The sequence below is a fragment of the Streptomyces sp. NPDC021749 genome, from assembly GCF_040640655.1.
Lineage (GTDB): Bacteria > Actinomycetota > Actinomycetes > Streptomycetales > Streptomycetaceae > Streptomyces.
The window spans coordinates 54,081-110,621 of record NZ_JBFACE010000017.1; the positions used below are offsets into that span (position 1 = coordinate 54,081).

Here is a 56,541-nt window from a genome sequence, read left to right on the forward strand (position 1 = left end):
CTCCGCGCCGGCCGGCTGATGTCGATGATGTTCCCGCTGGTCATGCTGATCGTGAACCTCTCCAGCGTGGCCGTCGTCTGGTTCGGCGGGCTGCGCATCGACAGCGGCGGGATGCAGATCGGCGCGCTGACGGCCTTCCTCAGCTACCTGATGTACATCCTCATGTCGATCATGATGGCGACGTTCATGGTCATGATGCTGCCGCGCGCCGAGGTCTGCGCCGAGCGCATCCAGGAGGTGCTGGGCACGGACTCCAGCGTCGTCCCGCCGCAGCACCCGGTCACCACCCTGCGCCGCCGCGGCGAACTGGAGCTCCGCAACGTCGAGTTCCGCTTCCCCGGCGCCGAGCAGCCGGTCCTCAAGGACATCTCACTGACCGCCCGCCCCGGGGAGACCACCGCCGTCATCGGCTCCACCGGCAGCGGCAAGTCCACCCTCCTCGGGCTGGTGCCCCGGCTCTTCGACGCGACCGGCGGCACGGTCCTCGTCGACGGCGAGGACGTCCGCACCCTCGACCCGGAGACCCTGGCCGGGGCCATCGGCCTGGTCCCGCAGAAGCCGTACCTCTTCTCCGGCACGGTGGCCAGCAACCTCCGCTACGGCAACCCGGACGCCACCGACGACGAACTGTGGCACGCGCTGGAGATCGCCCAGGCCCGGGAGTTCGTCGAGGGGATGGCGGGCGGTCTGGACGCGCCGGTCGCGCAGGGCGGCTCCAACGTCTCCGGCGGCCAGCGGCAGCGGCTGGCGATCGCCCGCGCGCTGGTCCGCCGGCCCGAGATCTACCTCTTCGACGACTCGTTCTCCGCGCTGGACTACGCCACGGACGCCGCGCTGCGCGCCGCGCTCGCCCGCGAGACCGACCGGGCGACGGTGGTGATCGTCGCCCAGCGGGTCGCCACGATCCGCGGCGCCGACCGGATCGTGGTGCTGGACGAGGGCCGCATCGTGGGCACCGGCACCCACACCGAGCTGATGGCCGACAACGAGACCTACCGGGAGATCGTGCTCTCCCAGCTCACCGAGCAGGAGGCGGCGTGACCACCGCGGACAAGGGGACGGCCACCCGCGCCGACGCCCCGGCGGCCACCGAGGGGACTCCCACGGCGGCCCCGAGACGAGGGCCGGCCCCGGCGGCCGGCCCGGCCCGCTTCATGGGCGGCCAACCCACCGAGAAATCCATGGACTTCAAGGGCTCGGGCACCCGCCTGCTGGCCCAGATGCGGCCCGAGCGCGGCATCATGTCCGTCGCCCTGCTGCTGGGCGTGGCGAGCGTGGCGCTGACCGTCGTCGGCCCCAAGGTCCTCGGCCACGCCACCGACCTGATCATGTCCGGCATCATCGGCCGCCGGCTGCCCGAGGGGATCACCAAGGCGCAGGCCGTGGCCCGGCTGCGGGCGCACGGCCAGGGCGGGCTGGCCGACATGCTGGGCGCCATGCCGTTCGTGCCCGGCCACGGCATCGACTTCGGCGCGGTCGGCACGGTCCTGCTCTGGACCGCCCTGATCTACGCCGGGGCCTCGCTCTTCGGGTTCGTCCAGGCCCGGATCGCCACCAAGGTCGTCCAGCGGACCGTCTTCCGGCTGCGCGAGCAGGTCGAGGAGAAGCTCGGCCGGCTGCCGCTCAGCTACTTCGACAAGCAGCAGCGCGGTGAGGTCCTCTCCCGGGCCACCAACGACATCGACAACATCCAGCAGACGCTGCAGCAGACCCTCAGCCAGATCGTGAACTCGCTGCTGACCATCGTCGGCGTGCTCGCCATGATGTTCTGGATCTCCTGGCTGCTGGCGTTGGTCGCGCTGGTCACCGTCCCGGTCTCGGTGGTCGTCGCCACCAAGATCGGCAAGCGGGCCCAGCCGCAGTTCGTCCAGCAGTGGAAGACCACCGGCAAGCTCAACGCCCACATCGAGGAGATGTACACCGGCCACAGCCTGGTCAAGGTCTTCGGCCGGCAGAAGGAGTCCGCCGCGCTCTTCCGCGAGCAGAACGAGGCGCTCTACGCGGCCGGCTTCCGGGCCCAGTTCATCTCCGGCATCATCCAGCCCGCGATGATGTTCATCGGCAACCTGAACTACGTGCTGGTCGCGGTGGTCGGCGGGCTGCGCGTCGCCTCCGGGGCGCTGTCCATCGGTGACGTCCAGGCGTTCATCCAGTATTCCCGCCAGTTCAGCCAGCCGCTGACCCAGGTCGCCTCCATGGCCAACCTCGTCCAGTCCGGCGTCGCCTCCGCCGAGCGGGTCTTCGAACTCCTCGACGCCCGGGAGCAGGACCCGGACCCGGAGCGGCCGGCCCGCCCCGAACGCGTCCGCGGCCACGTCGAGTTCGAGTCCGTGTCGTTCTCCTACGCCGAGGACAAGCCGCTGATCGAGGACCTGTCGCTGGCCGTCCACCCCGGCCAGACCGTCGCCATCGTCGGCCCGACCGGCGCCGGCAAGACCACCCTGGTCAACCTCCTGATGCGGTTCTACGAGGTGCGCGGCGGCCGGATCACCCTGGACGGCGTGGACATCGCCGCGATGTCCCGCGAGGAGCTGCGCGCCCACATCGGCATGGTCCTCCAGGACACCTGGCTCTTCGGCGGCACGATCGCGGAGAACATCGCCTACGGCGCGCCGGCGGGCACGCCGATGGACAAGATCGTGGCGGCCGCGAAGGCCACCCATGTCGACCGCTTCGTGCGCACCCTCCCCGACGGCTACGACACCGTCCTCGACGACGAGGGCAACAACGTCTCCGTCGGCGAGAAGCAGCTGATCACCATCGCCCGGGCCTTCCTCGCCGAGCCGGCCATCCTGGTCCTCGACGAGGCCACCAGCTCGGTCGACACCCGTACCGAGGTCCTCATCCAGCACGCGATGGCCCAACTCCGGTCCGGGCGCACCAGTTTCGTGATCGCGCACCGCCTCTCCACGATCCGGGACGCCGACACCATCCTCGTCATGGAGAACGGCGCCATCGTCGAACAGGGCTCCCACGACGCCCTGTTGGCGGCCGACGGGGCCTACGCCCGGCTGTACGCGGCCCAGTTCGCCGAGGCGGTGGCGGAGGCCGACTGACCCGGCCGCGCGCCGGTCGCTCCTCTACCGCATCCGCGCCCGTATGACCTGCGAGTAAACCCAACTCCCCCCGGGGATTGCGGATTTATGTGTAGGTCATACGGGCGCGCCGCTATGGTGTGGTCAACACGTCACGCACGGCGACGATGTGCTGCACGGGGTCCGGGAATCGTCCTGGACGCCGTCTGCCCGCAGGGGGGTTCCCGTAGGGGAGCCGACGGGCGACGGCTGCTGCTCGGGGTGAGTGGTGCCTCCCATGAGGCCTGATCCGCCGCGGAGCGCGTACCCGGACGCTCGCTGCCGCGCTGCACGTGCGCGTGGTGAGAGGGAACGCTCCATGCCAAGAGGGTGCGGACGATGGCGTGCGCACGGCGCCTCAATGCGGCCCGGTACGGGAGACGGCTTTTCATGGCCACCAAGGAGTCCGCCGCGCCCTTGCGGATCATCTACGGCGACGATGCCGGCGACGCCCGCACGATCACGGCGTTCGCCTCGTTGTCCGTCCACCTCGACGACCTCGCGGCCGCCAAACAGGAGCTGCTGCGGTTCCGCGCCTCCCTGGAGGAGGACCCCGCCCTGCGCCTGCCGATCCACGCCTCGCTGCACGCCCAGGACCTCGCCGCGGGCCGCGGCCGCCACCTCTACCGCCCCGGGCTGACCGGCGCGGCCCGCGCCGCCCACCTGGCCGACTGCCGCGGGGTGATCCGCCGCGGCCTGGAAACCGTCGCCGGCATCCCCCGGGCGCGGGTGACCGCCGTCTACCGCGAGACCGACGACTACGGACGCGACCGCCCGGCCCTCCAGCGCGCCTGGCTGACCCGGATCAACGCCGAACTCGCCGCCGCGGACGAATACGGTGTGGTGATCGTCGACGGCGACGGGACCGACACCTGCCTGGTCGACGCCTACCACGAGCTGCCCGCGCACGACCGCCGCATCAAGGGCGTCCCGCTCTTCGAGTCGGCCCGTATCAACTACTTCCTGCAGGCCGCCGACCTGCTCGCGTACGCCGCCTACCAGAGCGTGGCCAAGCGCCCGGAGCGGGAGTTCATGCAGGACTGGTTTCCCGCCACCCTGCCGTGGGCCGACGGCCCCACCGCGCGGTGACCCGTGCCGGCCGGTCCGCAACCAGCGAAGAACGACGGAGGGTTCATGTCGAAGTCCGAGGCGCGCGCGCCGATCACCGTGGAGTGGGGCAAGGAACAAGTCGTGGTGTCCGACGTCGCGCGGGAGCTGCCGAGCGCCTCGCACGTCGACGACCGGATGAAGCTGGTGAAGGCCGGACAGGAGAGCGCGCTGGCCTCGCTCCCCGAGGACGCCTGGCACGCGGTCGCGCGCGCGTCGGTCGCCCCGGGACTGGTCGCCGTGCAACTGCGGCAGCCGGGCGGCTCGGACGGCAGCCTGCTCCTGGAGGAGCACGTCGACGGTGCCACCCTCCGCTCCGTGCACACGCGGGTGTGGCTGACCGAGCTGTTCCCGGGCATCCAGCCGCGCACCGGCCAGGAGGTGCTGGACGTCGATGATCCCCAGGTCACCGGCATGGACGCGGACGGGCGGCCGCAGGCGATCCTGCGCTACGAGTACCGGGACCTCGCCCATCTCCGGCAGCACATCTGGCAGACCGTCCACGCCACGTTGAACATCAACTCCTACGAGGAGTCGATCCTGGCCCGGCGGGTGACCCGGGCGCTGATCGTGCACCCGGTCGTCATCGCCTTCACCGACGGCACCGAGCCGGTGCACGCGCTGGTGGCCAGGGACGGCATCACCCGGCTGGCCAGCGCCTGGAAGGTGATGGCCGGCTCGGGAGCCACGACGGAAGCAGCGGCCGAGGCGGCGACCGAGGCGCTGCTCGCCGAGCGCAAGCAGCCGGCCAACGAGCCGCTGAAGTCGCGGACCCAGCGGTGGGCGCTGGGCCGGGAGCTGCGGCGTGAGCTGCTGCGGGAGGAATTCGTCAGGGAGTCGGGCGGCGTGGTGCCCTCGCTGCGTGCCATCCAGATCGCGCAGACGTATGTGGTGCCGGCCCACATCGTCGTGGGAACACAGGCACACGAAGGCGGCATGCTGCCTGCTGCCGATGTCTTCGACGACGCGCTGCGCTCGATCCTCGCGTCGGTGCATGTGGAGTTCAAACCGTGGGACGCGGCGGCCCAGAACCTGGAGGTCGCCACCCGCGCGCTCAAGCTCGTCGTCCAGACCCGGGCGCGCGAGTGGGGCAACGAGGAGCAGCTGGGCGAGGTGTACGCGCTCGCGGTGGGCCGCCGCCCGGCCGCCGACACCCCGGCCATCTTCCGCGACCCGGGCATCCCCGGGACGCCGCTGTGGCGCGCCGTCTACCTCCTCCACGTGCTGACCCGGGCGGAGCTCTACGCCGAGCTGCGCGGGCGGGCCAAGGAGATCAAGAACGAGCGGCGGATGACCGCCAAGGGCTATGCGGGGCTCCTGGGCCCGGTGGTGGACGAGCCGTGGCGCGCGGAGAAGAAGGCGGCCGTCAAGCAGGCCCGGAAGGCCTGGAGCAACGGCGGTGTGCTGTGCAAGGCCGTGCTGTCCGGCGGCTGGATCCCGGTGCCGACGGAGGACTTCACCAGCCTGGTGGCGCCCGCCTTGAAGGGCGACGTCAACGCCCGCTGCACCCTCGCCCTGGCCGGCGGTACGGCCCTGATCGCGGACAAGCTGATCACCAGCAACGTCGGGTCGGCCCTGGGCACCCGCCGGGAGCCGGGGAAGGTGCCCTTCCGCGCCGATGCCCATCTCGTCGTCGGCGGCCTGGCCGCCGAGGGCAACGAACTCGGCCTGTGGACCCTGGCGCTGGCGGCGCAGCGGTTCGAAGCGGGCCGGCTGCCGCGCAACGCCGGTTCACGGCAGGAGTTCGGGCTGCCCGAGGAGGCGGCGGGGGACGGGACCTACCAGCACGTCGCGGTGGACCTGGCGGCTTCGGACCGGATCCGCCGGCACGGCGGGGACGAAGTGCCGCTGCTGCCCTGGGACGTCGTCTACGCGTCGGACGAGGCCAGGGCGCGCAAGACGATCGCGGACTCGATGCCGCCCACGCCCCCGCCGGCCGGCCCGGCCGGGGCGCGGCCCGGTGAGCGGGCGGACGAGGGGGAGTCCGCGACCGGGTCCGCGGCGGGGCAGGACGCCGGGGCGCCGGACGACCGTCCCGTCGGGGCGCGGATCGCCGATCAGCGCAGGGCGCTGGGACTCGCGCTGAGCGGCGCGGAGAACGCGCTCGCCAAGTTGCGCGAGCTGGGACAGGGCCGGACCTATCCGCCGCTGTTCACCGACGCCGACGAATGGCATGAGCTGCGCGAGGCCGCGATCCGCTTGCACCACCAGATCGACAACCACCGGCCGCCCTCGGAGGAGGAGCCGGTCGAGGACGGCAGCGGGACCGACGACTGAAGCGCGGGAGGTGTGCCGGTACGCGCACCCGTGCGCTCCCCGTGCGCTCCCCGGCCCCGGGAACGGCCGCCCGCCGACGGGCGTCGGGGATGCCGTGTCCCGGTACGTGGTCAGATCATGTCCGCATACCGGGACGATCCCGCGGTCGGCCCGAAGCGCTCCGGGGGCCGGACGCAGTGCTGGTGAGGACGGTGGTCGGGGGTCCCGGCGGGGGCTCTCCGGGGCCGCCAACTCGCCCGTGCGCGGGGCCGTTCAGGGGATTCGGCAGACCGTGATCCGGAGCCCGGTGGCCGTCAACGAGGACACGCGATGACCACTCGAAGTGATCGACAGAACACAAGAACGTGCAAAATCGGCCTCGGGTCCGGCACTCATCTGAGCTATTCTGCTGGGCAAGAAGGATCCGGGCAGCGTCGCCCCCGGGTCCTTTTGTGCTTTCAGCCGCGTTCCGCGCGGCTGTGAGACCCGTACGAAGCAGAGCCGCAGACACCCCGGCCGAGCCGGGAGAAGCCCCCGTCGCAGGGACCGAGGAGGAACCAGACGTCATGGGCGAGCGAAGCAGGCAGGACCGCGAGCAGAAGAGGATGCAACACCCCGAGAACCGGGTAGGTGGTCGCAGGTGAGTTCGCTCCTGCTGCTGACCAATGCACTCCAGCCGTCCACGGAGGTGCTCCCGGCGCTCGGGCTGCTGCTGCACAGCGTGCGGGTGGCCCCGGCCGAGGGCCCGGCACTCATCGACACCCCCGGCGCCGACGTCATACTGATCGACGGCCGCCGTGACCTTCCCCACGTGCGCTCCCTGTGCCAGCTGCTGCGGTCCACCGGCCCCGGCTGCCCGCTGATCCTGGTCGTCACCGAGGGCGGCCTGGCCGCCGTCACCGCCGACTGGGGCGTCGACGACGTCATGCTGGACACCGCCGGCCCCGCCGAGGTCGAGGCGCGGCTGCGGCTGGCGATGGGCCGCCAGCAGATCACCACCGACGACGGGCCGATGGAGATCCGCAACGGCGACCTGTCGGTGGACGAGGCCACCTACAGCGCCAAGTTGAAGGGCCGGGTGCTGGACCTGACCTTCAAGGAGTTCGAGCTGCTGAAGTACCTCGCGCAGCACCCGGGCCGGGTCTTCACCCGCGCCCAGCTCCTGCAGGAGGTCTGGGGCTACGACTACTTCGGCGGCACCCGGACGGTCGACGTCCACGTCCGCCGGCTGCGCGCCAAGCTCGGCCCCGAACACGAGTCCCTCATCGGCACGGTCCGCAACGTCGGCTACCGCTTCGTCACCCCCGAGAAGCCCGAGCGCTCCGCGGAGAACGGCGGCAAGGCCAAGGACGACGGGGCGAACGGGACGAAGCACGCGGATTCCGGCCGTACGGCGGACGCTGCGCGGACCCGCACCACGGGAGACGGCGACGGCCCGGACCCGGCGGTCGCCGCCACCGCGGACTCCGCAGGCCCACGGCCTGCCCGCAGGTAGGACCACCCGCGTAGACTGCCGCGCGTGGCCAAGGTGACGCGGGATGATGTGGCAAGACTGGCGGGGACGTCCACCGCCGTGGTCAGTTACGTCATCAACAACGGACCACGGCCGGTCGCCCCGGCCACGCGCGAGCGGGTGCTCGCCGCCATCAAGGAGCTCGGCTACCGGCCGGACCGCGTCGCGCAGGCGATGGCGTCCCGCCGGACCGACCTCATAGGCCTGATCGTGCCGGACACCCGGCAGCCGTTCTTCGCGGAGATGGCGCACGCCGTCGAACAGGCCGCCGCCGAGCGCGGAAAGATGGTGCTGGTCGGCAACGCCAACTACCTCGACGAGCGCGAGGTGCACTACCTCCGGGCGTTCCTCGGCATGCGGGTGGCCGGGCTGATCCTGATCAGCCAGGGCCCCAGTGAGCACGCCGCCGCCGAGATCGACGCCTGGGACGCCCGGGTGGTGCTGCTGCACCGCCGGCCGGACGCCATCGACGACGTCGCGGTGATGACCGACGACATCTGGGGCGCCCAGCTGGCGACCCGGCACCTGCTGGAGCACGGACACCCGTACGTCGCCTTCCTCGGCGGCACGGAGGAGACCCCGAAGTCCGGCGACCCGGTCACCGACCACGTCGAGGGCTGGCGGCGGGCCATGCTGGAGTCCGGCCGCTCCCCGGACGGCCACTACTACCAGGCCGCCTACAACCGCTACGACGCCTACCAGGTCGCGCTGAAACTGCTGGCCGGGCCGGAGCGGCCGCCGGCCATCATGTGCGCGACCGACGACCAGGCCATCGGCGTGCTGCGGGCCGCCCGCGAGCTGCGTATCGACGTGCCCGGCGAGCTTGCGGTGGCCGGCTTCGACGACGTCAAGGAGGCCGGGCTCACCGACCCGCCGCTGACCACCGTCGCCTCGGACCGCCAGGCGATGGCCCGGGCCGCGGTCGACCTGGTCCTGGACGACGGGCTGCGGGTGGTCGGCTCCCGCCGCGAGCGGCTGCGGCAGTTCCCGTCGCGGCTGGTCGTCCGGCGGTCGTGCGGCTGCGCCGGCTGACCGCACCCGACGCCGCACCCGACGCCTTTATGCCCGGCATATCTACTTCTGCCGGGTCTCTCACGGTGTTCTCAGACGGTTCTCATCCACCGGCCGCACAGTCATCACCATGACCGACAGCTACCGCCGAAGCGGCGATGAGATCCACCAGCAGGAGTACGCCCGGCAGTTCGCCCACGGGTCCGAGCGGGGTTTCCCGCCGCCGCCCCCGTACACACCCGGGCAGGGCGAGGCGGCAGGTGCGGCGGGTGCGCCGCGACGGGCCCGTAAGCCGGTCGCGCTGATCGCGGCGGTCGCGCTCGCCTCCGGCCTCATCGGGGGCGGCAGCGCGGCACTGATCGCCGGCGCGACCACGCACGCCGCCCAGAACACCGTCGGCACCCCCCTGGTCAACGCCGGCAAGAACAGCGGCAGCGGCGTCTCGGCGGTGGCCAAGGCGGTCAGCCCGTCGATCGTGGAGATCAAGGCGCGCACCACGGACGGGGTCTCCACCGGCTCCGGCGTCGTGCTCACCAGCGGCGGCGAGATCATCACCAACAACCACGTGGTCGCCGGTGCCGACACGGTCCGGGTGACCTTCAGCGACGGCAGCCGGAAGACCGCCGAGGTCGTCGGCACCGACCCCGACAAGGACCTGGCACTGATCAAGGTCCAGGGGGCCAAGGGGCTCACCCCGGCCTCCCTCGGCGACTCCGACAAGATCGCGGTCGGCGACGGCGTGGTGGCGATCGGCTCGCCGGAGGGCCTGACCGGCTCGGTGACCAGCGGTATCGTCTCCGCCCTCAACCGGGACGTGACCGTCCCCAAGGAGAACGGCGGCCGGGGCCGGCAGGGGGCACCGGACGACCGCGGCGGCTGGCCGTTCGAGTTCGGCGGCAACCAGTACAACGGCGACACCGGCTCCTCGAAGACCTCGTACAAGGCGATACAGACCGACGCCTCGCTCAACCCCGGCAACTCCGGCGGCGCCCTGATCAACCTCCAGGGCCAGATCATCGGCATCAACTCCGCGATGTACTCGCCGACTTCGGCCAACAGCAGCACCGCGGGCAGCGTCGGCCTGGGCTTCGCCATCCCGATCAACACCGTCAAGGCCGACCTCGACTCGCTGCGCGGCGGCGGCAGCGGCGGAAGCAACAGCGGCGTCTGACGCGCCCGCCCCCGCCCCGGCTACCGCCGGGAGGCGCCCCCACCGACCAGCCACCCCTGCGGGAGACGCTCCGCGTCGCTCCCCGGATCGCCGCGCGCCGTGCCAGGCTGAAGAGCAGCCGTCCGTTTCCGTATCCAGCCGAGGTACCCACGCACATGAGCCCCGCCGAGCACGGTGACCATCCCGCCCGCATCCTCATCGTCGACGACGAGCCCGCGGTCCGCGAGGCGCTGCGGCGCTCGCTCGTCTTCGAGGGGTACGGCACCGAGGAGGCGGTCGACGGTCTGGACGCCGTCGAGAAGGTCGCCGGCTACGACCCCGAACTGATCGTGCTGGACGTCCTGATGCCCCGCATGGACGGCCTGACCGCCGCCCGCCGGCTGCGGGCGAGCGGGGTGACCGTACCGATCCTGATGCTCACCGCCCGCGACACCGTCGGCGACCGGGTCACCGGCCTCGACGCCGGCGCCGACGACTACCTCGTCAAGCCCTTCGAACTCGACGAACTGCTCGCCCGGATCCGCGCCCTGCTCCGCCGCAGCTCCTACGCGGCGGCCGGCGCGCAGCCCGCGGAGGACGAGACGCTGGGCTTCGCCGACCTGCGGATGAACCTCTCCACCCGCGAGGTGACCCGCGGCGGCCGGCCGGTCGAACTGACCCGCACGGAATTCACCCTGCTGGAGATGTTCCTCGCGCACCCGCGGCAGGTCCTCACCCGCGAACAGATCCTCAAGGCCGTCTGGGGCTTCGACTTCGAACCGACCTCCAACTCCCTCGACGTGTACGTGATGTACCTGCGCCGCAAGACGGAGGCGGGCGGCGAACCGCGCCTGGTGCACACCGTGCGAGGGGTCGGCTACGTCCTGCGGGCGGAGGGCGGGGCGGAATGAGCACGACCCGTCCGGGGCCGATGGCCCGCTTCCACCGGCTGCCGCTGCGCTCCCGGCTGGCGATGCTCACGGCGGTGGCGGTGGCCTTCGCGGTGGCCCTCTCGGCCGCCGCCTGCTGGCTGATCACCCGGGACCGGCTGACCGAACAGCTCGACACGCAGCTCAGCAGCGTCGAGGTGGACGCCGGCTACGTCCGGGCGCTCAGCGAGTACTGCAACAGCCCGGACGGGGTGCACTTCCCGCCCACCCCGTACACCGTCCAGCTGGTGTCGGCCGGCGGCTACGTCTGCACCTCGCCCGACAAGTCGCCGATCCCGCCGCAGCGCGCGGACACCGCGGTGGCCGCCCGGCGGCTGGCGAGCACCGAGCACACCACCCGCGCCCAGGACGGGGCCGAGATGCGGGTGTCGACCAAGCCGTTCGTCGGGCCGCTCACCGACACCGCGGGCAACCGGCTGGCGATCTCCGTCGCGGTACCGATGAAGCAGGTCACCGACCCGCTCAACCAGCTCGCGCTGGTGCTGCTGGTGGTCGCCGGAGTGGGCGTGCTGGGCGCGGCGACCGCCGGCCTGTGGGTGGCCCGGGCCGGACTGAAACCCGTCGACCGGCTCACCGACGCCGTCGAGCACGTCGCCCGCACACAGGACCTCGCCATCCGCATCCCGGCGGACGGTGAGGACGAGATCGCCCGGCTGTCCCGCTCCTTCAACGCGATGACCGCGGCGCTGGCCGCCTCCCGCGACCTCCAGCAGCAGCTGATCGCGGACGCCGGCCACGAGCTGCGGACCCCGCTGACCTCGCTGCGCACCAACATCGACCTGCTGGTGCGCAGCGAGCAGTCCGGCCGCCCGATCCCGGCCGCGGACAAGGAGGCCCTGCTGGCGTCGGTGAAGGCGCAGATGGGCGAGCTGGCGGCGCTGATCGGCGATCTGCAGGAGCTGTCCCGGCAGCCCGAGCCCGGGCAGAGCGCGGTCGGGGTCGTGGCGCTGCACGAGATCGTCGGCTCGGCGCTGGAACGGGCCCGGCTGCGCGGCCCGTCGCTGACCCTCACCGCGGACGTCGAGCCCTGGTACGTACGCGCCGAGGCGGCCTCGCTGGAGCGCGCTGTGGTCAACCTGCTCGACAACGCCGTGAAGTTCAGCCCGCCGGACGGCACGGTCGAGGTCCGGCTGCACCGCGGCGAACTGACCGTGCGCGACTACGGCCCGGGCATCCCGCAGGACGAACTGCCGCACGTCTTCGAGCGGTTCTGGCGCTCGCCGTCCGCCCGCAGCCTGCCGGGCAGCGGACTGGGCCTGTCGATCGTGGCCCGCACGGCGGAGCAGGCGGGCGGCGCGGTACGGCTGCGCTCCGCCGACCTCGGCGGCACCGAGGCGGTCCTGACCCTGCCGGGCGCACCGACGCCGCCGCCCGCGCGGCCGGCCCCGCCGCAGGGGAGCCCGACCCCGCCGCCCGGCCCGCCGGAGCCCCCCGCGGCGAGCTGAGCGGTCCGCCGCCTACGTCATTCCTTCTTCCCGGCCGCGTCCCCGAACGGCAACTCGCGCCCCGACAGTTCCGCCCGGATGCCGTCGCGTTCGACGGAGATGTTGCGCAGTCGCACGTCACCGGGGGTCTTGGGGAGCTGGAAGGAGAGCGACAGCCGGTCCGCGAGCTGCGGCTTGGTGAGACCGCTCAGCGCCCCGAGGACCTTCGGGTCGATGCCGACCTTCTGGAGCAGCCACGGGTGGTCCACCACCACGTCGACGAGGTTGACCTTCATCAGCTCGTGCACGAAGCGCGGCGACCCGGTCAGCTCGTGCAGCTTGTCGTCGCTGCGCAGCGCCTCGTCGAGGTAGTTCTTCGGGATGCCGATCCGCTGGGCGATCGCCGGGATGCTCAGCATCGCCTTGACCTTGGCGGCCTGCCGGCTGAGCTCGGCGGCTGCCTTGCGGGTCAGCCGCAGGCCCTCTTCCTTGCCGGTGCCCGGCCGGTAGACGGCGACGTCGCCGATGTCCAGCCGCATCCGGCTGATGTCGGTGGACACCCCGCGGTCGCCGGCCCGCCGGATGCGCGCCTCGGCCTGGACCCGCAGCTCGTGCCCGGCGATCGGCAACTGCCCCACGGCGCGCACCGAATCGTGCCCCAGCTCGCTGAACTTCACCTGGGACGCGCCGAGTTCACGGTTCATGTCGTCGAAGGCGAGCAGCACGTCACCGTGCATCGAGCCGATCGTGGCGCCCTTGATGGAGCTGGGCAGGTCGCCGTCGAGCCGGACGTCGCGTGCGGTCGCCTCGAACTTCGCCAGCGAGACCCGGTCGGCGGCCAGGTCGGGGATGGTGACCTTCACCTGGTCGACGCGCTTGTCCAGGACCTGGGTGAGGAACGGGAAGCCCTGGATGTCGACTTCGGGCGTGGCGTTCAGATGCAGCGCGTCCTTGAGCTTCTCCGCGGCCTTGTCCTGCGCGTACAGCACCGCGAACCGGTCGAAGAGGGAGAGGAACGCGGTGCACACCAGCACCGCGACCAGCAGCTTCACGGCGATCGGAACGGCGGCGAAGCGGCTGATCCCGCGCTTGGCGCGGCGGTGGTTGGGCCGCGACCAGGCCTCCTCGTCGTCCTCGTCGGAGCGCAGCCCGAGGCCCAGCGGATCGTCGCTGTCGTCCCGCTCGTTGAGGTACGTGCGACGGCGTGTGGTGCCGGCGTACCCGTACTCGTCGTTCTCCGCGGCGGGATCGGGCTCGGGATCGGCGAGGGCCGCCAGATCGGCATACGGGTTGATGGGAGGAAGCCTTCTGGTGTCGCCGGTGGGTTCGTCCTGGGCGCCGCTCGTGACGGGGGTGTGGGGGTGGTGCGAGGCGGCGGGCTCGGGCGAGGGTGAAGATATGCGTGTGGGGGTTCGCATCCGCACATCCCACCACGATCGGGGCCCTCGAACGCAAGTCTTACCGAAGGTATGTCGGATACGCAACGCTTGTCGTGGCGCCGCTGAGGAAATTCCGCCGCGCCGCGCACTGTTGCTGAATTACCGTCAGCGTGCCGCCGCCCGGCGGCCCGACGCGCTTTTCAGGTTCCTCCCGCGCACACTCCCGCACTCTTCCCGAAGGTGGCCCCCATGATCGTGGTAACCGGAGCAACCGGCAACATCGGCCGCAGCCTCGTCGGCCGGCTCCTCGCGGACGGCGCCGCCGTACGCGCCCTGACCCGCGACCCGGAGCGCGCCCAACTGCCCGACGGGGCGGAGGTGGTACGCGCCGATCTCACCGGCTCCGCCGCCGACTTCGTACCCCTCCTCGCCGGCGCCGACGCCCTCTTCCTCAACCTGGCGGCCGGCGGCGACCGGGCCGCGCTCGCCCTGGTCGAGGCCGCCGCCAAGGCCGGCGTCCGCCGGATCGTCCTCAACTCCTCGATGGCGGTGACCGACACCCCCGCCGACGAGGACAACTTCATCGCCCGGATGCACGCCACGGTCGAGCGCGCGGTGCGCGACTCCGGCCTGGAGTGGACCTTCGTCCGCGGCGGCAACTACTCCACCAACGCCCTGGCCTGGGCCCCGGCGATCCGCGACACCGGAGTGGTCCGCGACGCCCACCCGGGCGCCCAGGGCGTCCCGGTCCACGAGGCGGACCTCGCGGACGTCGCCGCCGTCGCCCTCCAGGACCGCACCGGCACCCACGCCGGCCAGGCCTACCTCGTCACCGGCCCCGAGCCGCTGACCGTCGCCGACCAGGTCGCCGAGATCGGCCGGGCGATCGGCCGCGAGACCCGGGTCGAGCAGATCAGCGAGGAGGCCGCCGCCGAGGCGATGTCCGGTCCGCACTTCCCGAAGGAGGCGGCCCTGGAACTGATCCGGATGTTCGGCAGCACGGTCGACGCCCCGGCCTTCCCGGTCACCGACGCGGTCGAACGCGTCACCGGCCGTCCCGCCCGCACCTTCGCCCAGTGGGCCCGGGATCACGCGGCCGACTTCTCCTGACCGGTCCGCTGCGCTGTGCGGCGCCGCCCCCGTGCCCGGGCCGTCCCGCCGCGGGGCTCGGTCACCGTTGCGCGCCCCCGCTGGTGGAGCACGGCCAGGGGCAGCATCAGCACCGCCCCCACGAAGAAGTAGGCGTTGATCGCCATCCCCGCCCAGAACTCCCCGGACGCCGGGTCGGCGGGGTGCTCAGCCAGCCCCAGCAGGCCGTACGGGGTGAGCCCGGTGACCGTCGTGAGGTCCTCGACGAGCCCCGGCACGCCCCGTACGGTCAGCAGCCCGGCGCCGCACCACAGCGGCACCGTCACCAGCCACCCCGGCAGCCGCCGCCCCCACGGCCGCACCGCCGCCAGGCTCACCACCGCGCCGCCCGCCGACATCGCCACGATCAGCCCGTCATAGGCGAGGAACCCCCACACCGGCACGGCGTCCTCCGCACCCATCGCCGCCCGGTAGTCCACGCCCATCCACACGTGCCACACGAACGACACCACGAGCCACCCGAAGGCCCCGTAGGCCCAGAACGTCTTCGTCATACCCGCACGCTAGGAGCGGGCCCGTCGGACGGGCCTCCTCCTCACGGCGGGGCCTCTCCGCCGTGAGGCGGAGAGGCCGGGGTGCTACCTGACCGGGGTATTGCCCACGAGAAGAACCCAGCCTGGACAACGAAACGAGAGCAAGCCCCCGCGGGCTACTGCGGACCCCTGCCCGCTACTTCACCACCGTGACGCGATCCGCCGCAGGCGGAGTCAGCGGGGAAGACGCCGAGGAATGAGCCGTCAGGTACGCCGTGAAGGCGTCCAGGTCGGACGGGCCGACGTACTTGTTCTTGGCGTCCTTGAAGGCGGGGAAGCCGTCACCGCCGCCGGCGAGGAACTCGTTCAGCGCGACGCGGTAGGTCTTGGCCGGGTCGAGGGGGCTGCCGTTCAGCTTGACGGAGTCCTTGACGACGCGGTCGGCGCCCTTCTTGGTCAGGTCGAGGGTGTAGGTGAGGCCCGCGGAGACCTGGAGGATCTTGGGGGACGCCTCGTTCGGGCCGCTGACCTGCTGCTGGAGGGCGGTCAGCAACTGGGCGCCGGTGAGGTCGACGACGTTCATCATGTTGGTGAACGGCTGGACGGTGAACGCCTCGCCGTAGGTGACGACGCCGTCGCCCTCGGAGCCGGAGGCCTTGAAGGCGAGGTCGGAGCGGATGCCGCCGGGGTTCATCAGGGCGAGCTGGGCGCCCCCCTTGTCGGCGGCCTTGGTCGCTTCGAGCTGGGCGTCGGCGATGACGTCGCCGAGCGGGGACTCGGGGGCGTTCGCGCCGCGGCCGGCGATGTCGGCGGCGATGTGGCCGACCGGGCGGCCCGCGACCGGGGCGGCCAGCTTGTTCCAGCGGGCGATCAGGGACGTCAGGTCCGCGGCCTTGGGCTGGGTGCGGTCGACGACGTGGTTGACCGCACCGGGCGCCTTGATGCTGGTGCGGACGATGTCCCGGGTGCGCCGGTCGTAGGTCAGCTCGGTGTCGGTGTAGAGCTTGCCGTAGGACGCGGCGGAGGTGACGGTGCGCGGCCGGCCCGACGGGTCGGGGATGGTGCAGGCGTACGCCTGGTGGGTGTGGCCGGTGACCAGCGCGTCGACCTTGGGCGTGACGTGCTTGGCGATCTCGGTGATCGGGCCGGAGATGCCGTCGCCGGGGCCGGGGCTGTCGCAGTCGTAGTTGTACGAGGTGGAGGCGGGCAGGCCGCCCTCGTGGATGAGGGCCACGATCGCCTTCACGCCCTGCTTGTTGAGGACCTTGGCGTACTTGTTGATCGTCTCGACCTCGTCGTGGAACTTCAGGCCCTTGACGCCGTTGGCGCTGACGATGTCCGGGGTGCCTTCGAGGGTCACGCCGATGAAGCCGATCTTCACGCCCTTGTGCCGCCAGACGGTGTACGGCTTGAGCAGCGGCTTGCCGGTCTTCTCGTCGGTGACGTTGGCCGTCAGGTACGGGAAGTCGGCGCCGGCGAACTTCTTGCCGTCCTCGTAGCAGCCGTCCTTGGGGTGGCAGCCGCCGTTCTGCAGGCGGGTCAACTCCGCGCGGCCCTCGTCGAATTCGTGGTTGCCGACGGAGGTGACGTCCAGGCCCAGCTTGTTCATGGCCTCGACGGTCGGCTCGTCGTGGAACAGCCCGGACAGCAGCGGGCTGGCGCCGACCAGGTCGCCGGCGGCCGCGGTGACCGAGTAGGGGTGGCCCTTGCGGGCCGTGCGCAGGGACTGGGCCAGGTACTCGACCCCGCCGGCCGGCACGCTCTTCTTGGTGCCGTCGGGCTGCAGCTCCTCGACCGTGCCGGAGGAGCCCTGCGGCGGTTCGAGGTTGCCGTGGAAGTCGTTGAAGGAGAGCAGCTGGACGTCGACGGTGCGGCCGGGGTGACCGGCGCGGTCCGGGTGCACGGTGTCGGCCCCGGCCGGCAGGGCGGCGACGGTGACGCCGATCCCGACGGCGGCGGCCAGTGCGGCCGAACCGGTCCTCAATCTGCTGATGGCGCGCCGCCGTTGCGGTGTCGCTGGCATGTGTTCCCCTCCTGGATGGTCCTGAGCGGACCGCAGCTTATTGTTGACGCGCGTAGCGCAACAGGGGGTGCCGGGTTACGGGACGGTTGCCGCTGAGCGCCGGGCCGGCGGGCCGGCGGGCGGCGCCGGTGTGGCTCGCCGGGGCGGATCCGTGCGGCAGCGCCCTGATACCGCTGCGACACCCCGGCAGGGTCGTACGCTGCACACATGACTGACGCTGCACAGGAGATGGGCCGGACCGGCCGCAGGATCCAGGTGGTCGACGAGGTCGCGCCGGAAACGGCCGCGGCCGTCCTGGAGCTGATCGAACGGGCCGCGCGCACGGACGGGCAGCCCGCGGTGTCCGAACAGGGACGGCTGCAGCTGCGGGGCGGCAAGCGCCCGGGTGTCGCGCATGTGCTGGTGTACGCGCACACGGAGGCGGGCGACGACCTGCTGGTCGGCTACGGCCAGCTGGAGGACACCGACCCGGTGGAGGCGCCGGCCGCCGAGCTGGTGGTGCACGCCGGGCACCGCGGCCGCGGGCACGGCCGGGCGCTCGGCACCGAGCTGCTGGAGCTGTCCGGGCGGCGGCTGCGGGTCTGGGCGCACGGCGGGCACCCGGCCGCCCGGCACCTCGCGCAGACCCTGGGCCTGACGATGTTCCGCGAGCTGCGCCAGATGCGGCGCTCGCTGGCCGACCTGGAGCTGCCCGAACCCGTGCTGCCCGAGGGCGTGACCGTACGGACCTTCCAGCCGGGCACCGACGACGCGGCCTGGCTGGAGGTGAACGCGGAGGCCTTCGCGCACCACCCCGAGCAGGGCTCGCTGACCCAGCGCGACCTGGACGACCGCAAGGCGGAGGCGTGGTTCGACCCCAAGGGCTTCTTCCTGGCCGAGAAGGGCGGGCGGCTGGTCGGCTTCCACTGGACGAAGGTGCACGCCGAGGAGGGCCTGGGCGAGGTCTACGTCCTCGGCGTGCGGCCGGGCGCCCAGGGCGGCGGCCTGGGCAAGGCGCTCACCTCGGTCGGCCTGCGCCACCTGGCCGGGCAGGGGCTGCCGACCGCGATGCTGTACGTCGACGCCGACAACGCGGCGGCGGTGAGCGTCTACGAGCGGATGGGGTTCGTCACGCACGAGACGGACCTGATGTACCGGTCGGAGACCTGACCTCGGCCAACACCGGTCGGCCGGGCGGCAGTTGACCGGCGCGGCCGGGTGTAGGTGCCGGCGCGGGCGAGCGGTTCCTCGTGCCGGCCGGAGGCCCCTCGGCGCCCTGCTCGCGTGCGCCGCCCCCTCAGTCACGTCCTGAGCAGCAGAATGGCCGCGGTTTCCGTGTGGGGGGCGGTCGCCACACAACCATTTCTTCCGCGTGTGCCCTTCGTGCCCCTTTCCTCGCGACACGGAAAATCGTCCGCGAGAAAATCGTCCGCGAGGAAACCGGGTACGAAAACATCGGGTGCGAAAAAATCGGGTGCGCCCCGCCGAATCACATGAGGTCCGGCCTCGCATGAGGTCTGGCTTGAGGGAGGCTGAGGCTGTTTCCCGTGAGGCGCGGTGCCGGTGACAGAGTGACGGCGGGGTGACACAGTGGCGCCGGCGACCGAACGCACCGCCCGCTTCGGCCACCGGCCCGGCCCCGCGCCGTAGCGTCCCGCTTGCCTGTGCGCCACATCCGCGTTACCAGTGATTCAGGGTCGGTTGCGAGCATCGCTGAATGCAGCCCGCTGTGCCGAACCTCCCCCACCCGAGGCTCCATCTCGCGCCGCCACCGCCTGACGCGCCTGGAACCCCCGGAACGCGGAAGAATAAGGCCATGAACCAGCCGTCCAGCGCCCAGGCACAGGTCCAGTCCGATATGCCGGCCACCAGGCCCCCGCAGGCCCCGGCCCCTTCGGCCCAGCCGTCCGTGGGCTCCATCGCCGCGCACCGGCCGCACGCCGTCCGCGGGACGGTGCCGGGCCTGGAACCCGACCTCGACGCCGACCCGGACGCGTACGTGGACCAGGGCGTGGTGGGCGCGGACGGCGCCGAGCTGCCCGCCGACCGCTTCCTGGACCGGGAACGCAGCTGGCTGGCGTTCAACGAGCGGGTGCTCGAACTCGCCGAGGACCCGGCCACCCCGCTGCTCGAACGGGCCAACTTCCTGGCGATCTTCGCCAGCAACCTCGACGAGTTCTTCATGGTCCGGGTCGCCGGACTCAAGCGGCGGATAGCGACCGGCGTCGCCACCCGCTCCGCCTCCGGTCTCCAGCCCCGCGAGGTGCTGGACCTGATCTGGACCCGCTCGCGCGAGCTCATGGCCCGGCACGCCGCCTGCTTCCAGCAGGACATCGCCCCCGACCTCGCCGACCAGGGCATCCACCTGATCCGCTGGCCCGATCTGACCGAGAAGGAGCAGGCCCGGCTGTTCACCCTGTTCCGGCAGCAGATCTTCCCGGTGCTCACGCCGCTGGCCGTGGACCCCGCGCACCCCTTCCCGTACATCTCCGGCCTCTCGCTGAACCTGGCCGTCGTCGTCCGCAACCCGGTCAGCGGCCACGACCACTTCGCCCGGGTCAAGGTCCCGCCGCTGCTCTCCCGCTTCCTGGAGGCCTCCCCGCAGCGCTACGTCCCCATCGAGGACGTCATCGCCGCCCACCTGGAGGAGCTGTTCCCCGGCATGGAGGTGCGCGCGCACCACATGTTCCGGGTGACCCGCAACGAGGACCTGGAGGTCGAGGAGGACGACGCCGAGAACCTCCTCCAGGCACTGGAGAAGGAGCTGATGCGGCGGCGGTTCGGGCCGCCGGTCCGGCTGGAGGTCGAGGAGTCCATCGACCCGGCGGTGCTCGACCTGCTCGTCCAGGAGCTGAAGATCTCCGACGCCGAGGTCTACCCGCTGCCCGGCCCGCTGGACCTGACCGGGCTGTTCGGCATAGGAGCGCTGGACCGGCCCGAGCTGAAGTACCCCAAGTTCGTCGCCGGCACCCACCGCGACCTCGCTGAGGTGGAGTCGGCCTCGGCGCCCGACATCTTCGCCGCGCTGCGGGCCCGCGACGTCCTCCTGCACCACCCCTACGACTCCTTCTCCACCTCCGTGCAGGCGTTCCTGGAGCAGGCCGCGGCCGACCCCGACGTCCTCGCCATCAAGCAGACCCTCTACCGCACCTCGGGCGACTCGCCGATCGTCGATGCCCTGATAGACGCCGCCGAGTCCGGCAAGCAGGTGCTGGTGCTGGTCGAGATCAAGGCCCGGTTCGACGAACAGGCCAACATCAAGTGGGCCCGCAAGCTGGAGGAGGCGGGCTGCCACGTCGTCTACGGCCTGGTCGGCCTGAAGACGCACTGCAAGCTCTCCCTCGTGGTCCGCCAGGAGGGCGACATGCTGCGCCGGTACTCCCACGTGGGCACCGGCAACTACCACCCCAAGACGGCCCGGCTCTACGAGGACCTCGGGCTGCTGACCGCCGACCCGCAGGTGGGCGCCGACCTCTCCGACCTCTTCAACCGGCTGAGCGGCTACTCCCGCCGGGAGACCTACCGCCGCCTGCTGGTCGCCCCCAAGTCCCTGCGCGACGGCCTGATCCAGCGCATCACCAAGGAGATCGCGCACCAGCGCGCGGGCCGGCCCGCGTACGTCCGCATCAAGGTCAACTCGATGGTCGACGAGGCCGTCATCGACGCGCTCTACCGCGCCGCGCAGGCCGGCGTGCCGGTCGACATCTGGGTGCGCGGCATCTGCGCGCTGCGCCCGGGCGTGCCCGGCCTCAGCGAGAACGTCCGGGTCCGCAGCATCCTCGGCCGCTTCCTGGAACACTCCCGGATCTTCGTCTTCGGCAACGGCGGCGAGCCCGAGGTGTGGCTGGGCAGCGCCGACATGATGCACCGCAACCTCGACCGGCGGATCGAGGCGCTGGTCCGGGTCACCGACCCGGCGCACCGCGCCGCCCTCAACCGGCTCCTGGAGACCGGTACCTCGGACACCACGTCCTCCTGGCACCTGGGCCCGGACGGCGACTGGACCCGGCGCGCCGTGGACGCGGACGGCGCGCCGCTGCGCAACGTACAGGAAATGCTCATCGACGCCCGGAGGCGCCGGCGTGGCCCAGCGACCTGACCAGCGGACCGGGGGGCCGGCCGGTCTCCTCGGCACCGGATACGAGCCCGGCGTGGCGGCCGGCGTCCGTGCCGCGGTGGTGGACGGACCCTACGGACCGTACGGTCCGCCGGTGCCGTACGACGACCCGGCGGCCGGCCCGCACCTCTCCGGGCGCACCGCCGAGGACGTGCTTGCCGGCTATCTCCATCAACAGTCCGCGGACTTCCTGCGCAGTCTGCGGCTGCACCGGGAGAGCGGCCCGGACGCCGAGGGCGCCGGCGCGGCCGCCCGGGGGCTGCGCCGCGCCGCCCGCCGGATCAGCGCCACCCTGCACACCTTCCGGCCGCTGACCGAGGAGGCCTGGGCCGACCAACTCCTCACCGAACTGGGCTGGTTGTCCGGCACGCTGGCCCGCGAGCAGGCCTGCGCGGCCCGCCGCGACCGGCTGATGGCCGCCCTGACACGGCTGACCGGCCGCACCGACCGGCCCGAGCGCGGCACCGACCGCGCCCCGCGCACCGGCCGCGGCGTACGGGCCGACCGCGGCGCTGACCGCGGCCCCGAATCGGCCACCGGAACCCGCTCCACTGGAACCCGCCCCACCGGAAGCCGCCCCACCGGAACCCGCGGCGCCGGTGCCCGCGGCGCCGACGCCGGTACCGCCGGCGCCGGTGACACGGAGGCTTCCGGCACCGGCGCCCTCGAAGGGCGCGACACCGCCGTCCCGGACGCCGATGCCGTCCTCGCGGCGGGTGCCGCGCGGGCCGGGGCGCTGCTGGACCGCCAGCTCACCCTCGCCCGGACCCGCGCCCACTCCGCCGCGCTCCAGGCCCTGGGCTCGTCCCGCTTCCACGCCGTAGCCGACTCCGTCGCCGTGCTCGCCTCCGAGGTGCCGCTGACGCGTACGGCCGCGGACGTCCCGGCCGCCGAGGCACTGCCGCCGCTGGCCGAGCAGTCCGCGCACCGGCTCGCCGAGGCGGTCGGCGTGCTGCCGCTGGTCCGCGCCGGACAGCCGTACAACGCCGAGGCGCTGGCCGACGGCCCCCGGCAGGACGCGCCCTGGCACCAGGCCCGGGTGCTGCTCCGGCTGAACCGTTACGCCCAGGAGGTGCTCGTCCCCGAGTACGCCGACCCGCGCCTGGCGGAGGCGGGCCGGATCCTGGAGGGCCACCGTGACGCCGCGGAGGCCGCCGCCGCAGCCGCCGCCGCGGCCCGCACCCCGCGGATCGCGCCGGCCACCGCCTACGCCCTCGGCGTCCTCCACGCCGACCAGCGCCACCAGGTCGAGGCGGCCCGCTACGCCTTCGGCCGCGTCTGGCTGTCACGGGAGAAGGCGCTCCAGGGGGTGGAGCGATGACGGGGCCCAAAGAGCCGCCGGCCCGTAAGCCGGACGCCCGCAAGCAGGACACCCGTAAGCCGGACGGCCGTGAATCGGATGCCCGCAAGACGGTGCGGGCGGCGGGCTGCGTGCTGTGGCGCCGCCGTCCGTCGGCCGAACACGGGCTGGAGATCGCGCTCATCCACCGGCCGAAATATGACGACTGGTCACATCCGAAGGGCAAGCTCAAGCGCGGCGAGGGCGCACTGGCCGGAGCGGTCCGCGAGGTGGCCGAGGAGACCGGTATGGACTGCCGCCCCGGCGCCCCCCTGCCGACCTCGTACTACCTCGCCAACGGGCGGCCCAAGCAGGTCCGTTACTGGGCCGCCGAGGCGATGGCGGGGGCGTTCACGCCGACCGCCGAGGTCGACCGGCTGGAGTGGCTGTCACCGGAGGAGGCCCGGGGCCGGCTCACCCAGGAACGGGACCGGCCGCTGATCGACGCGTTGCTCGCCGCGCTGCATCTGGCCTGAGCGGGGACCGGAGCAGCGGCGGCACCCGGTCAGCGGCGGCGCAGGGCCGGGTCCGTGAGGGCCGGGGGCAGGTAGTAGTTGTCCGCGCGGTTGAGGTCGGTGCCCGGGGGGACGATGGCGTCGATCCGGTCCAGGACGTCCGCGTCGAGGGTGACGTCGGCGCCGTCCAGCAGGCTCTCCAGCTGGTCGAGGGTGCGCGGGCCGATGATCACCGAGGTCACCGCCGGGTGCGAGCGGACGAAGGCGGTGGCCAGGTGGGGGAGGCTGAGGCCGGCGTCGGAGGCGACCTCGGACAGGGCGCGGACCGCCTCGGCCTTGCGGGTGTTCTCCGGGACCGAGAGGTCGAACTTCCGGCTTTCCAGGGCGGCCCGGGAACTGGCCGACAGATCACGGCCGGAGAGCCAGCCGGCGCTGAGCGGGCCCCAGGTCAGCACACCCATGCCGTAGCGCTGGGCGGTCGGCAGCACCGCGTTCTCCGCACCGCGCGCCAGCATCGAGTACGGCGGCTGCTCGGTGCGGAAGCGGACGTGGCCGCGGCGCTCGGCGGTCCACTGGGCCTCGACGATCTGCTCGGCGGGGAAGGTCGAGGTGCCGACGGCCCGGACCTTCCCGGAGCGGACCAGGTCCGAGAGCGCGGAGAGGGTCTCGTCGATGTCGGTGGCGGGGTCGGGGCGGTGCACCTGGTAGAGGTCGAGGTGGTCGGTGCCGAGGCGGCGCAGGCTGTCCTCCACGGCACGCACGATCCAACGCCGGGAGGCCCCGCCGTGGTTGGCGTCCGGGCCCATGGAGTTGAAGAACTTGGAGGCCAGTACGACGTCGTCGCGGCGGCCCTTGAGGGCCTTGCCGACGATCTCTTCGGACTCGCCGGCGGCGTAGATGTCGGCGGTGTCGACGAAGTTGATCCCGGCGTCCAGCGCGCGGTGCACGATCCGTACGCAGTCGTCGTGGTCGGTGTTGCCCCAGGCGCCGAGCATCATCGCGCCCAGCGCGTACTCGCTGACCGAGATGCCGGTGCCGCCGAGGATCCTGCGCTGCATGAACCGCTCCTGCCGTCTGTGCGTGGGTGATCGCTGCCCGAGTGGGCGCGTGCACCACCTTGGCGCCGCGGCGGAGGGCGGACCAGGCCCGTCGCAGCCTGGGTCCGGCGGAACCACCCACCCGGGGCCGCGGCGCATACTGGACGGATGCTGCACGCGGAAATCGAGATCAGCTCGTTCCTCAAGGCGCGCCGCGCCGCGCTCGACCCGGCCGACCTGGGCCTGCCGAGCGGGATCGGCCGCCGCCGGGTGCGCGGACTGCGGCGCGAGGAGGTCGCCCAGCTCGCCGGCATCAGCGTCGACTACTACACCCGGATCGAACAGGGCCGGGCGCCCGCCATCTCCGACTCCGTCCTGGACGCCGTCGCGCGGGCGCTGCGGCTGTCCGACGGCGAGGTGACGTACCTGCGCAACATCGCCGTGCCACGGCGCCGGAGCGAGGGGGCCTGTGTGCCCGGGGCGGTCACCCGGCGGACCGTACGGCCCGAGATCCGGCAGCTGCTGGACGCGATGGCCACCACCGTCCCGGCCATGGTCGTCGGCCGCGGCCTGGACATCCTGGCCTGGAACGCGCTCGGCGGCCGGATCGCCTTCGACCTGGACGCGCTCGCGCCGGACCGGCGGAACACCGCGCTGCTGGTCTTCCTCGACCCGGCGGCGCGCGCACTGCACCCGGACTGGGAGGACAAGGCCGTCGAGGTGGTCGGCAATCTGCGCGCCGACAGCGGCCGGCACCCGGACGACCCGCGGATCTGCGAGGTCGTGGGCGAACTGCTGGAGCGCAGTGCGGACTTCCGGCGGATCTGGGAGACCCAGTCGGTGCGCGAGTGCCTGCGCGGCACCAAGCGCCTGCGGCACCCGGACGTCGGTGAGCTGGAGATCACCTTCGAGAGCTTCCGGCTGACCACCGACCCGGACCAGGCGCTGGTCACGTACACGGCCCCGCGCGGCTCGGAGACCGAGCGGCGGCTGCGGGAGCTTGCGGACCGGACCGCCGCGGCCCGCGAGCCGGAGGCGACCCCGCTGGCGGTGTGACCACGGCCTGAACGGGCGCGCCGGGGCGCGCCCGCGGATGCACGAACCGGCCCGCCGCCCCTACCCGCGCGGCGCCAGCGCCTCCCAGCGCACGGTGACCTCGCCCTGGCGGCGCCGCCGCGGGTCACCGGTCAGCGGCCAGTCCGCCGCGAGGGAGGTCACGGCGGCCCGCCACCGCTGCCGCGCACCGAATGCCCCCAGCGGGGCGGCCGCCGCCCAGGCCCGGTCGAAGTCACGCAGGAAGGCGTGCACCGGCTCGCCCGGCACATTGCGGTGTATCAGCGCCTTGGGGAGCCGTTCGGCCAGGTCGGAGGGGGTTTCCAGGGAGCCGAGCCGGGCCGCGAAGGTGACCGTGCGGGGCCCTTCGGGACCCAGCGCCACCCATACGTGCCGACGCCCTATCTCGTCGCAGGTGCCCTCGACCAGCAGCCCGCCGGGGGCCAGCCGCGCGCACAGCCGCTGCCAGACGGCGGCCACCTCGTCCTCGTCGTACTGCCGCAGCACGTTCGCGGCCCGTATCAGGGCCGGCGCCCGCCTCCGGTCGCCGGGCAGCGGCACCTCGAAGCCGCCGTGCAGGAAGTCCAGCCCCGGCTTCTCGTACGGGCGGGCGGCGGCCACCCGGGCGGGGTCGATCTCTATGCCGACGACCCGGGCGTCGGGGCGGACCGTGCGCAGCCGGCCCAGCAGCTCGACCGCGGTCCAGGGCGCGGCGCCGTAGCCGAGGTCGACCGCGACCGGGTCGGCCGAGCGGCGCAGCGCGGCACCGTGTTCGGCGGCTATCCAGCGGTCCATGCGGCGCAGCCGGTTGGGGTTGGTGGTCCCGCGGGTCGCGCTGCCGACGGGCCGGGCCGGCGCGGGGTGAGCGGGGGCGGGGCGGCGGGGCATGGCTTCGAGAGTATGGGGGCCCGGAGCCCCCCTTGCCCCGCGGTCACGTGCGATCGGTCACGTGCACCGAATGGTCACGCTTTGGCAAAGTACGACGAGGGAACGCCGGACGGAAATGCATCGCCCGCATGTGTTGTTGCAGCAGGTCGGTGGTGTGCCACCACGCCCTGGCTAGGAGGTAGCTCGACGTGAGCCCCTATGTGTCCCGGCTCCGCAGCCGTCCCCATGGCCCGTTCCCGGGGCCGTCGCGGCTGCGGCTGCCCGGCGGCCCGCGCCGCCCGCGCCGGGTGGCCATGCTCAGCGTCCACACCTCCCCGCTCCACCAGCCCGGCACCGGCGACGCCGGCGGCATGAACGTCTACATCGTCGAGCTCGCCAAGAAGCTCGCCGCCATCAACATCGAGGTGGAGATCTTCACCCGCGCCACCACGGGCACCCTCCCGCCCGCCGTCGACCTCGCCCCCGGCGTCCTCGTCCGTCACGTCGACGCCGGACCGTACGAGGGCCTGGCCAAGGAGGACCTCCCCGCCCAGCTGTGCGCCTTCACCCACGGCGTGATGCAGGCCTGGGCCGGCCACCGCCCCGGCTACTACGACCTGGTCCACTCCCACTACTGGCTCTCCGGCCACGTCGGCTGGCTGGCCGCCGAGCGCTGGGGCGTCCCGCTGGTGCACGCCATGCACACCATGGCCAAGGTCAAGAACGCCGCCCTGGCCGTCGGTGACACCCCCGAGCCGCCCGCCCGGGTCATCGGCGAGACCCAGGTCGTCCGGGCCGCGGACCGCCTGATAGCCAACACCACCGAGGAGGCCGACGAGCTGATCCGGCATTACGACGCCGACCCCGGCCGGGTCGCCGTCGTCCACCCCGGTGTCAACCTCGACCGCTTCCGTCCGACGAGCGGCGGCATCGCCGAGAGCCGGGCCGCGGCCCGCGCCCGCCTCGGCCTCCCCCAGGACGCGGTCATCCCGCTCTTCGCCGGCCGCATACAGCCCCTCAAGGCGCCCGACATCCTGCTGCGGGCGACCGCCGCCCTGCTGGCCGAGGACCCCTCGCTGCGCTCCCGGCTCGTCGTCCCGGTCGTCGGCGGCCCCAGCGGCAGCGGCCTGGCCAAGCCCGAGGGCCTGCAGAAGCTCGCCGCCCGGCTCGGCATCGCCGACCTCGTGCGGTTCCGCCCGCCGGTCGGCCAGGAACAGCTCGCCGACTGGTACCGCGCCGCCTCCGTCCTGGTCATGCCCTCGTACAGCGAGTCCTTCGGCCTGGTCGCCATCGAGGCCCAGGCCTGCGGCACCCCGGTCGTCGCGGCCGCGGTCGGCGGCCTGCCGGTGGCCGTCCGCGACGGCGTCAGCGGCTTCCTCGTCGCCGGCCACGACCCGGCCGACTACGCCCGCGCCCTGCAGCGCTTCCTCCAGGACCCGGACCTCGCCACCCGCATGGGCGCCGACGCCGCCCGGCACGCCCAGTCCTTCGGCTGGGACACCGCCGCCGCGGCCACCGGCGATGTCTACACCGCGGCGATGCAGGAGCGGCGGCGTCACCTACGATCGGCCCATGGCTGACGACCTGCCCCAGGCTGATGACGTACGACCGGTGGACGACGTGCGGCCGGTGGACGACGTGCGGCCGGTGGACGACGTGCGCCCCGCGGACGCGCGACGGGTGATCGAGACGGCGCTGGACGACGCCGGCCTGGACTGGGAGTCCCCCTCCGACGGCACCTACGTCGTCAAGCTCCCCGGCACCCGCAAGCTGTCGACGACCTGCTCGCTCATCGTCGGCAAGCACTCGTTGTCCATCAACGCCTTCGTCGTCCGCCACCCCGACGAGAACCACGACGCCGTCCACCGCTGGCTCCTGGAGCGCAACACCCGCCTCTACGGCGTGAGTTACGCGATCGACAAGCTCGGCGATGTCTACCTCGCCGGCAAACTCCCGCTCGCCGCGGTCACCCCCGACGAACTCGACCGCCTCCTCGGCCAGGTCCTGGAAGCGGCGGACGGCGCCTTCAACACCCTCCTGGAACTGGGCTTCGCCACAGCCATCCGCAAGGAGTACGCATGGCGGGTTTCGCGCGGCGAGTCGACGCGGAACTTGGAGGCGTTCTCACACCTCACGCGCGAGCGCGATTAGCCCCACTTACGCGCGAGCGCCCTTGGCCCCGCTTACGCGCGAGCGCCCTTGGCCCCGCTTACGCGCGAGCGCCATTAGTTCCGCTTACGCGCGAGCGCCATTAGTTCCCCGTACTCGGCTGCGGCGCCGTGGCGGTGCCTCGCCGGTCCGCTGCGCTGTGCGGTGCCGCGTACGTACCTGGCTGTTGCGCCGCGGGTGTTGCTCACCGTGGCGCTGCGCTTTGTTGTGTCGCGTGCGTTGTCGGTGTCCCGACGTGGGGCTTGGTCGTCGTTGCCCCCGGTGTATGGAATACCTGCCCCGGCCTGTCGGTTGAGGCTCCGCAGGGGGCCCACGCACCCCTTACGGGATCTGTTCGACCCTCCCCTACGGGACCCCACCCCCACCCACCCTCCCCCCCACCCGCTCACGGACGGGTCGGAGCGGCGCACGTACCGCGCTACGAGCGCGCAGCCGACCGGCTTCGTTCGCCCCCACCGGCCTCTCACCCCCCACCCACGGGAGGGGACAGACCGGAGGACGAAGTCTGGAGGGCTGTCACCGCACCCGACCAACAACGCCCGCCGCCAGGCGCTACGGCGAGATGCCCCCGTGGTGGGACGGCCAGGTTCGTGCGCGGCGTACGTGCGCGGCGCCGCAAAGCCGCAGTGGCGACTTGCTGGAGCGGCAACAAAGCTTGCCGGTGCGGCCCAGTCAGGCGCATCGTCGGCCCAGGAGGTGCGGAAGCGTGGGGCGGCTGGCGGCTGGCGGCTGGCGGCTGGCGGCTGGCGGCTGGCGGCCGGCCGCTCGGAGGTCGAGCGGTGTCGTCCCGCCGGGCGCCGGGCGTCCGGGTGGTCGGCGACGTCGTCGAGACCGGCGCCCACTTGGTGACCGCGGCCGCGGCCGCGGCCAAGGCGGCGATCGCGGTGAACGCGGATCTGATCGAGGAAGAACTCACGGGACATCAACTGGAGGGACGCAAGCGATGAGCGGTGACAACTACGGCCACAACCACGGCCACCACCACGGCCACCACCACGGCCACCACCATGGCCACAACCTCGGCCACGGCAACGACTTCGACTGGGCCGCGATGGCCGATCTGCTGGAGCTGGAGGGCGAGATCCACAGCCCCTACGTGCGCCAGGCGTTCGAGGAGCTGAAGCACCTGAACCCGCGCCGCATCCTGGACATCGGCAGCGGGCCGGGGGTCGCCGCCTGCCGGCTGGCGGCGCTGTTCCCGCAGGCCGAGGTCACCGCGGTGGACGGCACGCCGGAGCTGCTGGCCCGCGCCCGGGAGCGGGCCGGGCGGCTCGGCGTACCGCTGCGGACCCAGGTGGCGGAATTCCCGGCGGGCCTCGCCGACCTGGGGCCGGCGGACCTGGTGTGGTCCGGGCAGGTCGTGCACCACGTCGGCGACCAGCAGGACGCGCTGAACCGGCTGGCGGGGCTGCTCACCCCCGGCGGCGTCCTCGCCATCGTCGAGGGCGGCCTGCCGCCCCGCTGGCTGCCGCGCGACCTGGGCTTCGGCCGTCCCGGTCTGCAGGAACGCCTCGACGCGGCGACCGCGCTCCGCTTCGGCCGGATGCGGGACGAACTGCCCGGCTCGGTGGCGGTGGTCGAGGACTGGCCCGGCATGCTGCGGGCCGCGGGGCTCACCGGCGCCCGGAGCCGGACCTTCCTCGTGGACCGGCCGGCCCCGCTGGCGGACGGTACCCGGCAGTTCGTACGGCGGTCCCTGGAGCGCTACCGGGACGTCCTCGACGACCACCTGGACGCCGAGGACCTGGCAACCCTGGACCGGCTCCTCGACCCGGCCGATCCGGCGGGCGTCGACCGGCGCCCGGACCTGTTCCTGCTGACGGCGAAGACCGTGCATTACGCGTCGTCGCCGGAGTGAGCGGACGGGTAGGGCAGCCGCCCGGCCGGTTCGTGCGGCCCGGCCGGGCGGCTTTCGTGCTCTCAGCTCTCGGCACCCACGTCTCGGCGCTGCTGTCTCCGCCCTGACCTCTCCGCTGTCGACTAAAAAATGCCCTGACCTCTCCGAGCTGCCGTCTCGGCGCTGCCGTCTCCGCCCTGACCTCCCATCACAGTCGTCCCCGCGCTGACGCCCCTGCCCTCACCGCACGAAGTGGATCTCCGGGTAGCGCGCCGATGGCCGGTCCAGCAGCCCGCCGTCGCCCCGTCCGCGGAGCCACCGGTCGAAGAACGCCGAGACGTACGCCCGCTGGGCCGCGACCGCCCGGGCCGGCCGCACCGTCCCGATCATCTTCGTCACCGCGGCCGGCGGCAGTTCCACCTGGCGCGCGATCTGCGGGATCAGCGACTCCGCGTCCGTGTACGTGGCGTGCCGGCTGCCGCGCAGCGTCAGGTCCCGCAGCCAGGCGCCCGCCCTGCCCTTGCTGTGCTTCCAGACCGCGCCCCAGGAGGCCACCGTGTGGTGGGTGTCCCCGTCCATCCCCATCAGCAACAACGGCCGGTCGACGCCGTCCCGGCCGACCGTCGACGGGTGCGACGGGTCGTCGTCCCGCTGGGTGTAGCCCATCACCCCGTCCAGGTTCGCCGCGGCCCGGATCCGCCGGTCGTCGTGCAGGGTCTGCGCCGCGGTGAACCCGCCGGCCGACTGCCCGAACATCCCGACCGCGCCCGTGTCCAGCACCCCGCGCAGCCCGCGCGGCAACGGGGAGGCGTCCCCCCGCCTGCCCAACTCGTCGAGTACGAACCGGGTGTCGGCCACCCGTACCGCGCTGACCTTCCGCAATAGCTGGGTCATCCGCCCGGACTTCTGCGCCTTGGCCACCTCCGCCAGCATCACGCTACGGGCCACCCGTCCGCCCGGGAACTCCACCGCGGGCGCCTCGTAGGTGTGGTCGAGGGTGACGACCACATAGCCGCGGGACGCCAGTTCGTCGCAGAGCGTGCTGCCGAACCCGCGCGGATCGCCCGCGCCGGGGGAGTAGAGCACCACCGGCAGCCGCTGCCCGGGCCGCCGCGCCACCACCGGCGCCCCCGTGCGCGCCGCGGTCCGGGTGGCCTGCCAGGCGACCTTCCCCGGCGGTACGTGTTCCGAGAAGCCGTTCATCCGGTCGAACGCGGCCGCCTCGCGCGGTGTCATCTGCGCGGCGCGCGGATACCGTCCGGCGCCCGCCCCTGCCGGGTACCGCACGTCGGCCATCAGCTCCCGGTGCCGATGCCCCGGCGTCCCACCGCCCCATGGATCACGCCGCTGGCGGTCGATCAGATGCAGGGTTGCCGTGCCCACCTGATAGCGGCCGGTGGGCGCGGGAAGGGTCATGGGCGCGGTGGAACGACTTCCGCCGGCGCCGGCGGAACGGGCCGCCGCCGTCGGGGGCGCCTCCCCCGGTGCCGTCCCGGCCACCGCGGCCACCCCTCCCGCCGCCAGCGCCCCGCCCGTCACCAGCACCGCGACCGCCACGCCCCACCGCGCCACCCGTCGTTCCGCACCCTCGTGCATGCCCAACTCCCCGCCGTTCCTCGTCGGATCACCGGTACGCCCGGACCGGTCGCCGGCCCGTCCGTACGCACTCCGAGCGTCCCGGAACGCCCCGCCCGGCTCGACCGTGCAGCCACGTCTCTTGGGGGTGGGGCTACCACGAAGGTCTCGGGGGCGGGGCTGTCACAAAGGTCTCGGGGCGGGGCTGTCACGAAGGCCCGTGCTGCTCGCCGCGTTACGCGACCGGTTCCTCCGTCGCCGGCGCGGACACGGGTGAAGAGGGCGTGGTGGCCACCGAAGAAGAGGGCGTGGTGGACACCGAAGAAGAGGACATGGACGTGGTGGACACGGAAGAAGAGGACGCGGCGGACACCAAAGAAGAGGACGTGGACGTGGTGGTCGTGGCCGTCTCGGCCGGAAGGCTGCGCAGCAGGAGGCCGTAGCCGAGGGCCGCCACCGTGCCGACGGCCGCACAGCCGGCCCAGAGGGTGTCCGCGCCGTAGTGGTCGATGACCGTGCCGCCGAGCAGAGGGGCGGTCAGGGAGGCGATGGACCAGGACAGTGCGTACATGCCCTGGTAGCGGCCGCGGCCGTGCACGGGGGAGAGGCGTACCACCAGGCCCATCTGGGTCGGGGAGTTGATGATCTCGCCGAGCGTCCAGACGGTGACCGCGAGCGCGTACATGGCGACCGAACCGGCCAGTGCGGTCAGCCCGAATCCGTAGCCGGCGAGCAGTGCCGAGCCGACGAGGAGCGTCGCGGGGCTGCGGTGCTCGATGAAGCGGGTCACCGGGATCTGGAGGAGGACGATCAGGACGCCGTTGACCGCGATGACGGCACCGAAGTCCGTGCTGGAGAAGCCGTCCCGGCCCATCGACACCGGCATGGAGATGTACGCCTGCTGGAAGAGCAGGGCCAGCAGGAGGTTGAGGCCGACGACGGTCATGAAGCGGCCGTCGCGCAGCACGGTCAGCATGGACACCGGCGCGGTGGCCGCGCCCGGGGCGCCGGGGTCCTGCGGTCCGGCCGGGGCGTCCGTGGCGGGCCGGGACTCGGGGAGCTTGAAGAAGACCACCAGCGCGCAGATCAGTACGAGCGTCGATTCGCCGAGGAAGAGGGCCAGATAGCCGTGCTTGGCGATGAGGCCGGCGGCGGTGGAGGAGACGGCGAAACCGAGGTTGATCGCCCAGTAGTTGAGGGAGAAGGCCCGCACCCGGTCCTCGGGGGCGACGATGTCGGACATCATCGCCTGTACGGCGGGACGGGAGGCGTTGGTCGCCATTCCGACGACGCCGGCCACCGCCGCGATGGCGACCGGGTCCGTCATGAAGCCGAGCAGCGCCACCGACGCCGACGTCGACAGCTGGGCGATCAGCATCGTGGGCCGCCGCCCGAGCCGGTCGGTCAGCACCCCGGCGCCCACGGAGGAGACCACCCCGCCGAGCCCGTAGAGCGCGCCGACCAGGCCCGCGTACGAGGCGGAGTAGCCGCGCTCGACGGTGAGGTAGAGGGCCAGGAACGTGGCGACGAACGCGCCCAGCCGGTTGATCAGAGTGCTGGTCCACAGCCACCAGAACTGCCGGGGCAGTCCGGAGACGCTGTCGGCGGCGGCCCGCCGGAGCCTGGACAACCGGGCCGGGCGGGATGCGTGGGGCGCGTGGGGCGGAGTGGGCGTGCGCATGACAGTGAAATCCCCCGAGCGGTGTGCGGTGCGATGCGGTGCCGTGCGGTGTGTGGCGTGGCGCGTCGTGCGAGGCGGCCGGCGACCGTTCCACCGTCGAAGATGTAAGTGGCGCCTACCGCATGCGCAACCTACATATCGCCCCGCCCCGCCCGCCAGTCATTTGACGGGAACCGTCAAACGTTACGCAGAAGACCAGGTCGTGGACCCGGGCAAGGCCGCATCCGGAATTCGATTACGCTCGACGGCATGGCCGACGCACCGTACAAGCTGATCCTGCTCCGCCACGGCGAGAGCGAGTGGAACGCGAAGAACCTGTTCACCGGCTGGGTGGACGTCAACCTCAACGAGAAGGGCGAGAAGGAGGCGGTCCGCGGCGGAGAGCTGCTCCAGGAGGCCGGCCTGCTCCCCGACGTCGTGCACACCTCCCTCCAGAAGCGCGCCATCCGCACCGCGCAGCTGGCCCTGGAGGCCGCCGACCGCCACTGGATTCCCGTGCACCGTTCGTGGCGCCTGAACGAGCGCCACTACGGCGCGCTGCAGGGCAAGGACAAGGCGCAGACCCTGGCCGAGTTCGGCGAGGAGCAGTTCATGCTCTGGCGCCGCTCGTACGACACCCCGCCGCCGCCGCTCGCCAACGACGCGGAGTTCTCGCAGTTCGACGACCCCCGCTACGCCGCGCTCCCGCCGGAGCTGCGCCCGCAGACCGAGTGCCTCAAGGACGTCGTCGTCCGCATGCTGCCCTACTGGTTCGACGGCATCGTCCCAGACCTGCTCGCCGGTAAGACGGTCCTGGTCGCCGCCCACGGCAACAGCCTGCGCGCCCTGGTCAAGCACCTCGACGGCATCTCCGACGCGGACATCGCCGGCCTGAACATCCCCACCGGCATTCCCCTCTCCTACGAGCTGGATGCCGACTTCCGCCCGGTCACCCCCGGCGGCACCTACCTCGACCCGGAGGCCGCCAAGGCCGCCATCGAGGCCGTGAAGAACCAGGGCAAGAAGAAGTAAGCCCACACGATCAAGCCCCCTGCCTGCGGGTTTTCCGCGGGAAGGGGGCTTGTTCGCGTACGGGGCGGGGGGGGGGCGGGGGGCGGGGTGCACGGGTGCACGGGTGCACGGGTGCACGGGGGCGGGAGTTCGTCAGACGCGCTCGCCCGGCAGGTGGCGGGGGACGGCGACCAGGCCGTAGAGGACGAGCAGGGACATGGCCATCACGAAGATCGACCAGTAGGGGAACGTCGACAGGAAGATCAGCTGGCCGACGAGGCAGGCGGAGGCCAGCACGATGCCGGTGATCCGCGCGGCCCGCACCCCGAGGAACACGCCCAGGCTCGCCAGGATCTGGGCGACGCCGATGATGATCCACACCCAGCCCCAGAAGGTGAAGTTGAAGACCAGCAGGCGGTTGCCGTGGTTGGCGGTCGTGGAGTAGTAGCCGTGGTCGAGCAGGGCGACGAAGCCGTTGATGATGTCGAACAGGCCGCTCAGCATCAGCAGGAGGCCGGCGAACGCGACCCAGTGGGACCGTTCGGCGGGCGGTACGGAACGGCTTTCCGGTGGGGGCTGACTCGGCTGCATACATCCCATCTCGCCGGGCCGGGGGCGGCGGCGCAACCGGCGGCGGGCCGTTGGGGCGAAGCGCCGGGCGGCCTCCCGGGGGACGTTCCGGGCGTGCGGAGGCAGCATGGAAGGGGGCGCCGGGGGAGGGGCAGGCAGTGTTCATCCGCAACGGGAAGGACCGGAGCGATGCCCAAGTTCATGGACGTCCATCACCACATGAAGGGCCTCACGGCCGATCAGCTCAGAGAGGCGCACCAGGCGGACCTCGCCATCCAGGACGAGGAGGGCGTGACGTTCGAGCACGCCTGGGCCGACACCGACTCCGGTCAGGTCTTCTGCCTGTCGGACGCACCCTCGGCGGAGGCCGTCCAGCGCATCCACGAGCGCGCCGGGCACAAGGCGGACGAGGTCCACCAGCTGACGCTCAGCGTGTGATCCGGGCGGTGTCGCATGCGGCAGGCCCCGGGCCGGCATCACTGCCGGCCCGGGGCCCGGGTGGCTCCGTGCTGTCGTGCCGTAGGGCTGTCGTGCGGGCTGTTGTGCTGTAGGGCTGTCGTGCGGGCCGTCGTGACGAGGGCCGCTAGCAGCCGCCGCCGCACTGGCAGGAGCCGCCCGACTGGCAGCCGCAGCTGCAGCCGGGGCCGCAGCTGCACCCGGCGAGCAGCGGGAGCTGCGGGCGGTCGCCGGCCGCCGGGGTGTGCGGGGACGCGTGGTTCGGAGAGTCCGCCATGAGTGCCATGCATTGCCTCCTAGGGGTCACCTGAAGCCATTGCATGCCCGGGCGCCGAGGCGCGTCAACGGCGCGTGAACGGCGCGCGGAGGCACACCGCAACGGCGCATGGTGGCGCAGCGGGCAGACGTACCGGACGGGCCGCGGGCCCCCACGCCCCCGGCCGGCCCGGCAAGTCCTCCACGCCCTGGCCGGCCCGGCAGGTTCACGCCCTGGCCGGCCCGGCAGGTTCATGCCCCGGGACGGCCCCGGACCTACGCGCCCTCGACCGGCGTCGCCGGGGCGATCTCGTCGGCGTGCTCACCGGTGACGAGGTAGACCACCCGCTTGGCGACGGACACCGCGTGGTCCGCGAAGCGCTCGTAGTAGCGGCCGAGCAGGGTCACGTCCACCGCCGTCTCGATGCCGTGCTTCCAGCGGTCGTCCATCAGGTGCTGGAAGAGCGTGCGGTGCAGCAGGTCCATCGCGTCGTCGTCCTGCTCCAGCTGGAGCGCCAGGTCGACGTCCTTGGTGATGATGACCTCGGCCGCCTTCGCCATCAGGCGCTGCGCCAGCTGCCCCATCTCCAGGATGGTGGCGTGCAGATCGCGCGGCACGGCCGTCTGCGGGAAGCGCAGCCGGGCCAGCTTGGCCACGTGCTGAGCCAGGTCGCCGGAGCGCTCCAGGTCGGCGCTCATCCGCAGCGAGGTGACGACGATCCGCAGGTCGGTGGCGACCGGCTGCTGCCGCGCCAGCAGGGCGATCGCCCGGGCCTCCAGGTCGCGCTGGAGGTCGTCGACCTTCTCGTCGCCGGCGATCACGTTCTCGGCCAGCTTCAGGTCCGCGTCGAGTATCGCCGTGGTGGCGCGCCCGATCGCGGAGCCGACGAGCCGGGCCATTTCGACCAGGCCCTCGCCGATCGAATCCAGCTCCTCGTGGTACGCGTCCCGCATCTGTGTCCTTCTCTCGCGTCGAGTGTCGGGTGTCGTGTGTCGCGTGGGTGGGGGGAGTACGGCGGTGGGTCCCGGGGAGGGTTCCGGTGTCCACGCTCTCACGGTCCGTGTCCGCGCGGGCCGTCTCCCGGGCGGCACCGGCCCGTCACCCGGACCGCACCCTCACCCTGCGGCCGGATCGCGACCTGCGGGGCCACCGGGGGTGAACCGGTGCCGACGCCAAGGTGAACTCTGGGCGACCGGCCACCGCCTCCGGGGCGGCCGCCCGCACGGCGCCGGCGTCCGGAGTGAACCCGCGCGGACGCCACGGTGAACTCTGGGCGACGGCTGTCCGAGCAGCGGCTCGCGAGGCTGGGGGAGTGTCGGAACCGGCACATACTCTGGAGTCATGAACGTGGACGCGGCCGTCGCCGCAGTGGCTGCGATCGCCGGGCTCTGCACCGGCGTCTTCGCCATGCTGGCGTTCCGCTGGAGCGAACGCGACCAGGCCAAGCCCACCCGCTCCTCGCTGCACACGGACGCGGTGCTGCCGCCCGGCGTCGACACCGTCCTGTCGGTGCTCCGCTCCTCCGCCGTGGTACTCGACGAGGCCGACGCGGTCGTCAAGGCGAGCTCCGCGGCGTACGCGCTCGGGCTGGTCCGCGGCGGCAAGCTCGCCGTCGAGCCGATGATGCAGATGGCCCGGGACACCCGCAGGGACGGCGAGATACGCCAGGTCGAGCTGGACCTCCCACGCCGGGGCACCGGCCGCGGCGAGGCGCTCGCGGTCTCCGCCCGGGTCGCCCCGCTCGGCTCCCGGCTCGTCCTGCTGCTGGTCGAGGACCTCACCGAGGCCCGCCGCATAGAGGCGGTCCGCCGGGACTTCGTCGCCAACGTCAGCCATGAGCTCAAGACCCCCGTCGGCGCGCTGTCGCTGCTCTCCGAGGCCGTGATGGACGCCAGCGACGACCCCGAGGCGGTCACCCGCTTCGCCGGCCGGATGCAGAACGAGGCCACCCGCCTGACCAACCTCGTCCAGGAGCTGATCGACCTCTCCCGGGTCCAGAACGACGACCCGCTGGAGGACGCCGAGCCGGTCCCCGTCGACGAGCTGGTCGCCGAGGCCATCGACCGCTGCCGCCAGCAGGCCGGCGCCAAGCAGATCACCATGGCCTCCGGGGGCACCGCCGACCTGAGCGTCTGGGGCAACCGCGGCCAGCTCGCCGCGGCCCTGGGCAACCTCGTCGAGAACGCCGTCAACTACTCCCCGGCCCGCACCCGCGTCGGGATCGCCGGCCGGCGGATCACCGCGCCCGGTGGCGACCTGATCGAGATCGCCGTGACCGACCAGGGCATCGGGATATCCGAAAGGGACCGGGACCGCATCTTCGAGCGGTTCTACCGCGTGGACCCGGCGCGCTCCCGCGCCACCGGCGGGACCGGCCTCGGCCTCGCCATCGTCAAGCACGTGGCCGCCTCGCACGGCGGGGAGGTCACGGTGTGGAGCGCTGAGGGACAGGGCTCCACCTTCACCCTGCGTCTCCCGGAAGCCGGGGCCGTACGCGACCGCGAACGGCCCGACGACCTCTCCGCGGAGGGCCTCGACGACGAGGACCGCCCGTACGAGACCTTCAACGATCCGCTCCCAGCTCACCCAGCCCCGGAGGTCCTTCCGTGACCCGAGTGCTTGTCGTCGAGGACGAGGAATCGTTCAGCGATGCACTGTCGTACATGCTCCGTAAGGAGGGCTTCGAGGTAGCCATCGCGGCTACGGGCCCCGACGGCCTGGACGAATTCGAGCGCAACGGCGCCGACCTCGTCCTGCTGGACCTGATGCTGCCGGGCCTGCCCGGCACCGAGGTCTGCCGCCAGCTGCGCAACCGCTCCAACGTCCCGGTCATCATGGTGACCGCCAAGGACAGCGAGATCGACAAGGTGGTCGGCCTGGAGATAGGGGCCGACGACTACGTCACCAAGCCCTTCTCCTCCCGCGAACTGGTCGCCCGCATCCGCGCCGTGCTGCGCCGCCGCGGCGAGCCCGAGGAGGTCACCCCGCAGGCCCTGGAGGCCGGCCCGGTCCGGATGGACGTGGACCGCCACGTCGTCACGGTCTCCGGCGGCAAGGTCGACCTCCCGCTGAAGGAGTTCGACCTCCTGGAGATGCTGCTGCGCAACGCGGGCCGGGTGCTGACCCGCATGCAGCTGATCGACCGGGTCTGGGGCGCCGACTACGTGGGCGACACCAAGACGCTCGATGTGCACGTCAAGCGACTGCGGGCCAAGATCGAGCCCGACCCGGGCGCTCCGCGCTACCTCGTCACGGTCCGCGGTCTGGGCTACAAGTTCGAGCCGTAGAGAACCCCTCTCCGGACGCCGGAGGCCGCCGCGGGGAGCTGCGCGCGGCGGCGCGCCGGAGTACGCGTCAGGGGCGCCCATCCGGGGGGATGGGCGCCCCTGACGCGTTGTCCGGGCCCTCGGGGTGGGTCAGTGGGCGCCGTGCACCGAGGCCGACGGCTTGGGCGAGAGGGAGCTCGCACCGGCCTTGGGCTTGCCGGACTCCGACGGCGAGGCCGACTCCGACGGCGAGGCCGACTCCGACGGCGAGGCCGACTCCGACGGCGAGGCCGACTCCGACGGCGAGGCCGAGCCGGACGGCTGCGGCACCTCGGCCGGCCCGTAGCCCTGGAAGTAGCTCTTCGCCGGGACGACGAAGGCGCCCAGCTTCACCTTGCCGGCCGAGCTGAAGCTGAACGTCAGCGGCTGGATGTTGCCGTCCTGGACGGCTTCCCGGCCGCTGGCGAGCACGGCCGAGGCGTTGCCCTGGCCGCCGATCACGACGGAGCCGCCGGCCGGCACGGTGATCGCGCCCGCCGAGCCGCCGGCCGGCGTCAGCTTGGCCGACTGGCCGGTGCCGTTGACGGAGATGGCGGTCAGCTTCTGGTCCTTGGCGCCGTTGTTGAACACCGTCGCGGTGACCACGGCCGGGCCCTTGGCATTCAGGTCGGGCTGGGTGACCACGGACGCGTTCTGGATCTTGATGTCGCCCGCGGAGGTCGCGGCGTTGTCCGGCTTGACCTGCAGCGTCTGGGCGTCGTTCCCGGCCCCGCAGGCGGACAGCGAGGCGATCGAGAGCGAAAGGACGGTGGCGGCGAGGACGCCGCGTCGAAGGCTGCGGCTCACGGCGGCGGCATCTCCTTGACGAGCTACGGCGGCCGAACGTTCGTGCCCGGTCGCGGATGGACGGCTGGGGCGGGCTTGCGTACGCGTCATGGCGACGGGCACGTAAAGCCGCCCTAAAAGGGTGTGTCAGCGCCGCTAGGTTACCGAGCCGTCCCCGCGCCGCCGCACCCGACCCGCCCCCAGCGGGATCACGGGCCCCCCGCCCGCGCGCGACCCGGGGAGGACGGCCGTGGTCCGGGGCCGCGGTCGGTGAGGGGGAGGGGAATCCGCAGAGGGAGGCGCGGAACCGTCGCGGAGACCCGGAACACCCGACGACAACCGTCATGAACGGACACCGACAACACGCCGGAATATCCCCGGGCGGCCGTTCGGGTGCCGCCTCGCCGAATCCCCTGCCGCTTTCCCTGGCCGAAAAGGAGTATTCGAAGGGAATGTGAAGGCCCCGCGGAATTGATCACACTGTTCGGCCGCCGGGCGGTGATCAATTCCGGAATCGGTCCCGAGGGGCCCGTGAGCAGCCGAACGGAGTAGCGGAACTCGCTCATGTGGATCCGTGCAAAACGGGTCTTTCGGCCTGTCGATCGAGACCTTCCGGGCATGTGACGCGCACGTTTCCGCTCACCCGAGAAGCCCCTCCGACCTGCGAATACCCGCATCCCGGACCCCCTCGCAGCACGTCCCGGCCGCTGTTGTCAAGCCCCGAGATATGCCCTGACCTGCGAAAACGCCATTCAGAACGGTCCGTTCCCGTGTTAGCATGGATAGCCACGGAAGGGGTACCTGTCACATGACGTTCAAGGTTGGCGACACCGTGGTCTATCCCCATCACGGGGCCGCGCTGATCGAGGCCATCGAAACTCGCCAGATCAAAGGCGTGGACAAGACCTACTTGGTGCTGAAGGTCGCCCAGGGCGACTTGACTGTTCGTGTGCCAGCGGACAATGCGGAGTTCGTCGGCGTACGCGACGTGGTTGGTCAGGACGGGCTGGACCGGGTCTTCGAGGTGCTGCGCGCACCGTATGCCGAAGAGCCCACGAACTGGTCCCGTCGCTACAAGGCAAATCTTGAGAAGCTCGCTTCCGGCGATGTGATCAAGGTCGCCGAGGTCGTGCGTGACCTGTGGCGGCGCGAGCGGGAGCGTGGACTCTCCGCAGGTGAGAAGCGGATGCTCGCCAAGGCCCGCCAGATCCTGGTGAGCGAGCTCGCCCTCGCCGAGAACACCAACGAAGACAAGGCCGAGGCCCTGCTCGACGAGGTCCTCGCGTCCTGACGACGCTGTCCGGCGCCCCGCCGACGCAGCGACGAACGACGTAGCAATGCCGCGGTGCCCGAGTGACGACCGTCTCCTGTGGAGGGTCTGTTGCCGGGCGCTGCGGCATATCTGGCTGTGGTTCACTGCGGCGCTGTGAACGGACCACCCGTGCTGTGACGGGTCGGCTGTGGAAAACGGGCGGTGAAAGCGGCCTGTGGAAATCGGGCCGCCGACGAACGCCGGGCCCACCGGCGTGGGCCGGGCCCGGGCAGCTGCCCCGACCGCTGTCACGGAAGGGTCCGGTCAGGGCGTCGCACCCGGCACTCCCCGCTCTTCACGGGCAGGGCGTCCTCCCAGGCCATACCCACCTCGTCCGAGGAAACAAACCTGTCTGCCCCAATTCCGGGCTCGCCCCGGACTCCGGAGCCATCGATGTCAGATCCCTCCCGCCCGATCCGCACCGCCGTGGTGATCCCGGCCGCCGGCCGCGGTGTCCGGCTCGGTCCCGGCACCCCCAAGGCCCTGCGCACCCTGGGCGGCACCCCCATGCTGGTGCACGCCGTCCGCGCGATGGCCGCCTCCCGGGCCGTCTCCCACATCGTCGTGGTCGCCCCGTCCGACGGCGCCACCGAGGTCGGCCGGCTGCTGCACGAGTACCCGCTCGCCGACCGCACCGAGCTCGTGGTCGTCCCCGGCGGGCAGACCCGCCAGGAATCCGTACGCCGCGGCCTGGCCGCGCTGCCCGAGGGCATCGACGTGGTCCTGGTGCACGACGCGGCGCGCCCGCTGGTCCCGGTCGACACGGTCGACGCGGTGATTGCGGCGGTGCGCGCCGGAGCGCCCGCCGTCGTCCCCGCGCTGCCGCTCGCCGACACCGTCAAGCAGGTCGAACCGCAGCCCCAGGGCACCCCCGAGCCGGTCGTCGGCACCCCCGAGCGGTCCCTGCTGCGCGCCGTGCAGACCCCGCAGGGCTTCGACCCGGAGACGCTCCGCAAGGCCCACGACACCGTCGTGGTGGGCGAGGGCGCCACCGACGACGCCGGGCTGGTGGAGCGGCTCGGCGCGTCGGTCGTGGTCGTCCCCGGCCACGAGGAGGCGTTCAAGGTGACCCGGCCGCTGGACCTGGTCCTGGCCGAGGCCGTACTCGCCCGGAGGAGGGCCACCGATGGCTACGTCTGAGCAGAACCCCGCCGGCCCGCTCGTCCCCCTCGTGGGCATCGGCACCGACGTGCACGCCTTCGAGCAGGGCCGTGAGCTGTGGTGCGCCGGGCTCCTGTGGGACGCCGCGGAGAGCGACGGCTACGGGCTGGCCGGCCACAGCGACGGCGACGTGGCCGCGCACGCCGCCTGCGACGCGCTGTTCTCGGCGGCCGGCGTCGGCGACCTCGGCGCGCACTTCGGCACGAGCCGTCCCGAGTGGTCCGGCGCCTCCGGGGTGACCCTGCTGGCCGAGGCCGCCCGGATCGTCCGCGCCGAGGGCTTCACCATCGGCAACGTGGCGGTGCAGGTGATCGGCGTCCGCCCGAAGGTCGGCAAGCGGCGCGACGAGGCGCAGAAGGCGCTCTCGGCGGCGGTCGGCGCGCCGGTCTCGGTCTCCGGGACCACCTCGGACGGGCTGGGGCTGACCGGCCGCGCCGAGGGCCTGGCGGCGGTCGCCACGGCCCTCGTCTTCCGCACGGCGTAGGGGCGTAGCGACGGCCGCGTACGGCGGCGCGGGTCCGATCGGCCCAACAGCGGCCGGTCGGACCGGCGGTGGTCGGCGGGAATGCCGGGCGGCGCACGGGTGTTGAGGGAGGATCGGAGTGCTCGTGTCCCTCGGAACGGCCCGCAGGAAGGACCCCTCGTGACTGCCACCCTGTCCGACGATCTCAAGACGCTCCTCGACACCCCGGTCTTCGTGACCGTGGCGACGATCCAGCCCGACGGCAGCCCCCAGGTCTCGCCGGTCTGGGTGAAGCGGGACGGCGACGACCTGCTGATCTCGACGACCGTCGGCCGCCGCAAGGAGGCCAACCTCCGCCGTGACCCGCGCGTCTCGGTGGTCGTCCAGCCCTTCGACGCCCCGTACACCTACGCCGAGGTCCGCGGCACGGCCTCGCTGACGACGCAGGGCGGGCAGGAGCTGATCGACGAGCTGTCGCTGAAGTACACCGGCAAGCGCTACGCCGACTTCAACCCGGAGGCGGGCAAGGACGCCGAGCGGGTCGTGGTGCGGATCACGCCGCGCAAGGTGGTCGGCCGCCTCTGACGCCGCCCCTGGAGGGCGGAAGCGCCCGCCGGCGGCCTCCACTTCAGGCTTTACTTCCGGCAAATGGGACGGTTATGACGGTTCTGTGTCCCCGTGGCCGATGCGTCGCGGGGCACTGCCGGGTTCCGACTACCCTGGTTCCGTGACGATTCGCCTGTACGACACCAGCGCCCGGCAGATTCGCGACTTCTCCCCGCTCACGCCGGGCTGCGTCTCGATCTACCTGTGTGGTGCGACCGTGCAGGCCGCCCCGCACATCGGGCACATCAGGTCGGGACTGAACTTCGACATCATGCGCCGCTGGTTCGCCCACCGCGGCTACGACGTGACGTTCGTCCGGAACGTCACGGACATCGACGACAAGATCATCACGAAGTCGGCCGAGCAGGGCCGCCCCTGGTGGTCGATCGGCTACGAGAACGAGGTCGCCTTCAACGAGGCGTACGACGCCCTCGGCTGCCTGCGTCCCACCTACGAACCGCGCGCCACCGGCCACATCCCCGAGATGATCGAGATGATGCGCGGCCTGATCGAGCGCGGCCACGCCTACGCCGCGGACGGCAACGTCTACTTCGACGTCGCGTCCTTCCCGGAGTATCTCCAGCTCTCCAACCAGGAGTTGGACAACCTCCGCCAGCCGTCCGGCGAGGGCGAGACCGGCAAGCGCGACTCCCGCGACTTCGCCATGTGGAAGGCCGCCAAGGAGGGCGAGCCCAGCTGGGAGACGCCCTGGGGCCGCGGCCGGCCCGGCTGGCACCTGGAGTGCTCGGCGATGGCCCACAAGTACCTGGGCTCCGCCTTCGACATCCACGGCGGCGGCGTCGACCTCGTCTTCCCGCACCACGAGAACGAGATCGCGCAGGCCAAGGCGTACGGTGACGACTTCGCCGCGTACTGGTGCCACAACGCCTGGGTGACCATGAGCGGCGAGAAGATGTCCAAGTCGCTGGACAACTCCGTGCTGGTCTCGGACATGGTCAACCGCTGGCGCCCGATCGTGCTGCGCTACTACCTCGGCACCCCGCACTACCGCTCGATGATCGAGTACAGCGAGGACGCGCTGCGCGAGGCCGAGGCGGCGTTCGCCCGGATCGAGGGGTTCGTCCAGCGGGCCGTCGAGAAGGCCGGTGTCGTCGAGCCCGCGGCCGAGGTCCCGCCCGCCTTCGCCGAGGCGATGGACGACGACCTGGGCGTCCCGCAGGCGCTGGCGATCGTGCACACCACCGTCCGGCAGGGCAACTCCGCGCTGACCGCCGACGACAAGGAATCGACCGTGGCCCGGCTCGCCGAGCTGCGCGCGATGCTCGGCGTGCTCGGCCTGGACCCGCTCGACGAGCGCTGGTCGGGCGGCGGCACCGACCGCGGCGAGGACCTGCACGGCGTCGTCGACTCCCTCGTCCGCCTCGTCCTCGACCAGCGGCAGTCGGCCCGCGCCCGCAAGGACTACGCCACCGCCGATGCCATCCGCGACCAGCTCCAGCAGTCCGGCCTGGCCATCGAGGACACCCCGTCCGGGCCGCGCTGGTCGCTGTCCTGACCGCCTTCGCACCCGTGGGCGGCCCGCCGGATTCGCCCTTCCCGGTGGACACGGGCGACACTCAATCCATACGTACGTACCCACTCCACGTCGCGAGACGTCGAGAGCAGTGAAGAAACAGGTGACCCATGGCCGGCAACAGCCAGCGCAGGAACCGCCGCACGTCCAACAAGAAGGGCGCCCAGGTCGGCAGTGGCGGTAAGCGGCGCCGGTCCCTGGAGGGCAAGGGCCCGACCCCGCCCGCCTCCGCGCGCAAGGGACACGTCAAGAACCGCATCGCCAACGCCAAGGCGAAGCAGGCCGCGGCGCGCCGCCCGGCCCCCCGCCGCGGCGGCGCCAAGGGCACGGCCGAGCTGGTCGTGGGCCGTAACCCGGTCGTCGAGGCGCTGCGCGAGGGCGTGCCCGCCACGACGCTGTACGTGCAGCAGTTCATCGACAGCGACGAGCGGGTCCGCGAGGCCCTGCAGCTCGCCACCGAGCGCGGGCTGCACCTCATGGAGGCGCCGCGCCCCGAGCTGGACCGGATGACCAACGGCCTCAACCACCAGGGCCTGGTCGCCCAGATCCCGCCGTACGACTACGCGCACCCCGAGGACCTCTCCGCGGCCGCCTTCGACGCCGGCGAGGACCCGCTGATCGTCGCGCTGGACGGGGTCACCGACCCGCGCAACCTCGGCGCGGTGGTCCGCTCCGTCTCCGCCTTCGGCGGGCACGGCGTGGTCGTGCCGGAGCGCCGGGCCGCCGGGATGACGGCCGGCGCCTGGAAGACCTCCGCGGGCACCGCCGCCCGCACGCCGGTCGCCCGGGCCACCAACCTCACCCGCGCCCTGGAGTCGTACCAGAAGGCCGGTCTGACCGTCGTCGGCCTGGCCGCAGACGGTGACACGGAGCTGCAGGACCTGGACGTCCTCGACGGCCCGGTCGTCATCGTCGTCGGCAGCGAGGGCAAGGGCCTGTCGCGGCTCGTCGGCGAGACCTGCGACCTGCGCGTGCGGATCCCGATGCCGGGCGGCGCGGAATCCCTGAACGCCGGTGTCGCGGCCGGCGTCGTCCTGTGGGAGGCCGCCCGCCGGCGCGCGTGACCGTCGTGGCCCGGGGGCACGTACGTACGCGTACGGCCCCCGGGGCCCGCGCCGCCGCGCTCCACCCCCGGTGTTCCGTCCCGGCTTGGTTCCCGGCGTCCGTCCCCACCCTGGGGCACAACCTGACCCTCCGTGGGCCTTTTGGACGCTCATCCCGTATCCCGTGATCTTTTGACGGGTCTCGGACAGATCGACCCGGTCAAGGCAGTGTCTTAACCGCGGGTCACTCGGTTAGATGAGCGTGGACACCAGAACACCCCGCACGCCTCCGGGGGGACGCTCGCCGGGCTTCGATGACGAGCCGGGCCTGAGCTCGGTCAAGGTGCCGTGCGATCCCGCGCAGGTCATCGTCAACCACGCCAGCTTCCGCGTACAGCTCGCCCCACCCGTGGCGGGTGACGCCATGGCCGAGACCGCGCGCATCCCCGCCGTCCGGGCGCCGTCCTCCGGTGCCAGACGCCGGGCACCCGTGGTGTGGAGCGGCCGCACCACACCGGGCGGCACGGCCGGCGCCACCACCCAACTCCTGCACGCGGTGCGCGACGCGGGCATCGGCCTCGACGGCGGCCCGGGCGACGACATCGGCACGACCCAGGTCCTGCCGCGGGTCCGGCTCGACGAGCCCGCCCCCGCCCAGACCGTGATCGGCCAGCGCGGCCCCGCCGAATCCGACCGCACCCTGCTGCGCGGCGTCCGCCCCGTGGGCAGCGCATACGCCGACAACAACGGCGGGACGGCCTACCGCCCCGTGTACGGCGGCCGCGGCCCCGCCGAGGACGCCTACGACGACGACCACTTCGAGGCCCGGGACCCCTACGACACCGGGTCCCGCCGTCGGGCTGCCGAGACCGTCCGGCACGCCTACTACCCGGGCCGCCGGATGAACCTCGGCGTGGTCCTCCTCCCGCTGCGGATCTTCCTCGGCCTGATCTCCATCTACGCCGGCATGGGCAAGCTCTGCGACCCCGTCTACTTCGACGGCGGGGAGCGCGGCTCGATGGTCAAGTGGCTGCTGTCGCTCGACCCCTGGGCGCTGGCCGTACCGCTGCGCGACTTCGCCGTCTCCCACCCCGTGGGCGCCGGTCTGACCGTCGCCTTCCTCCAGGTCGTCGTCGGCGTCCTGACGATCTGCGGACTGTGGCAGCGGGTTGCCGCGTCGATCGGCGCGCTGCTCTCCGCCGCGCTGCTGATGACCGTCAGCTGGCGCACGGTCCCCGCCTACGACGCGCCCGACATCATCTACCTCGCCGCCTGGAGCCCGCTGATCATCGCGGGCGCTCCCGTCTACTCCATGGACGCCCGGCTGGCCGGCGAGGCGTGGCGGCGGCTCGGGCCCCGTGTGGAGGTCGCCGACCTGCGCCGCCGGGTCCTGCGTCGCGGCGCCATGATGACCACGATGGTGGCCGGGCTGACCCTGCTCATCGGCTCGCTGCTCGGCGGCGCCGTACGGTCCGCGACGGTCACGCCCGTGCCGCGGCCCGGCGAGCCCGCGATCAACAACCTGCCCGGCTCGCCGCTGCCCCGCCCCGGCACGAACGCCACCCGGCCCGGCCGGCACCACCCCGGCAGCGCCGCCTCGCGTACGGGCACGCCGTCCGCGGGTGCCTCGCACAAGGCCCACAAGCCCCGCCCGTCCGCGTCCACACCGGGCGTCGGCCGCTCGACGGGCGCCACCAGCGGCCTCTCCCAGCAGCCCGGCGCGACCACCAGCGCCCCGCAGCAGACCGTCCCGACCCGCGCCCCCGCCCCGACCCACGCCCCCTCCGCGGGCGGCACCGGCGGCGGCACGACCGGCGCGGGCTCCACGGGCTCGGCCGGCTCCGGCGACTCCGGCGGCCGCGGCAACACGCTGGGCGGGCTGCTGGGCTGACCTTCTGTCCAGGGGGCTCCTTGCCGCCCACCTCCCCTGGGGCTTTGCCGCCGCCCACTCCCTCCGGGGGGTGGGCGGCGGCATGGGGGGACGGGATCACGGACGCCCGGCGTGCCGATCTCCCCCGACGGTGACGGAACCCTGGGCGCAGAACGTCACGGCCCGGGCTGTCGCCTTCCACGCCGGGTCCGAAGCGAACAGCTGAGTCGCACCGGCCGCCCCGAACGGCGGCGCATGGCCCCGCAAGGCGCTGCGTACGGCCGTCACGGCCGTCAGGGGCCCGTACGCGGCGAGGGGAGCGGGAAGGGCCGACCGGCGGGCGTCGAGGGCTGCAGTGGCCGCTCAAGGGGGTTCAGGCTGCGTAAGGGGGCCGCGTGCGGCAGCCGCGGCGTACGTGTACGGGTCCCCGCGAGACCCTCAACGCCCCTGGGCGCTCAGCTCCTTGGCGGCCTCGGTGAGGTCCTTGGCCGTGTCGATGGCGCGCCAGTACGCGCCGTGCGGAAGCGGGTAGCCGGCCAGTCGGCGTTCGCGGGCGAGGCGCGGGAAGGTCATGCGCTCGTGGTCGCCGCGTACCGGCAGCAGGCCCGTGAAGGCGGCGGAGAAGACGTAGACGCCGGCGTTGATGAGGTACGGGGAGGGCGGGGCCTCGATGAAGTCCAGCACGTGCCCGAACGCATCGGTCTCCACGACTCCCCAGGGGATGCGGGGGCGGGCCAGCGCCAGCGTGGCCTCGGCGTCGCGTTCGTGGTGGAAGGCCGCCATCTCGCGCAGCGGGAAGCGGGTCCAGATGTCGCCGTTGGTGGCGTACCAGGGTTCGTCGGGGCGGGGCAGCGAGCCGGCCGCGTACTTGAGGCCACCGCCGCGGCCCAGCGGCTCGTTCTCGACGACCGTCGTGACCCGCAAGGGGAGTTGGGCGTGGTCCAGCCAGTCCTGGAGCACTTCGGCGAGGTGTCCGCAGGAGATGACGACGTCCGTCACGCCCTCTTCGGCCAGCCAGTTCAACTGATGGCCGATGATCGGGGTTCCGGTGCCGGGAATCTCGACCATCGGCTTGGGGCGGTCATCGGTGTACGGGCGGAGACGTGAGCCCTGGCCGCCGGCCAGGACCACGGCCTGCGTGGGGTACGAATGCTGGGCGCCTGTCATGCTTCGCACCTTATGGGGTGCGAGGAAGGGTCGGTGACTAAGCGGGGCGGGGGCCGGTCAGTGGCCGAGCGGGGCGGGAGCGGTCACTGGGCGGCCGCGACGCCGGTGGCGAAGGAGGTGTCGCAGACCGGGCGGGAGTAGGCCTGGGCGCGGTGCGCGGCACCGTACTTGGCGACCGCGGCGCGGCCGAGGTCACGGGCGATCGAGGCGCAGTGCCTGGCGAGCGAGGGGTGCTTGGTGGTCGCCTTCTGGAGGTCGGTGAGGGCGACGCCGGGGTCCTTCTCCTGGAGCTCGACCAGCAGGCGCTTGCGCAGGGCCTCCTGGGGGGCGACCGGGTTGGCCTTGGTGGAGGCCTTCCCGGAGGACGCGGTCAGCATCTGGGAGTCGGTGGACGTGGTCGCCCACGGGACCCGGGTGACCGCGAGGGTCCCGGAGAGTACGAGGACGACGGGGAGGACGAGGGCGAGAGTTCTGCCGATGCGGCGGGCTGCGGAGTTCACGGTCGTGATGGTAGCGAGGAGTGATGATTTGGCGACATTTGGTCACCGTATCGAGGGACGTAATGCCCCGTCGGTCCAGTAGTGATGTTGACGCACTGGTACGAAAAGCCCCGTTCTGTCCCCGTGTTGCGGGCGTCGTGCGGCAGTGGACGCGACGGTGGCGGTGCCGGGTCCTACCCGCCACCGCCACCCCTCACACGCACACCCGTTCCGGCTCACGGCTCAGTGCGACGCCGTACGGCCCGGCACCGCGCGGTACGACGCGATGCCGGGCCGTACCGCGCAGTGCCGCTCCTCGCCGCTCAGTCGGACAGGCGCTCCCCGGACGACGTCGAGAACACATGCGTCTCGCCCGGCCGCGGCACGACGTGCAGCTGGGTGCCCTTCTCCGGCACCTGACGGCCGTTGACGCGGACGACCAGGTCCTTGACCTCGCCGCCGACCTCCGCGGTGCCGTACACATAGCCGTCGGCGCCCAGCTCCTCGACGACGTTGACCGTGACGGCGAGACCTGCCGGGGCGTCCGCGCTCTCCTTGGACAGTGACTGCGCCGCGGCGCCGTTCTGCTCGACGATGTCGAAGTGCTCGGGGCGCACGCCCACGGTCACCGTGCGGTCGCCCTTGTCGGCGGCCGCGGTGAGCGCCTCCCGGCTCACCGGGACGACGCTGTTGCCGAACTTGACCCCGCCGTCGGTGATCGGCACCTCGACGAGGTTCATCGCGGGCGAGCCGATGAACCCGGCCACGAAGAGGTTGGCCGGCCGGTCGTACATGTTCCGCGGCGAGTCGACCTGCTGGAGCAGCCCGTCCTTGAGGACCGCGACCCGGTCGCCCATGGTCATGGCCTCGACCTGGTCGTGCGTGACGTAGACCGTGGTGATCCCGAGCCGGCGCTGCAGCCCGGCGATCTGCGTACGGGTCTGCACACGCAGCTTCGCGTCCAGATTGGACAGCGGCTCGTCCATCAGGAAGACCTGCGGCTCCCGCACGATCGCCCGGCCCATCGCGACCCGCTGCCGCTGGCCACCGGACAGGGCCTTGGGCTTGCGCCCCAGGTACTCGGTGAGATCGAGGATCTTCGCCGCGTCCTCGACCTTCTGCCGGATCTCGGCCTTCGGCACACCGGCGATCTTGAGCGCGAAGCCCATGTTGTCGGCGACGGTCATGTGCGGGTAGAGCGCGTAGTTCTGGAACACCATGGCGATGTCCCGGTCCTTGGGCGGAAGGTGGGTGACGTCGCGGTCCCCGATGCGGATGGCGCCTCCGTCGACGTCCTCCAGCCCCGCGAGCATCCGCAGGGAGGTGGACTTGCCGCATCCGGAGGGGCCGACCAGGACGAGGAATTCGCCGTCCTCGATGGCGATGTCCAACTTGTCGACGGCGGGCTTGTCGGAACCCGGGTAGATCCGGGTTGCCTGGTCGTAGGTGACCGTAGCCATGGTGAGAGTCCCTTCACCGGCAGGAACGTGCCGGACGATCCGAGTAAAAGGAGTGGTGTAGTCCACTGATGTGGACTTCCCCGTGACGCTACCCGCGGCGGCCCCCGGTGTCAGTAGTCCAGCCCTCACCAAATTCAGGAGCCCGGCACCCGGCCCGCCTGGGTACACTTCTTCCGGCACGCCTCCTTAGCTCAGCTGGTCAGAGCACCGCTCTTGTAAAGCGAAGGTCGTCGGTTCGAATCCGACAGGGGGCTCTGAGCGTGAACAGGCAAGAAGCCCCGGGCCGGTTGGTGGTCCGGGGCTTCTCGCTTTCCACCGGCATCCACGGGTGACATCGACGCCGTCGATGCCCGCTCACGAGCGATCCGCCGCTTCAGTGGCCGGTCCATGTGACTGGCCGCTTCCCGCCGTGTGTCCTGCGCCACATGCGTGGAGACGTTCATGGTCATGCTGATCCGGCTGTGCCCGAGGATCTCCATCCGCACGCGGCCGACCACGCCGGCCGAGGTGAGCGGGGGGCGCGGCCGTGCCGGGCGTCATGCAGAGCCTCCCCCTTGGGGAGGCAGCCGCCGCCGTACCCGATGCCGGGCCGCATGCCCTCGGCGCCGATCCGGGCGTCGAAGCCCAGGAGGTCCACGATCTGGGAGACGTCGCCGCCGTTGGTCTCGCACATGGCGGCGACAGCGTTGATGAAGCTGATCTTCAGGCCGAGGAAGATGTGGGCGGCACCCTTGGCCAACTCGGCGGTCTGGGGGCGGTGACGAAGGTCGGTGGGCCCGCGTCGATCATCCCGGCGTACGCGGCCCGGATCGCCTTCCCGCCCTCCGGCGTGGTGACGCCGGCGAGGAGGCGGTCCGGGCGCAGGGTGTCTTCAACGGGGTGGCCTTTGCGCGGGAACTCGGGGTTCCACGCGACTTCCACGCTCTCCCCGGCGGGGTCAGGCGTGGGGCGAGGGCGGCCCTGGTCGGTGGTCCCGACGGTGACGGTGGACTTCCCGACGATTTGTGCATGCCCGGTCGAGGTGAGGGGCGCGCCCCACAGAAATATCCGCCAGCAGCCAATTTTTACCAGAGGTGAGGCAATTAATCCTCCATATCCGTTTTGAGGCACATTACGCTGATCTTCCATGAGGTTGGCTGGAATCACACTGATAAAGACCCATTGATCATGCCGCGTGCCGATGCGAGCCCGGCGTCGGGGAACGAAATACCGGGCTATTCTTAGGGTGATCCGGTTTCGGTCATGGATCGGCGATTAATCGGCCACAACCTGCGAACCGGACTGCCCGGCCTGGCCGGCCTGCCCGGCCAGGCCGGCGTCATGTGCCTTTTCCTGGCCGGCTGCGGCCTATCTGAGCACTCCAGCCCCAAGGGGGCACAGGAAATACACGCTCCAGAACTTCTGTCGAGCGTTGATCTGCATCTCCCGATAGAGACCTCTCTTTTTTCCGATGCGGACTCGGAGAAAATGGCCAGGGCCGGTGCCGTGCTGCGCAAGAAGTGCCTACGCCGATTCGACCTCGACTACGAGATCAACCCGCCGGGCCCGCTGACGGGGCCACGCACCTTCATGGAGCGCCGGTACGGGGTGACGGACAAGGCCGAGGCAACTGCCAACGGCTACCACCTCGGTGACCGCGACCCGCGCACTCACCCGCCCCACCCGCCGAAGCTCTCTGCCGAGCAGAAGCAAGTGCTCACCGGGCACTCCCCAAAGAAGGCCGGCGAGGGCGATACCGCGCTCCGGGTCAACGGCGTGACCGTACCGCCCGGCGGCTGCTACGACGAGGCGAAGAAGAAGTCGGTCGGCTCCGGAAAACTGGGTTCGAGCGACGTGGTCCGGCAGGCCAACTTCCAGACCTTTACCGCCAGTCGGTCGGTGCCGCAAGTGAAGCAGGCATTCGAAGCATGGTCCAGCTGCATGAAGAGGAAGGGTTACTCCTACCCCGGCCCCTTGGCAGCCATCAGCGACCGCCGCTTTCAAGGGAATTCACCCACGCAGCTGGAGCGCCAAGTGGCGACCGCCGATGTGGTCTGCAAGCAGCAAGTGAACCTGATCGGCACATGGTTCACGGTCGAGACTTCCTTGCAAAAGGAACTGATCGCACGGCAACGCGCCGACTTCGCCGCGGCATTGAAGGCGAAGAATGTACAACTCGCCAAGGCCAAGGCCGTACTCCGCGATCAGTGACGTAGTGGGCCGACACTTTTACGTCCTGGCACGCCCACCCTTTCCCAGGCATATCTGGGGCTGTTCCCAGGCATACCTGGGGCTGCACACATGCCATGGACGACGCCATAGAGAGGACTAAAGAAATGAAGCGCACCGCCAAGCTCGCCGCAGCAGCCCTGGGCGCAGCCCTGCTCGTCCCCACCCTCGCCACCAGCGCGCAGGCCAGTGTGAGCGGCTGCGGGCAGAACAGCTTCTGCCTCTTCTGCAACTCGAACGAGCAGGGCTCCCACAACTCGCTGCGAAGCAGCGTGTCGGACCTCGCCGGATACACGTTCACCAGCTCCGGCAACGGCCAGGGCAAGAGTGTCAAGAACAACGCCGCGTCCGCGTCCGTTGTCTCCAACATATGCATGACCGTGACCGTGTTCTACAACTCCAACTACAGCGGTCCCACCGACGCCTTCAACTACCGCAACTACGGCAACCTGAAGAACACGTACAACAACAATGCCTCGGTGAAGTTCGCCGGAGACTGCTGAGAACCAACACAGGGCCACTACGGCTGAGCCCCGCAACACAACCGGGCCCCGGTACGCGTCAGCGCGTACCGGGGCCCGGCCCATGTCCACCCGTCAGGAGACTCGTGTCAGCTTCGCGCCGAACGACGGCTCGGCGAGGTCCTTCTGCAGCGTCACGGGCACCTTCACCTCACCCATGCCGCCACCCGCGGTCAGCTCGCCGACCTGCGTACCGGCTTTCGCCGTGTGCGGGAGGGTCTTGCCCCTGGCGGTGAGCTTCAGTTCGACCTTGAGACCGGGCCAGCCGACCGCCGTCAGATCCTTGGTCGCCACGACCGGGGTCGTACCGCCCAGGCCGTCGTCGACGTGGCCGACGACCTCGCCCTTCTTCACGACGGTGCTGGTGGTCAGCGCCTTGCCCACGGCCAGGATGAGCTGCTTGCTGTAGGCGGTGGCGGTGTCGATGATCGGGGCCTTGTGCTGCCCGAAGACCGCGCCGATGATCAGCTGCGTGGAGCTGCCGACCTTCTTCTCTGCAGCGAAGAGCAGGTTGCCACCGGCCTTGGTCGTGGAACCGGTCTTGATACCGACGACGCCGTACACGGGGACAAGCTTGTTGAAGTTGTGTTGCGTCTTCTGGTACGCGAGGCCGTTGCCCACCCCGGAGGCGGTCGTGGAGTGGTACTCGGTCGCCCTGGAGATCTCCCGGAAGACCGGGTCCTGCATCGCCTTCTTGCCCAGCTTCACCTGGTCCTCGGCCGTACTGACGGTGCTCTCCAGGAGGCCGCTCGCGTCGGTGTAGGTGGTGTTCGTCATGCCGAGCTCCTTGGCGGTGTCGTTCATCTTCTTGATGAACGCCTGCTCAGTGCCCGCATCCCAGCGGGCCAGCAGTCGCGCGACGTTGTTCGCGGACGGCAGCATGACGGCCTGGAGGGCCTCCTTCTCGGAGATCTTCTGACCCTTGCGGACCTCGACGACCGACTCCTTCTCCCTGACACCGTTGATGAAGTCGTCCTCGGCCTTCTGATCGACGTCGATCAGGGGCTTGTCCTCACCCTTCTTCAGCGGGTGGTCACGCAGGATGATGTACGTCGTCATCACCTTGGCCACACTGCCGATGGGTAGCGGCTTCATCTCGCCGTAGGAGCCGACCCGGCCGAGTCCGTCGACGTCCACGATCGCCTGGCCCTCAGGGGGCAAGGACAGCGACGGCTTGTCGCCCTCGAAGACGGAGGACGACTTGCCGACGATCGCCAGTTTCGGGTCAGGCAGCGGGCGCATCGTCTGCACGACCACGAAGATTATCCCGAGGAGCACCACCAGCGGCGTCCAGATCTTCACCCGGCGCACCACCGTGCGCGACAGGGTCTCCGGCGGGGGCGGAGTGTTCGTCAGCTGGGCGAGCAGGTCAAGCGGAGCCTGCGGCTCCGCCGGAGACTCGGCCGGAGGCTCGGCCGGAGCAGCTGCCGCCGACTTCGGAGGAGCCGGCGGTGTCGCCTGGGGGTTGGCCTCCGGCTTGGGGGCCTTGAGCGGCTTCGGCGCCGGGGCGTCGTCCAGCTTCAGCGGGACGAACCGGCTGGTGCGCTCGGACTCGGACTCGGACTCGGACTCGGAGTCGGAGTCGGAGTTGGACTTGGACTTGGAGTCGGAGTTGGACTTGGAGTCCGGGTTCGCGGGAGCCTTGATCAGCTGGGTGGGCTGGTCGGTGCCGCCGGCCGCCGCCGGCTTGGGGGCCTTGATCAGCTGGGTGTCCTGATCGGCCGGGCCCGCCTTGCCATCTCCGTCGTCCTTGAGCCCTGCGTCCTCCTTCTTGAGCCCTGCGTCCTCCTTGGACTTGCCGTCACCGTCGGCACCGGCCCCCCAGGAGGCAGCCTTGGCCCCGGACTTGGCCTCGCTCTCGGGGGCCTTGCCGCTGCCGGTGGCGTCGGGCTTGGCGGTGGCGTCGGGCTTGGTGGTGGCGTCGGGCTTGGCGGTGGCCTGCTCGGCCTTACCGCCTTCGTCGGCGACGCCGAACTTCACAGTACCGAGCACTGCGGTCGCCTGGTCAGCCTTGCCACCACCGGTGGCGCCGGGCTTCGCGGGCTCCTGATCGGCCTTGCCGTCACCAGACAGAGCGGCGCCCTTGCCGTCCCCTGCCGCGTCGGACGCCGCACCCTCGTCGGCTGCACCGGCGCCATCGGCGGCGCCGGCCTTCGAGGCGCCGGAGGCAGCGGTGTCCTGGTCGGCCTTGCCGCCACCGGCGGCACTGGACTTCGCGGGCCCGGTCGCCTGATCAGCCTTGTCGTTATCGGCTTCGTCGGTCTTGGCTGGCGCTTGGGTGCCTTCGTCGTTGTCGGCTTCGTCGGTCTTCGTCGAGCCCTGGGTGCCCTTGTCGTTGTCGGCTTCGTCGGTCTTCGTCGACGCCTGGGTGCCCTTGTCGCTATCGGCCCCGTCGGTCTTCTTCGACGCCTGGGTGCCCTTGGCGTCATCGGCCCCGTCGGCCTCCGTCGACGCCTGGGCGCTCTCGTCGTCACCGGCCTTCGCCGACGCGGACGCAGGCGCCCCGCCGGCCTTGCCGGCGGCACCGGCCGCGCTGGCACGCACAGCCAGCCTGGGATCCGGGCGGCCGCCGTCAGCGCCCTGTTGGGCCGCGCCGGAACCCCCGGTTCCCGAACCGGCAGCGCCGGTCGTATCGTCTCCGGCCGCGGCATCGGCCGGCCGCCCCTCGCCCCGACCGCCGTCAGCGGCGACGGCATCGGAACCACTGTCCCTGCCGCCGGCAACACCCGTACCGGC

The 56,541-nt window shown here is 72.0% G+C and carries 48 protein-coding genes, 1 tRNA gene and 2 pseudogenes (1 of these 51 cut by a window edge); 33 read left to right on the forward strand and 18 right to left on the reverse strand.

The window, feature by feature from the left end; translation table 11 throughout:
• From AB0G35_RS18860 to AB0G35_RS18900, 9 genes are all read left to right on the forward strand, one after another.
• A protein-coding gene (locus AB0G35_RS18860; protein WP_360950134.1) for an ABC transporter ATP-binding protein crosses the window boundary here: on the forward strand, nt 1–1,041 show its 3' portion. Its footprint begins 693 nt before the window's first position; 1,041 of the gene's 1,734 nt are visible here — the last part of the coding sequence; its start codon lies beyond the left edge, outside the window; it ends in the stop codon at nt 1,039–1,041.
• Nucleotides 1,042–1,154: 113 nt separating this feature from the next.
• Nucleotides 1,155–3,056, forward strand: coding sequence for an ABC transporter ATP-binding protein (locus tag AB0G35_RS18865; protein ID WP_360950395.1), 1,902 nt, complete (start codon nt 1,155–1,157; stop codon nt 3,054–3,056).
• 408 nt (nt 3,057–3,464) lie between these two features.
• The gene (locus AB0G35_RS18870; protein WP_360950137.1) at nt 3,465–4,163 is read left to right on the forward strand and encodes a DUF3800 domain-containing protein; all 699 of its coding nucleotides are present in this window, start codon (nt 3,465–3,467) and stop codon (nt 4,161–4,163) included.
• Between the two features lie 45 nt (nt 4,164–4,208).
• Nucleotides 4,209–6,458: a hypothetical protein gene (locus AB0G35_RS18875; RefSeq protein WP_360950140.1), complete on the forward strand. Its 2,250-nt coding sequence runs from the start codon at nt 4,209–4,211 to the stop codon at nt 6,456–6,458.
• A 619-nt stretch (nt 6,459–7,077) separates the two neighbouring features.
• Nucleotides 7,078–7,932, forward strand: coding sequence for a response regulator transcription factor (locus tag AB0G35_RS18880; RefSeq protein ID WP_360950143.1), 855 nt, complete (start codon nt 7,078–7,080; stop codon nt 7,930–7,932).
• Nucleotides 7,933–7,956: 24 nt separating this feature from the next.
• The gene (locus AB0G35_RS18885; protein WP_360950146.1) at nt 7,957–8,982 is read left to right on the forward strand and encodes a LacI family DNA-binding transcriptional regulator; all 1,026 of its coding nucleotides are present in this window, start codon (nt 7,957–7,959) and stop codon (nt 8,980–8,982) included.
• 109 nt (nt 8,983–9,091) lie between these two features.
• Nucleotides 9,092–10,132, forward strand: coding sequence for a trypsin-like peptidase domain-containing protein (locus tag AB0G35_RS18890; protein ID WP_360950149.1), 1,041 nt, complete (start codon nt 9,092–9,094; stop codon nt 10,130–10,132).
• Between the two features lie 155 nt (nt 10,133–10,287).
• Entirely contained in the window at nt 10,288–11,022 is a 735-nt protein-coding gene (locus AB0G35_RS18895) for a response regulator transcription factor (RefSeq protein ID WP_360950152.1), read from the forward strand.
• Nucleotides 11,019–12,506 (forward strand): HAMP domain-containing sensor histidine kinase, encoded by a 1,488-nt coding sequence (locus AB0G35_RS18900; RefSeq protein WP_360950154.1) that lies wholly within the window; start codon nt 11,019–11,021, stop codon nt 12,504–12,506. The genes AB0G35_RS18895 and AB0G35_RS18900 overlap by 4 nt, the downstream gene beginning before the upstream one ends.
• 17 nt (nt 12,507–12,523) lie before the next feature.
• Here the strand turns inward: AB0G35_RS18900 and AB0G35_RS18905 are convergent, their stop codons facing one another.
• Nucleotides 12,524–13,903 (reverse strand): DUF2993 domain-containing protein, encoded by a 1,380-nt coding sequence (locus AB0G35_RS18905; RefSeq protein WP_360950157.1) that lies wholly within the window; start codon nt 13,901–13,903, stop codon nt 12,524–12,526.
• 210 nt (nt 13,904–14,113) lie between these two features.
• On the opposite strand from AB0G35_RS18905, the gene AB0G35_RS18910 reads away from it, so the two are divergent.
• A complete protein-coding gene (locus AB0G35_RS18910) occupies nt 14,114–14,974 on the forward strand; it encodes an NAD(P)H-binding protein (RefSeq protein WP_360950159.1) in 861 nt (286 codons plus the stop codon).
• On the opposite strand, the gene AB0G35_RS18915 is transcribed toward AB0G35_RS18910, so the two are convergent.
• The gene (locus AB0G35_RS18915; protein ID WP_360950163.1) at nt 14,953–15,507 is read right to left on the reverse strand and encodes a hypothetical protein; all 555 of its coding nucleotides are present in this window, start codon (nt 15,505–15,507) and stop codon (nt 14,953–14,955) included. The two genes, AB0G35_RS18910 and AB0G35_RS18915, sit on opposite strands and share 22 nt — an antisense overlap.
• Nucleotides 15,508–15,682: 175 nt before the next feature.
• Complete coding sequence (locus tag AB0G35_RS18920) at nt 15,683–17,509, reverse strand: bifunctional metallophosphatase/5'-nucleotidase (RefSeq protein WP_360950166.1); 1,827 nt, start codon at nt 17,507–17,509, stop codon at nt 15,683–15,685.
• A 228-nt stretch (nt 17,510–17,737) separates the two neighbouring features.
• On the opposite strand from AB0G35_RS18920, the gene mshD reads away from it, so the two are divergent.
• The 4 genes from mshD (at nt 17,738) to AB0G35_RS18940 (ending at nt 23,420) form a co-directional block, all read left to right on the forward strand.
• Complete coding sequence (mshD, locus tag AB0G35_RS18925) at nt 17,738–18,658, forward strand: mycothiol synthase (protein ID WP_360950398.1); 921 nt, start codon at nt 17,738–17,740, stop codon at nt 18,656–18,658.
• A gap of 646 nt (nt 18,659–19,304) precedes the next feature.
• The gene (locus AB0G35_RS18930; RefSeq protein ID WP_360950169.1) at nt 19,305–21,587 is read left to right on the forward strand and encodes an RNA degradosome polyphosphate kinase; all 2,283 of its coding nucleotides are present in this window, start codon (nt 19,305–19,307) and stop codon (nt 21,585–21,587) included.
• A gap of 112 nt (nt 21,588–21,699) precedes the next feature.
• Nucleotides 21,700–22,926 carry a CHAD domain-containing protein gene (locus AB0G35_RS18935; protein WP_360950401.1) on the forward strand — a complete coding sequence of 409 codons (1,227 nt, stop codon included), beginning with the start codon at nt 21,700–21,702 and terminating at the stop codon, nt 22,924–22,926.
• Nucleotides 22,923–23,420, forward strand: a complete 498-nt coding sequence (locus tag AB0G35_RS18940) for an NUDIX hydrolase (RefSeq protein ID WP_360950172.1) — start codon at nt 22,923–22,925, stop codon at nt 23,418–23,420. The genes AB0G35_RS18935 and AB0G35_RS18940 overlap by 4 nt, the downstream gene beginning before the upstream one ends.
• Before the next feature lie 29 nt (nt 23,421–23,449).
• Here the strand turns inward: AB0G35_RS18940 and AB0G35_RS18945 are convergent, their stop codons facing one another.
• Nucleotides 23,450–24,457: an aldo/keto reductase gene (locus tag AB0G35_RS18945; RefSeq protein ID WP_360950175.1), complete on the reverse strand. Its 1,008-nt coding sequence runs from the start codon at nt 24,455–24,457 to the stop codon at nt 23,450–23,452.
• A 147-nt stretch (nt 24,458–24,604) separates the two neighbouring features.
• Here AB0G35_RS18945 and AB0G35_RS18950 point away from each other — a divergent pair, with 147 nt between their 5' ends.
• On the forward strand, nt 24,605–25,492 hold the full coding sequence (locus tag AB0G35_RS18950; RefSeq protein WP_360950178.1) for a helix-turn-helix transcriptional regulator: 888 nt from the start codon (nt 24,605–24,607) through the stop codon (nt 25,490–25,492).
• A gap of 60 nt (nt 25,493–25,552) precedes the next feature.
• On the opposite strand, the gene AB0G35_RS18955 is transcribed toward AB0G35_RS18950, so the two are convergent.
• Nucleotides 25,553–26,377: a class I SAM-dependent methyltransferase gene (locus AB0G35_RS18955; RefSeq protein ID WP_360950181.1), complete on the reverse strand. Its 825-nt coding sequence runs from the start codon at nt 26,375–26,377 to the stop codon at nt 25,553–25,555.
• 188 nt (nt 26,378–26,565) lie between these two features.
• Here AB0G35_RS18955 and mshA point away from each other — a divergent pair, with 188 nt between their 5' ends.
• The 4 genes from mshA to AB0G35_RS18975 all read left to right on the forward strand — a co-directional run bounded on the left by mshA (nt 26,566) and on the right by AB0G35_RS18975 (nt 30,383).
• On the forward strand, nt 26,566–27,936 hold the full coding sequence (gene mshA / locus AB0G35_RS18960; RefSeq protein WP_360950184.1) for a D-inositol-3-phosphate glycosyltransferase: 1,371 nt from the start codon (nt 26,566–26,568) through the stop codon (nt 27,934–27,936).
• Entirely contained in the window at nt 27,929–28,507 is a 579-nt protein-coding gene (locus AB0G35_RS18965) for a YbjN domain-containing protein (RefSeq protein ID WP_360950187.1), read from the forward strand. The genes mshA and AB0G35_RS18965 overlap by 8 nt, the downstream gene beginning before the upstream one ends.
• Nucleotides 28,508–29,304: 797 nt before the next feature.
• Nucleotides 29,305–29,472, forward strand: a complete 168-nt coding sequence (locus AB0G35_RS18970; protein ID WP_360950190.1) for a hypothetical protein — start codon at nt 29,305–29,307, stop codon at nt 29,470–29,472.
• Nucleotides 29,469–30,383, forward strand: coding sequence for a methyltransferase (locus AB0G35_RS18975; RefSeq protein ID WP_360950193.1), 915 nt, complete (start codon nt 29,469–29,471; stop codon nt 30,381–30,383). Before AB0G35_RS18970 ends, AB0G35_RS18975 begins: the two co-directional genes overlap by 4 nt.
• 219 nt (nt 30,384–30,602) lie before the next feature.
• Here AB0G35_RS18975 and AB0G35_RS18980 read toward each other — a convergent pair whose 3' ends face one another.
• Nucleotides 30,603–31,958: a hydrolase gene (locus AB0G35_RS18980; protein WP_360950196.1), complete on the reverse strand. Its 1,356-nt coding sequence runs from the start codon at nt 31,956–31,958 to the stop codon at nt 30,603–30,605.
• 214 nt (nt 31,959–32,172) lie between these two features.
• Nucleotides 32,173–33,618 (reverse strand): MFS transporter, encoded by a 1,446-nt coding sequence (locus AB0G35_RS18985; protein ID WP_360950199.1) that lies wholly within the window; start codon nt 33,616–33,618, stop codon nt 32,173–32,175.
• Between the two features lie 249 nt (nt 33,619–33,867).
• On the opposite strand from AB0G35_RS18985, the gene AB0G35_RS18990 reads away from it, so the two are divergent.
• Nucleotides 33,868–34,629: a phosphoglyceromutase gene (locus AB0G35_RS18990; protein ID WP_360950202.1), complete on the forward strand. Its 762-nt coding sequence runs from the start codon at nt 33,868–33,870 to the stop codon at nt 34,627–34,629.
• Nucleotides 34,630–34,761: 132 nt separating this feature from the next.
• Here AB0G35_RS18990 and AB0G35_RS18995 read toward each other — a convergent pair whose 3' ends face one another.
• Nucleotides 34,762–35,199 carry a hypothetical protein gene (locus AB0G35_RS18995; RefSeq protein ID WP_360950205.1) on the reverse strand — a complete coding sequence of 146 codons (438 nt, stop codon included), beginning with the start codon at nt 35,197–35,199 and terminating at the stop codon, nt 34,762–34,764.
• Between the two features lie 168 nt (nt 35,200–35,367).
• Here AB0G35_RS18995 and AB0G35_RS19000 point away from each other — a divergent pair, with 168 nt between their 5' ends.
• On the forward strand, nt 35,368–35,616 hold the full coding sequence (locus AB0G35_RS19000; RefSeq protein ID WP_360950208.1) for an SCO4226 family nickel-binding protein: 249 nt from the start codon (nt 35,368–35,370) through the stop codon (nt 35,614–35,616).
• A gap of 145 nt (nt 35,617–35,761) precedes the next feature.
• Here the strand turns inward: AB0G35_RS19000 and AB0G35_RS19005 are convergent, their stop codons facing one another.
• Nucleotides 35,762–35,920 (reverse strand): hypothetical protein, encoded by a 159-nt coding sequence (locus AB0G35_RS19005; protein WP_360950419.1) that lies wholly within the window; start codon nt 35,918–35,920, stop codon nt 35,762–35,764.
• Nucleotides 35,921–36,165: 245 nt separating this feature from the next.
• Nucleotides 36,166–36,843 carry a phosphate signaling complex protein PhoU gene (phoU, locus tag AB0G35_RS19010; RefSeq protein WP_360950211.1) on the reverse strand — a complete coding sequence of 226 codons (678 nt, stop codon included), beginning with the start codon at nt 36,841–36,843 and terminating at the stop codon, nt 36,166–36,168.
• A 388-nt stretch (nt 36,844–37,231) separates the two neighbouring features.
• Here phoU and AB0G35_RS19015 point away from each other — a divergent pair, with 388 nt between their 5' ends.
• The gene (locus AB0G35_RS19015) at nt 37,232–38,500 is read left to right on the forward strand and encodes an ATP-binding protein (RefSeq protein WP_360950214.1); all 1,269 of its coding nucleotides are present in this window, start codon (nt 37,232–37,234) and stop codon (nt 38,498–38,500) included.
• A complete protein-coding gene (locus AB0G35_RS19020; protein WP_265361553.1) occupies nt 38,497–39,177 on the forward strand; it encodes a response regulator transcription factor in 681 nt (226 codons plus the stop codon). The genes AB0G35_RS19015 and AB0G35_RS19020 overlap by 4 nt, the downstream gene beginning before the upstream one ends.
• A 129-nt stretch (nt 39,178–39,306) precedes the next feature.
• Here AB0G35_RS19020 and AB0G35_RS19025 read toward each other — a convergent pair whose 3' ends face one another.
• Complete coding sequence (locus AB0G35_RS19025; protein WP_360950217.1) at nt 39,307–40,002, reverse strand: DUF461 domain-containing protein; 696 nt, start codon at nt 40,000–40,002, stop codon at nt 39,307–39,309.
• Nucleotides 40,003–40,789: 787 nt separating this feature from the next.
• On the opposite strand from AB0G35_RS19025, the gene AB0G35_RS19030 reads away from it, so the two are divergent.
• The 7 genes from AB0G35_RS19030 to AB0G35_RS19060 all read left to right on the forward strand — a co-directional run bounded on the left by AB0G35_RS19030 (nt 40,790) and on the right by AB0G35_RS19060 (nt 47,991).
• On the forward strand, nt 40,790–41,272 hold the full coding sequence (locus tag AB0G35_RS19030) for a CarD family transcriptional regulator (RefSeq protein WP_003953493.1): 483 nt from the start codon (nt 40,790–40,792) through the stop codon (nt 41,270–41,272).
• Nucleotides 41,273–41,686: 414 nt separating this feature from the next.
• Nucleotides 41,687–42,433, forward strand: a complete 747-nt coding sequence (gene ispD / locus AB0G35_RS19035) for a 2-C-methyl-D-erythritol 4-phosphate cytidylyltransferase (RefSeq protein WP_360950220.1) — start codon at nt 41,687–41,689, stop codon at nt 42,431–42,433.
• On the forward strand, nt 42,420–42,938 hold the full coding sequence (ispF, locus tag AB0G35_RS19040) for a 2-C-methyl-D-erythritol 2,4-cyclodiphosphate synthase (RefSeq protein ID WP_360950223.1): 519 nt from the start codon (nt 42,420–42,422) through the stop codon (nt 42,936–42,938). The genes ispD and ispF overlap by 14 nt, the downstream gene beginning before the upstream one ends.
• A gap of 159 nt (nt 42,939–43,097) precedes the next feature.
• Nucleotides 43,098–43,502: a PPOX class F420-dependent oxidoreductase gene (locus AB0G35_RS19045; RefSeq protein ID WP_360950226.1), complete on the forward strand. Its 405-nt coding sequence runs from the start codon at nt 43,098–43,100 to the stop codon at nt 43,500–43,502.
• Nucleotides 43,503–43,644: 142 nt separating this feature from the next.
• Complete coding sequence (gene cysS, locus AB0G35_RS19050) at nt 43,645–45,039, forward strand: cysteine--tRNA ligase (RefSeq protein ID WP_360950229.1); 1,395 nt, start codon at nt 43,645–43,647, stop codon at nt 45,037–45,039.
• A gap of 128 nt (nt 45,040–45,167) precedes the next feature.
• A complete protein-coding gene (gene rlmB, locus AB0G35_RS19055; RefSeq protein WP_360950232.1) occupies nt 45,168–46,121 on the forward strand; it encodes a 23S rRNA (guanosine(2251)-2'-O)-methyltransferase RlmB in 954 nt (317 codons plus the stop codon).
• 235 nt (nt 46,122–46,356) lie between these two features.
• Nucleotides 46,357–47,991: a DoxX family membrane protein gene (locus tag AB0G35_RS19060; RefSeq protein ID WP_360950235.1), complete on the forward strand. Its 1,635-nt coding sequence runs from the start codon at nt 46,357–46,359 to the stop codon at nt 47,989–47,991.
• Between the two features lie 417 nt (nt 47,992–48,408).
• Here AB0G35_RS19060 and AB0G35_RS19065 read toward each other — a convergent pair whose 3' ends face one another.
• The 3 genes from AB0G35_RS19065 to ugpC all read right to left on the reverse strand — a co-directional run bounded on the left by AB0G35_RS19065 (nt 48,409) and on the right by ugpC (nt 51,076).
• A complete protein-coding gene (locus tag AB0G35_RS19065) occupies nt 48,409–49,137 on the reverse strand; it encodes a nucleotidyltransferase family protein (RefSeq protein WP_360950238.1) in 729 nt (242 codons plus the stop codon).
• A gap of 83 nt (nt 49,138–49,220) precedes the next feature.
• Nucleotides 49,221–49,637, reverse strand: a complete 417-nt coding sequence (locus AB0G35_RS19070; RefSeq protein ID WP_360950241.1) for a hypothetical protein — start codon at nt 49,635–49,637, stop codon at nt 49,221–49,223.
• Nucleotides 49,638–49,939: 302 nt separating this feature from the next.
• The gene (ugpC, locus tag AB0G35_RS19075; protein ID WP_360950244.1) at nt 49,940–51,076 is read right to left on the reverse strand and encodes a sn-glycerol-3-phosphate ABC transporter ATP-binding protein UgpC; all 1,137 of its coding nucleotides are present in this window, start codon (nt 51,074–51,076) and stop codon (nt 49,940–49,942) included.
• Nucleotides 51,077–51,256: 180 nt separating this feature from the next.
• Here ugpC and AB0G35_RS19080 point away from each other — a divergent pair.
• Nucleotides 51,257–51,330, forward strand: a tRNA-Thr gene (locus AB0G35_RS19080).
• A gap of 108 nt (nt 51,331–51,438) precedes the next feature.
• Here the strand turns inward: AB0G35_RS19080 and AB0G35_RS19085 are convergent.
• The 3 genes and pseudogenes from AB0G35_RS19085 to AB0G35_RS19095 all read right to left on the reverse strand — a co-directional run.
• Nucleotides 51,439–51,620 (reverse strand): annotated as a pseudogene (locus AB0G35_RS19085) (hypothetical protein); the annotation flags it as partial.
• 69 nt (nt 51,621–51,689) lie between these two features.
• Nucleotides 51,690–51,815: pseudogene (locus AB0G35_RS19090) on the reverse strand (hypothetical protein); the annotation flags it as partial.
• Nucleotides 51,779–52,204, reverse strand: a complete 426-nt coding sequence (locus AB0G35_RS19095; RefSeq protein ID WP_360950404.1) for a hypothetical protein — start codon at nt 52,202–52,204, stop codon at nt 51,779–51,781. The gene AB0G35_RS19095 and the pseudogene AB0G35_RS19090, both read right to left, overlap by 37 nt.
• 114 nt (nt 52,205–52,318) lie before the next feature.
• Here AB0G35_RS19095 and AB0G35_RS19100 point away from each other — a divergent pair, with 114 nt between their 5' ends.
• A complete protein-coding gene (locus tag AB0G35_RS19100; RefSeq protein ID WP_360950247.1) occupies nt 52,319–53,266 on the forward strand; it encodes a hypothetical protein in 948 nt (315 codons plus the stop codon).
• 125 nt (nt 53,267–53,391) lie between these two features.
• Nucleotides 53,392–53,787, forward strand: a complete 396-nt coding sequence (locus tag AB0G35_RS19105; RefSeq protein WP_360950250.1) for a peptidase inhibitor family I36 protein — start codon at nt 53,392–53,394, stop codon at nt 53,785–53,787.
• A gap of 93 nt (nt 53,788–53,880) precedes the next feature.
• On the opposite strand, the gene AB0G35_RS19110 is transcribed toward AB0G35_RS19105, so the two are convergent.
• Nucleotides 53,881–56,349, reverse strand: a complete 2,469-nt coding sequence (locus AB0G35_RS19110; RefSeq protein WP_360950253.1) for a D-alanyl-D-alanine carboxypeptidase — start codon at nt 56,347–56,349, stop codon at nt 53,881–53,883.
• Nucleotides 56,350–56,541: the final 192 nt, after the last annotated feature.

Excerpts from the sequence above, each read along its gene's own strand:
- AB0G35_RS18980 (WP_360950196.1), bottom strand. The coding sequence starts at position 31,958 with ATGCACGAGGGTGCGGAACGACGGGTGGCGCGGTGGGGCGTGGCGGTC.
- AB0G35_RS18990 (WP_360950202.1), top strand. The coding sequence starts at position 33,868 with ATGGCCGACGCACCGTACAAGCTGATCCTGCTCCGCCACGGCGAGAGC.
- ugpC (WP_360950244.1), bottom strand. The coding sequence starts at position 51,076 with ATGGCTACGGTCACCTACGACCAGGCAACCCGGATCTACCCGGGTTCC.
- AB0G35_RS18965 (WP_360950187.1), top strand. The coding sequence starts at position 27,929 with ATGGCTGACGACCTGCCCCAGGCTGATGACGTACGACCGGTGGACGAC.
- AB0G35_RS19015 (WP_360950214.1), top strand. The coding sequence starts at position 37,232 with ATGAACGTGGACGCGGCCGTCGCCGCAGTGGCTGCGATCGCCGGGCTC.
- AB0G35_RS19000 (WP_360950208.1), top strand. The coding sequence starts at position 35,368 with ATGCCCAAGTTCATGGACGTCCATCACCACATGAAGGGCCTCACGGCC.
- AB0G35_RS18915 (WP_360950163.1), bottom strand. The coding sequence starts at position 15,507 with ATGACGAAGACGTTCTGGGCCTACGGGGCCTTCGGGTGGCTCGTGGTG.
- rlmB (WP_360950232.1), top strand. The coding sequence starts at position 45,168 with ATGGCCGGCAACAGCCAGCGCAGGAACCGCCGCACGTCCAACAAGAAG.
- AB0G35_RS19100 (WP_360950247.1), top strand. The coding sequence starts at position 52,319 with ATGGATCGGCGATTAATCGGCCACAACCTGCGAACCGGACTGCCCGGC.
- AB0G35_RS18995 (WP_360950205.1), bottom strand. The coding sequence starts at position 35,199 with ATGCAGCCGAGTCAGCCCCCACCGGAAAGCCGTTCCGTACCGCCCGCC.
- ispF (WP_360950223.1), top strand. The coding sequence starts at position 42,420 with ATGGCTACGTCTGAGCAGAACCCCGCCGGCCCGCTCGTCCCCCTCGTG.
- AB0G35_RS18900 (WP_360950154.1), top strand. The coding sequence starts at position 11,019 with ATGAGCACGACCCGTCCGGGGCCGATGGCCCGCTTCCACCGGCTGCCG.
- mshD (WP_360950398.1), top strand. The coding sequence starts at position 17,738 with ATGGGCCGGACCGGCCGCAGGATCCAGGTGGTCGACGAGGTCGCGCCG.
- AB0G35_RS18920 (WP_360950166.1), bottom strand. The coding sequence starts at position 17,509 with ATGCCAGCGACACCGCAACGGCGGCGCGCCATCAGCAGATTGAGGACC.
- AB0G35_RS18945 (WP_360950175.1), bottom strand. The coding sequence starts at position 24,457 with ATGCAGCGCAGGATCCTCGGCGGCACCGGCATCTCGGTCAGCGAGTAC.
- AB0G35_RS19065 (WP_360950238.1), bottom strand. The coding sequence starts at position 49,137 with ATGACAGGCGCCCAGCATTCGTACCCCACGCAGGCCGTGGTCCTGGCC.
- AB0G35_RS18985 (WP_360950199.1), bottom strand. The coding sequence starts at position 33,618 with ATGCGCACGCCCACTCCGCCCCACGCGCCCCACGCATCCCGCCCGGCC.
- AB0G35_RS18865 (WP_360950395.1), top strand. The coding sequence starts at position 1,155 with ATGGGCGGCCAACCCACCGAGAAATCCATGGACTTCAAGGGCTCGGGC.
- AB0G35_RS19005 (WP_360950419.1), bottom strand. The coding sequence starts at position 35,920 with ATGGCACTCATGGCGGACTCTCCGAACCACGCGTCCCCGCACACCCCG.
- AB0G35_RS19060 (WP_360950235.1), top strand. The coding sequence starts at position 46,357 with ATGAGCGTGGACACCAGAACACCCCGCACGCCTCCGGGGGGACGCTCG.
- phoU (WP_360950211.1), bottom strand. The coding sequence starts at position 36,843 with ATGCGGGACGCGTACCACGAGGAGCTGGATTCGATCGGCGAGGGCCTG.
- AB0G35_RS18895 (WP_360950152.1), top strand. The coding sequence starts at position 10,288 with ATGAGCCCCGCCGAGCACGGTGACCATCCCGCCCGCATCCTCATCGTC.
- AB0G35_RS19105 (WP_360950250.1), top strand. The coding sequence starts at position 53,392 with ATGAAGCGCACCGCCAAGCTCGCCGCAGCAGCCCTGGGCGCAGCCCTG.
- AB0G35_RS18870 (WP_360950137.1), top strand. The coding sequence starts at position 3,465 with ATGGCCACCAAGGAGTCCGCCGCGCCCTTGCGGATCATCTACGGCGAC.
- AB0G35_RS18930 (WP_360950169.1), top strand. The coding sequence starts at position 19,305 with ATGAACCAGCCGTCCAGCGCCCAGGCACAGGTCCAGTCCGATATGCCG.
- ispD (WP_360950220.1), top strand. The coding sequence starts at position 41,687 with ATGTCAGATCCCTCCCGCCCGATCCGCACCGCCGTGGTGATCCCGGCC.
- AB0G35_RS18975 (WP_360950193.1), top strand. The coding sequence starts at position 29,469 with ATGAGCGGTGACAACTACGGCCACAACCACGGCCACCACCACGGCCAC.
- AB0G35_RS18940 (WP_360950172.1), top strand. The coding sequence starts at position 22,923 with ATGACGGGGCCCAAAGAGCCGCCGGCCCGTAAGCCGGACGCCCGCAAG.
- AB0G35_RS18890 (WP_360950149.1), top strand. The coding sequence starts at position 9,092 with ATGACCGACAGCTACCGCCGAAGCGGCGATGAGATCCACCAGCAGGAG.
- AB0G35_RS19095 (WP_360950404.1), bottom strand. The coding sequence starts at position 52,204 with ATGGAAGATCAGCGTAATGTGCCTCAAAACGGATATGGAGGATTAATT.
- AB0G35_RS18950 (WP_360950178.1), top strand. The coding sequence starts at position 24,605 with ATGCTGCACGCGGAAATCGAGATCAGCTCGTTCCTCAAGGCGCGCCGC.
- AB0G35_RS19030 (WP_003953493.1), top strand. The coding sequence starts at position 40,790 with ATGACGTTCAAGGTTGGCGACACCGTGGTCTATCCCCATCACGGGGCC.
- AB0G35_RS18875 (WP_360950140.1), top strand. The coding sequence starts at position 4,209 with ATGTCGAAGTCCGAGGCGCGCGCGCCGATCACCGTGGAGTGGGGCAAG.
- AB0G35_RS18955 (WP_360950181.1), bottom strand. The coding sequence starts at position 26,377 with ATGCCCCGCCGCCCCGCCCCCGCTCACCCCGCGCCGGCCCGGCCCGTC.
- AB0G35_RS18910 (WP_360950159.1), top strand. The coding sequence starts at position 14,114 with ATGATCGTGGTAACCGGAGCAACCGGCAACATCGGCCGCAGCCTCGTC.
- AB0G35_RS18905 (WP_360950157.1), bottom strand. The coding sequence starts at position 13,903 with ATGCGAACCCCCACACGCATATCTTCACCCTCGCCCGAGCCCGCCGCC.